Genomic DNA, 57,333 nt, shown 5'->3' with positions numbered 1-57,333 from the left:
CCCTCCAGGTCATAGCCCACGGACATGTTGAAGACAAAGCCGTCCGGGCTGCCCAGGCCGTACTCGCGAGCGATCAGGTGGCAGGCAAACCATGCCTTCACGTACTCGGCAAAGGCCTGCGGAACCTCGAGCTCGGTCGACCACTCGCAGTTGTAGCACTCATCCTGCGCCACGATGCAGGGTTTGTTCACACACTTGGAGAGCTCCTCGCCGTCCATAACCTGGACGGTCTTGAGCTCAAAGAAGCGGGAACCAGCCACATAAGAGGCCACGATGTTCTGGGCAAGCTGCGTATTGGGGCCGGCAGCCGGGCCAAACGGAGTCTCGATGCGCTCGTCAAAAATGGGAAGCGCACCCTCCTGGTTGGTCGTGACCATCTTGCGCACGCCAAAGATGGCGTCCTGGGTCTTGTGCTCCTCGATGATCCAGTTCATCAGCTGCGAAAACGGGATCGGCCTCATGATGTCGCTCATAGTGAGCTCCTCTCTGTAACGCCCGGCGAGACCGCGCGGCGGGCGCAAATACGGTGTAGCGCTAGCACAGCGCCGGCGACCCCGCGGAGGCCGCCTATACGCGCGTCGGATGCGGCGAAACATCCGACGCGCGCGAAACTACTTGTGAATTAGTAGGCGCGATCGTTGAGCGTGCTCCAGAGCTTCTTGGACTCAGCCATGGTCCACGCGTTGATCTTGTCCTCATCAATGCCAACGAACTCGCGATCCTTGTACAGGACGCGGCCGTTGATGATGGTGGTGCGGCAGTTTTTGCCCATCATGCCAAAGAGCATGTGGCCGTCGATGTTCTCCTCGCTCAGCGGCGTAAAGGGCTTGTAGTCCATAACGATGACGTCGGCGGCAGCGCCGGCCTCGAGCACACCGAGCTTGCGGTCGAAGTACTTGCTCGCCATCTTGGCGTTGTTCTCGAACAGCATGGTCATGGCCTCGCACCAGCCCACGTTGGGCATGGCGGCGTTGTGGCGCTGAATGATCAGGAAGACCTTGAGGCTCTCGAGCATATCGTGAGTGTAGGCGTCGGTGCCCATGCACACGGGGATGCCGCGGCGGAAGAACTCGAGCACGGGGGCGCAGCCCACGGCGTTGCCCATATTGGATTCGGGGTTGTTGACGAGCCAGGTACCGGACTCCTTGACGATATCCATCTCGGCAGGCGTCACGTGGATGCAGTGGCCGAGCATGGTGTCGGGACCCAGCAGGTTGTGCTGCAGCAGGCGCTCGACGGGGCTGATGCCACCGCGGTTGAGGCGGGAGTCCCACACGTCATTCATGCCCTCGCACACATGGATGTGGAAGCCGGTCAGACCGTTGTTGGCCTCGGCCATCTTGTCCATGGTCTCGTCCGAAAGCGTAAAGGTGGCGTGACCGCCAAACATGGCGGCGATCATGTGGTTGTCGTTATCGCGACGCTCCTTGGCGGCCCACTGGGCAAACTCGGCGTTCTCGGCAATGGCCTGGTCGCATTTTTCCTGACCGCGGCGGTCGGAGACCTCGTAGCACAGGCACGAACGCATGCCCAGCTCCTGAGCTGCATCCTTAATGGTAAAGAGGCTGCCTGGGATCTCGCAGAAGCTCGCGTGGTGATCGAAGATCGTTGTGACGCCATCGCGGATGGAGTCAAGAATCGTGGCATAGGCGCTGGCCTTGGTGCCGTCGAGCGTCAGGTTGTCATCGATCTTCCACCACTGCTGCTCAAGATTCTCCAGGAAGTTGGTGGGGTTGCAGCCCTTAATGGCAAGGCCGCGGGCCAGACCCGAGTAGATGTGGGTGTGGCAGTTGATGAGTCCGGGCATGATGAGGTTGCCCTGGGCGTCGACGTACTCGGCATCCGGGTACTTGGCCTTGAGCTCGCGCTCGGGGCCTACTTCGACGATCGTATCTCCGTCAATGGCGACCGCACCGTTGGGAATGAACGGGGTCTGAGAATTGCGGGTAAAGACAGAACCGTTAGCGACCAGAAGCATGAATGCTCCCTTCAACATCAGAGGCGGGGTTTGACACCTCTGACATAGCGGAAGTGCGAAGCGCCGGCCTACACCGGAAACGGGCCCTCTCCCGTCAACGCTTCACCAAAGGGGCAAGCCCTTTGAAGTGCGGCCTATCGCCGCATGGCGTCGGCGGACGAGGCGATACGTCCGCCGACGAATAGCACCGAATTGGTTACTTCTTGCTCTCGGGCAAGACCAGATCCACGGCAGCGTCCTTGGCGGCATCGATGTGCTGAGCCACGACCGGCGTCTGCGGAAGGATCAGATTAAGGACAATGGCCATGATTGCGGTGGGGGTTACGGCATTGGAGCCGATGACGGTGGACACCCAGGCGGGCATACCCTCGCCGGCAAGGCAACCGCTGGCCATCCAGATACCCAGGCCAAAGACGACGGAGGTGCCGACGATGGTGGTAGTGCGCTGCGTGAGGCCCTCGCGGGTGAACATGCGCACGCCATTCATGGTGATGGTGCCAAAGACGCCGACGGTCGCGCCGCCGATGACGGGCTGCGGGATAGCGGAAAGGACGGCAGAGAGCTGCGGGAACAGACCGGCAATGGCAAAGACGGCCGCGATGATCACAAAGACCCACTTGTTGACGACCTTGTTGGAGCAGATGATGCCCACGTTCTGGCCAAGGGCGCTGGTGGGAAGACCGCCCAGCAGGCCGCCGACCATAGAAGTGAGGCCCTGGGACACGATAGCGCCGGAGAGCTCGCGCTCGGTGGGCATACGGTCGATGGAGCCCAGGCAGGCGGCGGAGACGTCACCGATAACCTGGATGGCAACCATGGGGAACACGACGGCGAGGGTAATGCAGACCTCGGGATCAAACTCGAGCGCGTAGGGCATGAGCTTGGGAAGGGCGAAGACCTGAGCGGTGGCGACGCTGGAGAAGTCGATCATGCCGAAGGGGATGGAGACGATCATGCCAACGATCATGCCAAAGAACACGGAGCCCAGCTTGAGCGTGCCCTTGCCAAAGTTGGCGAGCGCAAAGACCACTGCGAAGGTGATAAGAGCGACGCACCAGGCCTGCGGGGTGCCCCACAGCGGCGTGCCCATGCCGCCGGCCATGTACTTGACGGCCGTGGGATACAGCGAAACGCCAATGGAGAAGATGACCGTACCGGTCACGACGGGCGGGAACAGCCACTTAATCTTGCTGTAGGCCAGACCAAAGAGGACCGCGACGGCACCGCCGACAATCTCGCCGCCCAGCAGCGCACCAAAGCTAAAGCCCGAGGCACCCATGGCCTGCAGGGCCGGCAGGAACGCGAACGAGACGCCCATGACGATGGGCAGGCCGCCGCCGATGCGGCGGAAGGGAGCGAAGGCCTGAAGGGCCGTGTCGATTGCCGAAAGAATGAGCGCAACCTGAATGATGTCGGTGCTCTGCTGGCTATTAAAGCCGTAGACGCCGGCCATGATGACAGCCGGGGTGATGATACCGGCAAACGAAGCCAGTACGTGCTGAAGGGCACACGGGATCATTTCCTTAACGGGAGGCATGCCTTCACGAGTGAACAGGGCTTCAGTGCCGTTCGTAACCGTCTCCTGGGTCATTTGACCACCAATCCTCGAAATAGTTGTTTCGCATCTAACGCTCTATTGTGACGCAGTGCGGGGTTGAGGTTGTGCCTTCGTTGCATATCGTATTAAAGATGATTCTCATTCTCAATAATAATTTTTTGTTATCAGACTATTCTTCAGCTGAGATAATGCATTTCCGCAGGTCAGGAAAGTGTCTGGTCAATATAACATCTAACTTTTCTTTTGGTCAACCGTTTACCGCCAAATTCCTACCGTTCGTCTGTATTACGCAATGTACCTGCGGATATACGAGATGAAGAGTAGCGTGTTACCATGAGAAAAAATTGTTATGAACCTTCCGATTTCACCCAAAGGAGTTGCCCGTGAACGAGACCGTACGTCGCTTTTTGCCGATGGTCGATTTCCTGGAGCAGATACTCGGTAAGAACAGCGAGATCGTCCTGCACGATTTCTCGGATCCCGACCACGCCATCGTCGATATTCGCAACGGCATCGTGAGTGGCCGCAAGGTCGGCGGTCCCGCCACCGACCTGGCACTCAAGATCATGCACGACGCCAAGTATCGCGACCTGCCGTTTATTACGGGCTACGAGGGGCGCGGCGCCGGTGGCAAGACGCTGGAGTCAGCGACGTACTTTATCCGCGAGAATGACGAGATCGTCGGTATGCTTTGCGTCAACACCGACCTCTCGACCGTGCGCTCCATCAACGCCATGGCGCAGCAGCTCATGGCGTGCTTCGACGCGGCGCCGACGCGCACGGAGCCCGCCCCTATCGAGGTCGAAAGCCTTTCGGAATCTACGCAGGAGCTCATCGACCGCAGCATTGCCGAGTTGCTGAGCGCGCGCGGGCTGGATGTAGCGTCGCTTGGCCAGAGCGACCGCGTGGACGTCATTCGCCACCTCAACGGCAACGGGGTGTTCATGCTCAAGGGCGCCGTGGCCTGCGCCGCCACCGCGCTGGGCATCTCGGAGCCCAGCGTCTACCGCTACCTGCAAAAAGTTCGCAAGGAAGGCTAACAAACAAAAAGACTGCCCTTGGTGGCTCCACATGCGATCTGTCACTTGACAAAAGACCCTGCAGCTCGCACCGCAGGGTCTTTTTGCATGCCATGTTTAGTTGTTGCCAACGCCCTAGAGAGCGGCGACGACCTCGATCTCGACCAGACCGCCGGCCGGAAGGGCGGCAACCTGGAAGGCGCTGCGCGCAGGGAACGGAGCCTCGAACTTGGAGGCATAAATCTCGTTCACGGCAGCGAAGTCGGCGATGTCGGCCAGGTAGACCGTGGTCTTGACGACATCGGCAAAGGTGGCGCCGGCAGCGGTCAGCAGGGCCTCGACGTTAGCAAGGGACTGCTTAGCCTGGGCTTCGACGCCCTCGGGCATCTTGCCGGTTGCGGGGTCGATGCCCAGCTGGCCGGACAGGAACACCATGTTGCCGGTCTGGATGCCGGGGGAATACGGGCCGATGGCTGCAGGTGCGTTATCGGAAGACACGACGGTCTTGCTCATGTTTTTCTCCTTACGATCAGTTGAGAAAGCGTGAGCGCGGCGTTCACACCGGGAGGCACAGTTCGGTCTGAACACCGCGCTTGATTGGGATAGTACTCAAGGTTTCCGCGCGATGCAAGATTATTATCACGTTGCGAGAATCTTTTATCGCCCAACGGCGTCTGTCGGCCGCTGAACGGCACGACCGGCGACCTGCCTGAAGACTTTATCCTGCTTGGGCCACAGGGCTCGTCCGCCGCAACAGCACCACTATACTTTTGAGTATCTGAGCATTTTGAAAGGCAGGATATGACCGCAACCGCCAGTCGAACCACCAACCGCAGACCCGAGCTTTTAGCGCCCGCCGGAGGGCCCGAGCCCTTTGCCGCCGCACTCGCCGCCGGGGCAGACGCCATCTACTGCGGTATGGGCAGCTTCAACGCCCGCCGCAAGGCCACCAACTTTACCGACGAGGCCTTTGAGCAAGCCTGCCGCGCCGCGCATCTAGCCGGGTCGCGCGTCTACGTCACGGTCAACATCGTCATCAAGCAGTCCGAGATGGGCGATGCGTTGCAACTCATCCACCGCTGCTCCACGTTGGGCGCCGACGCCTTCATCATCCAGGACTGGGGCCTGTTCTTTGAGGTCAAGCGCACGATGCCCGGCATCGAGACGCACATCTCAACCCAAGCAAACATCCACGACGACCGCGGAACCCTTTGGTGCCGCGAGCAGGGCGCCGACCGCGTGACTCTCTCGCGCGAGCTTTCCATCGACGAAATTGCCACCATTCACGATGCCGCGCCCGATGTGGACCTTGAGGTCTTTAGCCACGGCGCCATCTGCTTTTGCTACTCGGGCCTGTGCCTGCTTTCGAGCTTTGCCATGGCGGGGCGATCGGCCAACCGCGGCATGTGCGCCCAGCCCTGCCGCCTGCCCTACGAGCTGATCGACGAGAACGGACGTACGCTCTCCCCTGCCGGACGCGAGCGCGCTCTATGCCCGCGCGACACCAACACTTCGCAGCTCGTTCGCCGTCTGTATGACGCCGGCGCCGCATCGCTCAAGCTCGAGGGCCGCATGAAGGCGCCCGATTACGTGTACTCCATCGTCGATGTGTATCGTCATCAAATCGATGACATGCTGGCCGGGGTCGCCGTTGATAAGCACGAGGACGCCGCTCGCCAGCGTCAACTCAAGCGCTGCTTTAACCGCGACTTTACGCACGCCTATCAGGACGGCACCTCGGGCGACGAGATGATGAGCTATGAGCGTTCCAACAACCGCGGCCAGATCGTGGGCACGGTGCTGGGCAGCCGCCCGGCCAACCGCGATGTGCGCGGCCTCAAGCCCGACGACCGCCGTCGCCGCGCCGCCATCGCCCGCATTGAGCTGTTTGAGCCCGTGGGCAAGGGCGATCTGCTGGAGCTTCGCCACGATAACGAGTTTGACCAGTTCCTAACCACTATTGCCGCCGATGATGCCGCCGCCGGTGACATCATCGAATGTCGCGTGCCCCGCAGCATGCCCGAGGGCTGCCGCGTGCGCATCATCCGCAGCCAGCGCGCCATCGACGCCGCCGGCGCCGCGCTCAAGCGCGACGTGCTGCGCCGCCGAGCTGTTGATGTGTCCGTCGTGGCGCGCCTGGGCGAGCCGTTTACCGTCACACTCACCTGCTGTGACAGCCCCGCGCTCACCGCCACCGCCACGGGCTTCACCGTCGAGGCCGCCAAGACCCGCGCCGTCGAGGCGGCAGACCTGGTTGAGCATGTGGGCCGCATGGGCTCCTCGCCCTTTGAGGCAGCGAGCTTTGACGTTTCGCTCGACGCCGGCTGCGGCATGGGCTTCTCCGCCGTGCATAAGGTGCGCGCCGCCGCTTGCAAGGCGCTGGAAGAGGCCATTCTGGCACCCTACGAGGAGCGCGCGAAAACGCTCGAGTTGCCGGTGCTCGACAAATGTACGCGCTCCATGCCCGAGCACTACCGCGATGAGCCGCAGATCTGCGCCACCGTCACGTCGCTCGACGCCGCCGAGGCCGCTCGTGCCGAGGGCGCCACGCGCATCTACATGACCACCGACGCACTCGATGCGGCCGAGCTCTCCCCTGCCGATGCATTTGAGCAGGGTATCGTGCCCGTACTCGACGAGGTCTGCCGCGCCGCCGACCACGAGCGCGTCGATCCCTGGATCAATGCCGGAGCCACCGTCGCCGTCGGCAATATCTCCGAGCTTGCTCTGGCCGCCCAAGTTGGTGCCACGGCGGAGGTCCGCTCTTGCCTGCCGGTTCACAACACGCCCTGCATGGAAGCGCTTGCCGAGCGCGGAGCCGGTGCGTTTTGTCTCTCGCCCGAGATCACGCTCGACGAGATTGTCTCGCTCGGCGCCGCCGCGCCCGCGGCTCTGGGCATCACCGTCTTTGGCCGCCCGCGCGTCATGACAAGCGAGCATTGCATTCTGCAGGTTGCCAACGGCTGCATCCACGATTGTGCCAACTGCCGTCTGCGTGCCCGCAAGCTCTCGCTCAAGAATATCGACGGAAAGGTCATGCCCGTCCGCACCGACATCCATGGCCGCTCTCGCTTGTACGACGCCTACCCCATCGACCTTACGCCGCAGGTACCACAGCTGCTCGATGCCGGCGTGCGTCGTCTTATGGTGGACGGCACGCTGCTCGAGGCCGATGAGATTGGCCGTGCCGTCGCCCGCGTCCGTCGCGCCGTCGAGGCCGCGCAGGCCGGCCGCAAGCCCGCCGCCCGCCTACGCGGGGCGACCTCGGGCTGCATGTTTGTGGGAATCAGCTAACCGAAAGGCTTACACGTGAACGAAGAACCTCAAGTCCTCTACTGCGACGCCTGGCTCATGGCCATCGACAAGCCCGCCGGCATGATCGTCCACGGTGACGGCACCGGCGAGCGCACGCTTACCGACTACGCCAGCGATCTGCTGCTGGCGATGGGCGACGGCTTTGCCGCGACCGATATGCAGCCGCTCAACCGCCTTGACCGCGACACCACCGGCGTGGTGTTATTTTCGCTCGACAAGCAGACGCAGCCCGCCTTTGACCAGATGGTCATCGACCACGCTTTCGAAAAGCACTACCTGGCACTCGCCGAGGGCAAGATCGACTGGAACGAAAAGCTCATCGACAAGCCCATCGCCCGCGACCGCCACGACAGCCGCAAGATGCGCGTCGGTGCCAGTGGCAAGCCGTCGCAGACGCGCGTGAAGGTGCTCAAGCGCCTTAAGAGCCGTCGAGGCCTGCCCGCGCGTTCGTATATCGATGTCGAGCTGCTCACCGGCCGCAAGCACCAAATCCGCGTGCATCTGGCGAGCGAGCGTCATCCCCTGGTTGGCGACGACCTGTACGGCACGCCGCGTCCTTGCGGCCTCATGCTCCACGCCCACAGTGTGTCCTTTACGCATCCCGTAACCGGCGAGCACATCCACATCGAAGCCCCCTGCCCCTGGGAACCCTAAAACCTGCCAAATAGGGACAGGTTTATTTTGGCAGGTTTTATCTGGGCAAACGTCAAAACCACCACGATGGCTCAGCCGTGGCGCCAAAACGTCTCGATCTGTAACAGTTAGAACCCATTTTCCGGTCTATCTGTTACAGATCGAGACATTCGAATCCCCCGCAAGAGAAAATCTCAATCTGTAACAATAACTCGGCAAAATCGGTCCCAGCTGTTACAGATCGAGACAAAGGGACGGCGCGGTTCGGAAGTATCTCAATCTGTAACATCTAGCCCACTTTTAACGGTCCAGTTGTTACAGACTTAGACAAACCGGTAGACAACAAAAGCGGCAACGCCCGTAATGGACGTTGCCGCTTTTCTATTGAGAAAACTGAATGGTTTTGACCTTGCCCCACTGCTAGACCGTGATGACGTTGTCCATTGCCCGGTACTTGGCGGGCACCTCGCCTGCGGTAATAATCGTTGCATCGCGGAAGTCCGCGAACTTGACGGGCGCCACCATGCCAAATTTACTGGCGTCCGAGATTACGAAGCGTTTGGCGGTATGACGCATCGAGATACGCTTGACCTGCGCTTCCTCGATATCCGGCGTGGTGAGACCTTGCTCGGCGGCGATGCCATTGGAACCCCAAAAGCCGCAGTTGAAGTTATAGCGGTCCAGGGTTGCCAAGGCATCGGGACCGACGAGCGCCTCGGTCTCGGGCTTGAGCTCACCACCCAGCACAACGGCGCGCATACCGCGCAGGGCGAGATGCTGGGCATGGAGCACAGAATCGGTCACATAGGTGACGCCGTCGAGATGCGGAAGATGCTCGATGAGCTTGAGGGTCGTGGAGCCCGAATCGATATACACAAAGCTATCGAGCTCCACCAGGGCCGCGGCACGGGCGCAGATGCGCTCCTTGTCATCGTTATGGAGATCACTGCGCTCGCTGATCGTCAGGTCACGCGTCACGTGCGCGCGCTCAAGACTCGTCGCGCCTCCGTGCACCTTGGCGATACGGTGCGCGCGGTCGAGCGTTTGCAAGTCACGGCGAATGGTGGACGGTGTCACGCCCAGGGCCTCGGCAAGCTCCGGCACGGTAACCGAGCCGGTCCGCTGCACCATCGACACGATCGCGTTGAGCCTATCTTCCGCAAGCATCGCTTACTCCTCCTCGGGGTACACGACTCCCCAATCGGCGCGGAGCTTGGTCATGAGCTCCATCACATCAGAAGCATAATCCAGAAGCTCACGCTTGGAATCGTCGCCGGCGACGGCCTTCTCCAGGTCAGCCATCTCGTAGCACAGGGCATAGGCCTCGGTGCCCGCGGCGACCTCCTCGCGATGACCGTCCGCGGTCCACACGATCGTCGCGTGATCGGCGCGCGGATACTCGTTGACCTCGACATAGCAATTGTCAAAGCTGATAACCGAGCGCTTTGGCTGCTTGGAGTGGAGCGTAAGGCTCACGACGCCCAGCTGCTGCTCGGCATTACGGCAGACAATGCCACCCGCGACGTCAACACCAGTCTCGCAGGTATTGCCCAGAGACACGACCTCGACGGGTTGGCTGGCCATAAACAGGCGCATGACGGAGAGCGCATACACGCCGATATCGAGCATGGCGCCGCCGGCAAGACTGCGGTTGTAGAAGCGGTTAGTCAGGTCGCCGTACTCCTTATAGCTGCCAAAGTTGAGCTGAACGAGGTTCATGCGGCCAAAGTCGCCCGCATCCATGCGACGGCGCAGCTCCTGATACAGCGGCATGTGAAGCACCGTGGTGGCATCCATAAGGACCACGTTGTGATCATCGGCGATGGCGCGGGCCTCGTCGAGCTCGGCAGAGTTGAGGGTAATGGCCTTCTCGCAGAGCACGTGCTTGCCGGCGGCCAGCGCGGCACGCAGATAGGTAATATGCGTGTTGTGCGGCGTGGTGATATAGACGGCATCGATGTCCGGATCGGCGTAGAGGTCCTCAACCGTCTCATACACCTTCTCGACACCATACTGCTCGGCAAAAGCCTGAGCCTTGGACAGCGTACGGTTGGCGACACCCGCGAGCTTGCGACCGGCCAGAGCGAGGGACTGGGCCATTTGGTTGGCGATAACGCCGCAACCGATTACAGCCCAGCGAAGCTCGGGTGCCGTAAAGATGTCGTTAGGGAACGGCATGTCCTGAACCGAAGCGAATGCTGCTTTGGCGGCTGCCGCGGCGTCGAGTGGAGCCTGCTTGGAATCTGCCATATGTGCCTCCTGGGTCATGGAGCGTCTAACATTTCTGCCGTCTCTATATTCGCACAAATTAGCGCGTATGTGCGTACTTTTGCGTATATAACCGCTAAATGGTCAAAATACAGCCGCAGACGGCGCTTATACACGCATAGCCACGCAATCCTACGCACACAAATACGCACAAATGCGCACTAATCATTACTCAGAGACGGGGAATTCTGCTTAGAACTCGAAAGACAGGATGATCCGCTTCGCCTCGTCGCTCATGGCGCGCTGCAGCTCTAAGGACCGTCCCAAACTGCCGACAGAAAAGGAACGTCCCAAACTGCAGACAGAAAAAGAACGTCCCCAGGCGCCGGCATTTCAAGAGCGCTCATTTAAGTCTGTCCCCAATAAGTGCAATCACTCATGTAAGTCTGTCCCCAATGAGTGGGAGCAATCAGAGACTCTTTGCGAGGGAGGCCGGACGTGGCCTTCCTCGTTTTTATTCATGGACTTTAGTCCGTGCCGCACGGCACGCGCGGCATAGAAAGCCACCCGCTCAGCGGGTGGAGGCCAATTTCCGCTACGCGACAAAAACCTTCCCCCTAGCATGAGGATTGTTCAGGTCATCATGCTAGGGGGAAGGTGATTGCTGTGGCCCAGAAAGCCAACAGCCTCGCGCACACGAAATGGCTGTGCAAGCACCGCATCGCACCGAGATCAAGCTCATCGCCGCCATCGTCGAGAAGCACCCCAAGGTGCGCTTTGCCGCGAGCTGCACCTCGGCCCACGCCGACCTCTACGACCGCATGGAGCAGGCCCTGTGCGAGCGCGTGGCCAACGCGGTGGAGGTCGTCCGCTCCGACATCAGCCCCGCGTTTCTTGTCCACACCGGTCCAAACCTCGTGGGTGTGGCGGTCCAGGGACTCTAGCGGAGGCGGGGCGTCCTGCCCCAAAAACAAATGCAAAAGACGAGCGCTTCTTGCCGCTCAATTGGCAAGAAGCGCTCGTCTTTTCTTAACGCGTTGTATGGCGGAGAGAGCGCAAGTTACGCGAGCGCCCTTCTTGCCAGCTCGGCCGCGCCGAGGATTCCTTGGTCGCCGCCGCAGCCCGGGGCGCAGATGTAGCTCTCCATGTCCTTAAGCTCGGCGGTCTGGATGTAGCCACCCAGATATTCGAGGGTCTTCTTGCGGACGATGCCGTAGAGCTGCTCCTGGTGCATCACGCCGCCGCCGAGGACGATGCGGCGAGGCGAGTACATGAGCACGAGGTTCGCGCACATCTGCCCCAGATAATCCCCCTCGAGCGCCCACAGCTCATCGTTGTCCGCGAGCTCGGCCGCGGGCTTTCCCCAGCGCGCGGCGATGGCGGGGCCGGAGGCGAGGCCCTCGAGACAGTTCGCGTGGCTCGGGCAGACGCAGCGTCCCTCCTCGGTGGGACGGGTCCTTACCAGCATGTGGCCGGCCTCGGGGTGCAGCATGCCGTGAAGGAGCCTGCCCGCGCACATGACGCCCGCGCCCACACCGGTGCCGATGGTCACGTAGACGGCGTCCTCGAGCCCCTTGCAGCAGCCGAAGACCACTTCGCCGAGGCAGGCAACGTTCACGTCCGTGTCGTAGGCCACCGGAATCCCGAGGGCGTCGGCGAACGCGGCGCGAAGACCATAGCCTCGCCACGCGAGCTTGGGGGTCTGCAGGATGGAGCCGTAGCGCTCGTCGGCGGGGTCGACGCAGGTCGGGCCGAAGGCGCCGATGCCCAACGCGTCCACATCGCGGGCGGCGAACCACTCGATCATCTGCGGGACGGTCTCGGCGGGCGCAAGCGTCGGGGTCTCCATACGGTCGAGGACCTCGCCGTCGCCGGACACCACGGCACAGACCATCTTGGTCCCGCCGGCCTCGAGGGCGCCGAGCCTCATTTGCTTTTCGCTCATGTGATCCTCCTTGCAAAGGGGCGCCCGCAGCCATGGTCAACCGCGGGCGCCCATAACGTTGGCATGTTTCGAGGCGACCCTACCTGGGCACGCGGTCCTGCCTTGCGGCAAACGGGGCGAGCACGGCGTGCGGCTCGCTTTGGTACCAGTAGGCGACGGTGGAGATGTCGTCCTCGCGCTCGTAGAGCTTGATGTCGTCGTTGCCGAGGTCCTGGAATGTCACGCGCAGGTCCTCCTTGAACGAGATCGGGTCGGGAAGGTGCCACCTGTAGAGACCGTGCCTGGGCAGCGCGTCGTCGTTGGTCGCGAGCATCGGGTTCGGGTTCGGCTTGCCCGCGCTGAAGCGGTCGCGCGTGGCGTCGCGCGTCGAGCGGTACGGGTAGCCGGCGAACAGCGTGTTGAAGCACTGCGCCTCGGGCAGCGCGTGGGGCGGCCTGTCGAGAAAGGCCCAGGCACCGCCGAAGTAGTCCTCGGCTCCCGTCGAGGTGACCGTGGGGAACTCCTCGTCGCCGTCGAGGAAGAACTTCATCTCGCCCTCGCCCCACCAATAGCGCTCCAGGGCGCACAGGGCCATGTAGGTGCCGACGTAGTAGCCCTTGCCGCGCACGCCGTCGAGCACGGTGTAGTCGACGCCCCTGCGGGTGCTGCGCTCGCGGTTAAAGCGAGCGTGGAAGTACATGGCGTCGTCCGGCACGTCGGTGAGCGCGTAGTTGAACGTGTAGAAGATGTACTTAATGAACCCGGGGTGCTCGCTCGTAAGCGTGACCTTGGCGTGCTTCCTGAAGGGCATCTCGAAGTAGCAGTTCATGCCGCCCGTCGGGTTCACGCAGATGGGCATTGAGTTGACAATGGCGCGCTCACCGAAGCCGTTACAGAAGAAGTCGCCGACAGGGCACTCGACCGAGGGGGTCTCCTCGTCGTCCCAGTAGAAGCGCAGCACGAGGTCGCGCATGACGAAGCTGCCGGCGGCGGTCTTGTCGGGGACGGTCATCCAGATGTGGCGGATGATGCCGGGGCCCTCGATGTCCGCGAGCGTGATGGTCTCGCCGGACTCAAGGGGCACGCAGCACGAGCCCTTGCGGCCGACGCCGAGGTGGCTGGCCGACATGGCGGCGCGGCCCTTCTCGCCCGTGATGTTCTCGGGGGTGATGGCGCGGCTTTCCTCACCGCCGTGCATCCACACGTCCTTAAGGAACTCTCTCATCGTCGACCTCCTCTATTCGTCGTCGTCGCACTCGGCAGAACTGACACCGTTCACGTAGATGATCTGCTGGCGCGCCTCGTTGACGAGGGCATCGAAGTCGAGCTTCTCGTCGGGGCGCGCGAGCGCGACCGTCATGGCGAGCGGGAGGTTGACACCCGCGATCACGTGGATCCGGTCGGAGGCGAAGCGGGAGAAGCGCTGGTTCACGCTGCCGCCGAACGCGTCGGTAAGGACGACGACCTCGTCAGTGCCCGAAAGAGCCGCCTCGACCGCCGCGTCGAGCCCCTCGCCGTTGTCGTTCACGTAGGCGCACACGGCGTTGACGGCGTCGCCCTTACCCGTAAGGAACTCGAGGGTGTCCTTGAAGCCCTGGGCGAGAAGGGAATGGCTCGCCACAACTATCTTTCTCATTGATTCACCAATCTCTTGGGTCGAAGCTAAGCGAGGATGCCGGCGGCGGAGGCGACCATCGCGAGGACAATCACCACGAGGATGAGGGCCGTCATGCTCGCGTTCTTCTTGGTAAGAAGGTAATACGCGCTTCCCGTGATGGCGGCGGGGATCATGGCAGGCAGGATCTTGTCGAGCAGCGGCTGGATCTCCATCGCGACGTCGCCGAAGCTGAAGCTAATCGGGCAGGTGACGCCGATGACCGAGGCGATGAGGCAGCCGACCACGGTGAGGCCGAGCACGGAGGCGGCGGCAGTGAGGTTGGGAAGCTTCTCGCTGAAGTCGGTGACGAGCTTCACGCCCTGCTTGTAGCCGAACTCGAGGGCGTGCATGCGGACCCAGAAGATGGCCAGGATGAGCGCGAACCAGATGCCGGCTCCCACGGGGTTGCCCTCGATGGCCATGTAGGCGGCGATGGAGCCCATGATGGTCGGGATCATGGTCATGAGCAGGGAGTCGCCGACGCCGGCGAGCGGTCCCATGGTGCCGATCTTCAGGTCTTGGACGGCGTCCGCCGCCGCTAGGCCGTCGCGCTCCTCCATGGCCACGCAGGCGCCAAGGATGATGGCGGCGAGCCAAGGCTGGGTGTTGTAGTAGCGGAAGTGGTTGTTGAGCGCTTGCTTATAGTCCTCGTCGTTCGTGTAGATCTTCCTCAGGACCGGCGAGAGGGCGTAGGCGACTGAGGCGCCCTGCTGGGTCTGGTAGTTGAAGGTGCACACGCTCATGAGCCAGCGCCAGTTCGCGTTGCGCAGGTCCTTCTTGGTGACCTTGTAGCCGGAGGGCTTGCCCTTGGCGACGGCGGTGATGTTCTCGTTTTCCATGGTTACTCATCCTCTCCGATGAAGGCGTCTGCGGAAGCGTGGGCGGCGAGCTCGGTGTCCCTCTCGGCGCGCTGGTAGAACGCGATCGCGAGGGCAAAGCCGACGATGGCGGCGCCGATGATGGGCACGTTCAGGAAGGCCGAGAGGAAGAAGCCGGCGAGCAGGTACTGGAAGTACTTGCCGGTGGGCATGTAACGCAGCAGCATCGCGATTCCGACGGCCGGGAGCATCTTGCCGGCGAGGGTGAGGCCGGAAAGGAACCACTGGGGCATAACCTCGAGGAGCCAGTTGACGGCGGGCTGGCCGAGGGTCACGGAGACAAAGACGGGCAGGGCGGCGCACAGGCCGAAGAGCACGGGGCAGACCCACAGGATGGCGTTCATCTGCTTGAACTTGCCCTCGTCGCAGAACTTCTGGGACTTCTCGACGACGAAGCCGTTGAGGATCTTGACGATGACGTCGAGCTGGATGCCGAGCATGCCGACCGGCAGGCCGATGGCGAGGCCCGTGTCCGCGCCCAGGGTCACGCCGTAGGCTGTGGCGATGATGGCCATCGTGCCGTAGTCGGGAATCGACGAGCCGCCGAAGCCCGCGACGCCGAGCTGCATGAGCTGGATGGTGCCGCCGATGACGAGACCGGTCTGCCAGTCGCCCATGACGACACCGGTGATAAGGCCCCAGAAGACGGCATAGTTGACGAAGATCATCGGGATGCCGTAGTAGTCCACGTGCTTGATGAAGGCCAGCAGGGTCAAAAGGACGACCTGCAGGATAGTGAAGTTGACCATGATCCCTCCTTAGATGAGGTCGGCGACGGAGACGGGCTTGTCGGCGGGCACGAACTGTGCCGTCACCTTGACGCCGCGGGCGATGAGCGCCTTGTAGCTCTGGACGTTCTCGGCGGAGGCATAGGCGCGCTGGGTGAGCTGGACGCCGCCCTCCTTGACAAGAGAGCCGCCGACGATCAGCGACGGGAGCTCGATGCCCGACTCGACCAGGTGAAGGATCGTCTCGGGCTCCTTGGCGATGACAAAGACCTTCTCGCGGTCGTACTTGCCCGCCGCGAAGTTCTTGAGCGCGGTCTGCTCGGAGATGATCGAGACGGCCATGCCCGCGGGGCGCGCCATCCTCATGGTGGACTTCAGGACCTCGTCGCCGGCGACCTTGTCGTCGATGACCATGACTCGGGTCGCGCCCGACACCGGGGCCCACTGCGTCACGATGATGCCGTGAAGCAGGCGATTGTCGATTCGTGCCATAACAACACTCATGTTTGCTCCTATCAAATGAAGTTTTACGTTCGGTACTGCCTCGGCGCTATCCGGATTCGCGCCGGGCAAGGGGTTATCGGATTATTGAGGACGCGCGGTCAGCTTGCGGCGGCGCGGGGAAGGTCACTCGTCGAGCAGGAGGTCCGAGGAGCCGAGGCGCTCTTCTCGCGCCGGGGCGGCGCTCACGCTTATGTAGTCGAAGACATATGCGATCTCGCTTACGGGAACCTCTACGCGATAGCGCGTCGAGATGCTCGAGAAGCTCTGCCTGAAGGACTCGATGAAATCGGCGCGTTCCTCCTCGAAGCGGTCCTGGCCAACGTAGGTCTCAATGGGGTTTCTGGTAACAAGGCGCTCGACGAGACAGCAGAGGTGAACGTAGAGCCCAATGATGGCGTTACTGCCGATCTTCTCGCCTGTCCTGCGCTGAAGCTCGTGCACGGCGCTCTCGATCTCATGGAATAGCCGCTCCGGGTCGAGGATGGTGATGGAGCGGATGACGTTCTGCAGCGTCATGTTCGAGAGCAGCTTCTCGTGGAAAGAAGAGAGCTCGGAAGCGTCAAGCCACCTGCCGAACACGGCATCAACCTTAGAGGCGGACGCCGTCGACATGATGTCCTCGAGGGCGACGAAGGGGACGGAGGCGACCCCGGGGTCTCCCGTGCCGATGACGGCACAGACGCGGTGCTCGGAGAAAACGGCGTCGTTCGACCCGTTCGCGACGAGCTGCTTGAAGGGCCTCGTGAGCAGGCGCGCGCCTATGGTGCGCGGGAGGCTCTGCGAGACGAGCTGGCGTATCCTCTCCGCGGCGTCGACCCCGGACTCGGAGCAGAAGACGATGGCGTCCTCACGGTTGACGCGCTCGATCATCTTGCAGTGCGTCACGCACGCGGCGGTCGCATCGCCAAGAACCTCGGCGATGGACTTGCCGCCGAGCAGCCCGACCCCGATCTCGAGCGCAAGACCGGTAGAGACGTTGTTCACCACGCCGATAGTGGAGTCGGTAACGTTCTCGAGGGCCTTATAGGCCTCCTCCAAGGAGCCCATGTCGACGAGGAACACGACCCCGGTGCAGTAGGAATGGCGGTCGACGAGGCGCTGGAGCGGACCGACGATGTCCTTCAGCTGCTGGTCGTAGGGCATGTCGACAGCCTCGTACACATGCATGCCGAGCATACGGTTCGCCGCGTCGGCGATGCTCGTCGCCGTTGAGTAGCCGTGGGACAAGATGACGCAGAGCGTCCGAAGGGCCTTCGCATCGCGAGACTCCGATGCGACGCACAGCGTCAGAAGCGTCTTCGTGAAGTGATCGAGCGAGATTCCCAGCGCCCCTTCCACGTCTGCGGCGACCTGATCGGAGACACTCGAGGCAAACGGCAATTCGGAGGTCACGGCACCGAGGAGATGGGAGATTTGCTCCGCACAGGCAGACTTTCGCTTAGCCAGGCCGATACCCGGCCACAACTGCAGGCAAATCTCCTGGGCCAGTAGAAAAGCGACCTTCCTCGAAAGCTCGATGCCATAAGAAGAGCCTGCGTCGGCAAGGACCGCGCCCACGACGCGCTCGAAGGCGCGCGACCTCGAGGAGGCGACGCCGTGGTCGAAAATCAAGTGATCCTCAACGCCGCGCACAGCGGAGACAGCTTGCGAGACAAGCTCGGAGACAGAGAGCTCCCCGGCGCAGAATCGCTCATCGAGGGAGCACAGGGCATCGAGCGCCTGCTCGACCGGCCCTGTGCTCTCGGCGGCATCCAGAGACGCGTCGATCAGAACGCCATCGTCGGGCTGTTGATCGATCTGCGCGGAGGAGAGGAGCCCGCTGGGAAGAAGATACGGGCGAACGACGACGTAGTCGCCCTCGCGATTGAGGAACGCTTTGGCGCAGCAGTTCGTCACGCAGGCGCGCAAGCCGGCGATGTTATCGGAAAAGTCCGCGTTCACGAGGCAACGGTATGCGCCGCGGCTGATCTTCACATCAGAACCGATTCGGCACCCCTCGCTGCGCAGGAAGCTCAAGATGAGATCCTCGCGCTCCTCGGGGGTCCGCTCCTTGAGTGAGGGGACGCGGGCACAGATGGGCATTTTGCTGTAGGCCGAGGAAACCTTCAGGTCATCGGCGGAAAGCGTCGTCGAAAGAACGAGGCGAGCGCGCGGCGCATCCTGGGAGGCATCGAGCCCGAGGGCCGTCGCAAGGCAGTGCTCCATCGCAGAGGGAGAGAGTGCCTCGATGCCGTTGACAAAGACCACACCCCCGCGCGCTTTCGCGATCGACTCGTCAAGAAGCCCGTTGAACGAGGCGGCGTCCGGGACCCCGGCGCAGTCGATGCGCACATAGGAGGAGTCGCGGGACAGCAAGCCCTGGTTCTTGCCGTACTCGTACACAAGGCGAGAAAGGAAAGACTTACCGACACCCACGCCGCCGCTCAAGAGGATGGGCAGGCCAAACGGAGGGTACTGAACCGCAGCCTTGCACTGCTCGACAACGGAGCTGAGGCTCATGTCGAAGCCCACGGCACGCGCGAAGTCGCGGTGATCGGCGATTCCCGTCGCTTGGATGAGGTCGGCGAGCGAGGCGTACTCGCTTGCAGAGAGCTTTACCTGAAAACGCTTCTGGAACGCGCGGCGATGAAAATAACGGACAGGCCTGCCCGCCACCTTAACCACAAGACCGGCGCGAACAAGGTCGTTGAGGTACTGGCTCGCCAGGCTCCTGGAGATGATGAGCGTCTCGGCGATGTCGGAGGTGGACAGACGGGCAAGGTCGTCGAGCGAGACGGCAGAGGTGAGGGCCTCGAGATGCTCGAGAATCCTGTCCCTCATGTCGACGGGTTTCTTTGCCAAGCTGTCCTGTGTGGTCTTGTCCATGACTTCTTACCTCCTCGTACAAGGAGTATAAGGGGAGAACAGAGAACGGAAGGGGGCGCGTGGGGGAATCAACAGCTCCGAGGAAAAGTCCACCACTTGAGGGGCAGAAAACAACGGCCATTGAACATTCAGGGCCGACGCTCAACACTTCGGCTCGACACTTCGCTTTGGAAAGGGCCCCGGCGCGCCGGGGTCCCAACATAAAGAAGGGCCCCGGCGCGCAGGGCCTAAAGCTTAACCATGCGCGCGGCGATGCGGGCGCAGTCGCAGGCGGCCTTCTTCTCGAAGGTGTTGTAGTCGACGACCCGGCCCTCGGCGCAGGGCTTGTCGCTGATGGCGCGCACGACGACGAGGGGCACGCCGTTGAGATAGGCGGCCTGCGCGATGGTGCAGCCCTCCATCTCGCAGCACAGGTCGCCGAAGGTCGCGAGGATTCGCTCCTTCTGTTCCGCGGGCGAGACGAACTGGTCGCCGGAGACGACGCGGCCCTTGAGGACCTTAATGTCGGGGGCGACGGCGGCCGCGGCGGCGCACGCCGCCAGCAAGGGCCGGAACGGATCGCGCAAGATCAAGGCGTCGCCCGGGAGGTCGGGCGTTACCGTCAGCCGGCGCCGCGTCTGCCGCATCATGAGGGAGAACGGCCTGGCCGGCGCATACGGCAGGAAGAGGTTCAAGGTGCACCCCGGGGCGGTCAACGAGGCCGACGTGTCGAACGTCGTCGCGCGCGGCTTCGGCGGCAGGGCGCCGTGCACCCATATATGCAGCGACTTGGCCTGCGTGCGCGTCGGGGCGTCGTGGAACTACGTCTGCCTGCTCGTCGACCTCTGCAACGGGGAGATCGTCGGCCACTCCGAAGGACCGAGGAGGGACGCACGAGCGCCGAGCCAAGCTCTTGGATTACGTGCACTGGTACAACAACTTCAGGATCCACTCGACGCTGGGCTACATGTCGCCGGTCGAGTTCAGGGAGGCGGGGCCGTCCCTCCCGGAATCGTCCAAATAAGTGTTGCCAATCCATAGCCGATCCAGCCATCATCTTCGCGAAGGCGGACGTCAGGAAAAGCTCGGCTTGAGCTCGGTCGGACGCGGTCTGTGGGGCATCATTCAGGCTCAGGGGGTCTCCTTGTCTTCTTCGGTCGCAACCTGAATGATAGGGACGGCCCCTTCTCTCTTTCCCCTTCGTTTTCGACGCGTCACCCTCTCGGCGGGCTTAAGGCCCGCGCTCGCGGGTGCAGGGGCTACGCCCAAATCCCAAAAACGTAACGACGTGCTCGAAGCGTTTCCGGACGTCAGCGTAATCTCAAATCCCGTTCGTCAACTCATGGGCAAGCCACCTGAGACTACTCATTTCTCCTACTGGCAATGAAAACCTGCGACCTGCAGTTTTGCAAACTGCTTGAAAGCCACCTGCGTTGATTCACTTCCTATTGCAGCTGGCGGCTTGCACGCGAAAAGGCATTTAAGTTTCAAAACGGGCGTTTTCGGCGCTATCGAGCCTCCAAAGGCATCCCGCCGCGCCCTTTGGGACAAAAACAAAAACTCAAAGCCCTGAGTTCGAAAATAGTTTTTGGAGTTGTCCCGACTTTTGTCCCCGAAGCCGACGAAACGCGACAGGGTGTCACCTGGCGGCACTCGATTCGAGACGGCACCGAAAACTGGATGCAACCGGAATGACAGGACGGCAGAACCGAAGCCATCGAGTAGGGATAGAAAAAAGCCCGGGTGCCATGGCATCCGGGCCTTTGCTAGCAACTTGATGTTGCGGGCAGCTTAGAACTTGTGGCCGCACTTCTTGCAGACGCGCAGCTTGTTCTTGCCGTCCTTCTCGTGACCGACGCGGGTAACCTTACCGCACTCGGGGCAAACGAGATTGACGTTGGAGGCGTCGATGCGAGCCTCCTGCGAAACGATGCCGCCCTGCTGGTTGGCAGCGTTGGGCTTGACGGCCTTCTTGACGACCGAAACGCCCTCGACAACGACCTTGTTCTCGGCGGGGAGAGCACGCAGGACAACGCCCTGCTTGCCGCGATCCTTACCAGAGAGAACCTGGACCTTATCGCCCTTCTTGATATACATATATCTCCCCTAACTACAGGGTCTCGGGAGCGAGCGAGACGATCTTCATGTACTTCTTGTCACGAAGCTCGCGAGCGACGGGCCCGAAGATACGGGTGCCGACGGGCGAACCATCGTTGTTGATGACAACGCAGGCGTTCTCATCAAAGCGAATGTAGGAGCCATCCTTGCGGCGGATCTCCTTAACGGTGCGAACGACGACGCAACGGACAACGTCCTTCTTCTTGACGTTGGCGCCAGGGGTAGCCTCCTGGACAGCACCGATGAACACATCGCCGATGCCTGCATAACGACGCTTGGAACCGCCAAGCACCTTGATGCAGCGAATCTTGCGAGCGCCGGAGTTGTCGGCGACGTTCAGCATGGTTTGCATCTGAATCATGGTAGATGTTCCTCCGAACTAAGAACCGAAGAGAGGTGCGCAGCCTTTATACGGCCCGTGGTATGCAAGCCAGGCATACGCACATCTTCGGAAACGTACAAGTCGTAAGAGCGACTGCTTATTTAGCGCGCTCGACGACCTCGATGAGGCGCCAACGCTTCATCTTGGACATAGGACGGGTCTCCATAACGCGGACGGTATCGCCCACGCCAGCCGTGCACTCCTCGTCGTGAGCGTGCAGCTTCTTGGAGCTGGTCATCATCTTGCCGTACTTGGGGTGACGCTTGCGCTCGGTGATGGTGACAACAATGGTCTTGGCACCGGAGACGGAGGTAACGACACCCGTACGGACCTTACGCGAGTTACGCGAATCAGTCATGTTCTCTCCTTAGGTCCTACTCGGCGACAGCGGACTTCTCCGCTGCGATCTCGCGGGCGCGCTGCTCCGTGAGGACGCGAGCGATGTCCTTCTTCACGGTGTTGACGCGAGCGGTGTTGTCCAGCTGGCTGGTGGCCATCTGGAAACGAAGGTTAAAGAGCTCGGCGCGCATTTCCTTCAGCTTCTCAACGAGCTGAGCGTCCGAGAGCTCACGAATCTCTGCGGGCTTCATTAGTTCTCCTCCTTGGCGGCGGCGGCGTCCTCAGCAGCCCACTTGGCCTCGAGAGCGGCCTCCTCAGCCATCTCCTTCTCGATGCGCTGCTCAGCGTTCTTGGCAGCAACAATCTTGGTCTTGATGGGAAGCTTGTGCTGTGCAAGACGCAGAGCCTCGCGAGCGACCTCCTCGGGCACGCCCTTGACCTCGAACATGATGCGGCCGGGCTTGACGACGGCCACCCACTCCTCGGGATTACCCTTACCAGAACCCATGCGAGTCTCGGCAGGCTTCTTGGTGATGGGCTTATCGGGGAAGATCGTGATGTAGACACGACCGCCACGCTTCATGTAGCGGGTCATGGCAATACGAGCGGCCTCGATCTGACGGTTGGTGATCCAATGGGCCTCGAGAGCCTGGATACCAAACTCGCCGAAATGCAGCTCGGTATTACCCTTGGCCTGGCCCTTCATGGAGCCACGCTGCACCTTGCGGTGAAGAATACGCTTAGGGGCAAGCACTACTGACCCCTCCTCTCGGAGTTACGACGACGAGGACGGGAAGAGCCCTCGAGTGCAGGGTTGGGAACAGGCTGGCCCGGGAGCTTCTCGCCCAGGTAGATCCAGACCTTCACGCCGCAAGCGCCCATGGTGGTGCTGGCGACAGCCGTGCCGTAGTCGATCTTGGCACGGAGGGTGTGCAGAGGCACGCGACCCTCGCGGTACCACTCACGACGGCCCATCTCGGCACCGCCGAGACGACCGGAGCACTGGATACGGATGCCCTTAGCGCCGGCCTTGCGGGCAGACTGGACAGCCTTGCGCATAGCGCGACGGAAGGCAACGCGGCCCTCGAGCTGCTCGGCGATAGACTGAGCAACGAGGTTGGCGTCGAGCTCGGGGCGCTTGATCTCGACAACGTCGACGGAGAGCTGGCCCTTGGAGACGCCAGCGACCTTCTCGAGCTCGGTGCGGAGGGTATCGATCTCGGCACCCTTCTTACCGATGACAACGCCGGGGCGAGCGGTGAGGATGATGACCTTCACCTTGTCGCCAGCGCGCTCGATCTCGACGCGGGAGACAGCTGCGCGGGAAAGACGCTTCTCGAGGTACTTGCGGATCTCGAGATCGTTACCGAGGGTCTTAGCGTAATCCTTCTCTGCGAACCAGCGGGAGCGCCAGTTCTCGGTGATGCCAAGACGGAAGCCGGTGGGGTAGACTTTCTGACCCATACAGCTTTACGCCTCCTTTCGAGGAGCAACGACGACGGTGATGTGGGAAGTACGCTTCAGAATGCGAGAAGCGGAACCCTTGGCGCGGGGACGGATGCGCTTAAGCGTCGGACCCTCGTCAACATAGGCAGCGGCGACAACCAGGTTGTCGGCACGCAGACCGTTGTTGTTCTCGGCGTTCGCAACGGCGGAACGGAGAACCTTCTCGACATCCACGGCGACGGCGCGGTCGCAGAAGTGGAGGATGTCGAAGGCCTGAGCGACAGGCTTGCGGCGGATCAGATCGACCACCAGGCGGGCCTTGCTGGGGGAAACACGCACGTACTTAGCGACGGCGCGAACCTCGGTGGCCTCAGTTTCAATAGACTTAGTTGCCATTTACGGTTAACCCCCTATTTGGCCTTGTGGCCACGGAACGTACGAGTCGGCGCGAACTCGCCGAGCTTGTGACCAACCATGGACTCGGTAACATACACGGGCACATGCTTGCGGCCGTCGTGGACGGCGATGGTGTGACCAACCATCTCGGGGAAGATGGTGGACGCGCGGGACCAGGTCTTCACGACGTCCTTCTTGCCAGCCTCGTTCATCGCGGTGATACGCGAGAGAAGGCGAGTCTCCACGAACGGGCCCTTTTTGAGACTTCTGCTCATAAGTGCTTTCTCCTAAAACTCGGTATCCGAAATTACTTCTTACGGCGACGAATGATGTGCTGGTTCGAGACCTTCTTCTTCTTGCGCGTACGAAGGCCCTTCGTCGGCTTACCCCAAGGGGTAACAGAGGGACGACCAGAGGTGTGGTTCTTGCCCTCGCCACCGCCGTGCGGGTGGTCGACAGGGTTCATGACGGTACCGCGGACGGTCGGGCGCACGTTCATGTGACGCTTACGGCCGGCCTTGCCGATGACAATGTTGGCGTGATCGGCGTTGCCGACCTCACCGACGGTGGCGCGGCAGGTAACGAGGATGCGACGCATCTCGGAGGAAGGCATACGGACGATAGCGTACTTGCCCTCCTTGCCCATCAGCTGGCAGGAGTTGCCGGCGGAACGGGCGATAGCAGCGCCCTTGCCCGGCTGGAACTCGACGGCGTGGATGAGCGTACCGACGGGGATGTCGGCGAGGGGCAGAGCGTTGCCCGGCTTGATGTCGGCGTCAGAGCCGGACATGATGGTCTGACCGACCTCGAGGCCCTTGGGGGCCAGGATGTAGCGCTTCTCACCGTCAGCGTAGTGCAGCAGAGCGATGCGAGCGGAACGGTTCGGATCGTACTCGATCGTGGCAACCTTGGCGGGCACGCCGTCCTTGTTGCGCTTGAAGTCGATCACGCGGTAACGACGCTTCACGCCGCCGCCCTGGTGGCGGGTGGTGATGCGGCCGTTGTTGTTACGACCGGCCTTCTTGGGCAGGGGCTCGAGAAGAGACTTCTCGGGCTTGGTGCAGGTGATCTCGGAGAAGTCGGAGATCGTCTGCCAACGCCTACCAGCGGAGGTCGGCTTAAGGTGCTTTACAGCCATTACAATCCCTTTCAATAGGAATCCGTTAGCCATCGCAGACAGGGATTCGAGGTTCTGCCTCGGGTGCGATGACACCGGACGTATACACGGTTCCGGGCGTGTCCATTTTATACGCCCAAAACCTTGAGCTCCCGCCTCCCCTATTTGGGAGGCATGAGCTCACTCAACAGCAGCGAGTCTTAGGCCTGGTTGCCAAAGACCTCGATGGTGTCGCCCTCGGCCAGCGTGACGATGGCCTTCTTCCAAGAACGGGTCTTGCCGGCGACATAGCGCACGCGCTTGGTCTTGGGCTTGACCGTCAGGGTGTTCACGCGAACGACCTTGACGCCGAAGATCTCCTCGACAGCGTCCTTGATCTGATACTTGTTAGCATCCTTGGCGACCTCGAACGTGTACTTGTTCTGCTCCATGCCGGAGAAGGAACGCTCGGACACGATCGGACGGATGATGATCTCGTGGGCGGTCATTTATGCAAGCACCTCCCCGAAGTGAGCGGCGATGTCGGCGGGCATCAGCACGGCGTTGTTGTTGACGAGATCGTAGGTGTTGGCCTCGTCGGCAGTGATGATGAACGTCTTGGGAATGTTGCGGAACGACAGGTAGGCGTTGACGTCCTCATCGCGAACGATGATGGTCAGACGCTTGCCCTCAAGGCCGAGAGCCTTGAGCATGGCGACGGCAGCCTTGGTGGAAGGCTTCTCGAAGCCGTAGTCGTCGACGAGCACGAGCTCGCCATCGGCCAGCTTGGCGGACAGCGCGGAGCGCATAGCCAGCTTGACCTCCTTGTTGTTCATACGCTTAGCGTAGGAACGGGGCTTGGGGGCGAAGACAACGCCACCGTGACGCCACTGGGCAGCACGGATGGAACCCTGGCGGGCACGGCCGGTGCCCTTCTGACGCCAAGGCTTCTTGCCGCCACCGGAAACCTCAGAGCGACCCTTAGCAGACTGGGTGCCCTGACGCCAAGAGGCCATCTGGCACTTGACGATGTGGTGCATAACGTGGATGTTCGGCTCGATGCCGTACACCTCAGCGGCGAGCTCGGCCTCGGCGACCTTCTTGCCCTCGCTGTTCTTTACTTCAAACTTTGCCATTTAAGTGTTCTCCTTGGTATGACGCTGGGCTAAATGGGCTGGGCCCTTAGGCCATACGGATGGCGACGAGACCATTCTTGGCACCCGGGACAGCGCCCTTGACCAAGATGAGGTTCTGCTCGGCATCGATGCGGACAACGGAAAGGTTCTTGACGGTAACGCGCTCGTTACCCATGTGACCGGCCATCTTGACGCCCTTGAGGACGCGCGCAGGATAGGCGCACTGACCGATAGAACCGGGGTGACGCTGGAAGTGAGAACCATGCGTCATAGGACCGCGGCGCTGACCCCAGCGCTTGATGCGACCCTGGAAGCCCTTACCCTTGGAGGTACCGATAACGTCGACCTTCTCGACATCAGCGAAATCAGCGACGGTGACGACCTCGCCGACCTTGTGCTCCTCGCCGTTCTCGACGCGGACCTCACGAAGGAAGCGGACAGGCTCGACGCCAGCCTTGGCGAAGTGGCCAGCCATGGGCTTGTTCACGTTCTTGGCCTTGATGTCGCCGAAACCGATCTGGACGGCGTCATAGCCGTCGGTTGCCTGAGTTTTAACCTGCGAGACAGCGCAGGGGCCAGCCTGGATGACCGTGACGGGAACGACGTTATCGTTCTCGTCCCAAACCTGGGTCATGCCAATCTTGCGGCCGAGAATCATGCTGATCAAGATATGATCCCAACTCTCGCGTGGTCTTGGGACAATGCGTACACCACCGAGCGTACGCCCCTAGAGGACCACTACTTACACGACGTGCTCCCCAGCCTTGTATTGCGCCTGAACTACCTGACAACCCTATTAAGCAGGCATTTTGTCCAGCCAGAATACTCCCCTGGTTTCACACAGCTGTTTAGTATACACGGCTGCGGGCGTATCCATCGAGATTCATATTTCACTCACATTGTTTACGCAGGTAAAGTGCGTGGATGGCTCCCGAGCACGGCGGAGGGCCGGAGAAATATATTAAGGTCCCTGCTCTACAGTCCTGCGCAAGACGGAGAGCACATTAAGTGCTCTCCTTTGCGTGCGGAACTCGCGATGACCTTAATATATTTCTCCGGCCCTCCGCCGTGCTCGGGAGACGACACGTTGATGTCTGCTTAACTCTGCTCGCTCAGCTAATTACTTTGTTGGGGGTCCACTATTTGCTGGAGGGTGAACTTGCATTGCATTGGCTCGCCTTCTGCTTGTGGCTTTTCCTCGTCAAAAACGAAGATCATGATGGCGCAGTTGGGGAGTTTTGCTGGGAGCTCGAAGCCCTCTGGGGCTGCGGCCTTGATAAATTGGCGGCTGGCGCTGCCGTGGCTTACTGCTAGGAGGGTTTCGATACCATCGGCGCCCATGAGATTGGTGAGGGTGCCTACCATGCGTTCTTGCAACGCGTGGCTTCCTTCTCCTCCGAAGGGGACCAGATCCTCGCCGGGGTCCCAGACGTCGGTAGGCAGCGCGTCGTGGGGGCCTTCCTCAAAGGTGCCGTAGCTGCGCTCGATGATGCCTTCGCAGGACTCGACTGCTGCATCCGGGCCGAGGAGTTCGGTTGCGACGAGACTTGCCGTGTTCATGGCTCGGCCTAAGGGCGATGAGACCACTTTGTCGGGGACGACGCCGTGGGCTTTGAGCCACGCGGCTGCCATTCCCGCTTGTTTACGGCCCAGGTCGGTTAACGGTGAATCGCAGCGGCCCTGGACCAGCTTTTTGACGTTGAATTCTGTCTGGCCGTGGCGGAGTAGATATAGCTTCTTCATGCTCTCCCCTTCTGCATCATTTGCTTTATCGGCTCGGCCCTACTCGTGGGTATGCCCTACGTAGTCTTCGTCGATCGTGATCTTGGCAATCGACTTGGGATATTCAGATTCGACACGTTTCGCCAACGCGTGCTTTAGGTCCTCGGCGCTCATCGCCAAATCCGAGGGACGTACGCAGTCAAAGATCACGTTGGTATGCGTGGGACCCGGAACACAGCGTAGGTCGTGGATCGAGAGGCGGCTATCAATCTCCTGGGCCATGGCGTTAATGCGTAAACGCATGCTCGCCACCTTGGGATCGTCGGTCACGATGGGGTCGTAATGGAGCGTGACAATCATGCCGTCTTCGTTCCTAAACGCCTGCTCAATATTGTCGAGCGTGTCATGGCTTTTCAGCGGGCTGACCTCGGCTGCCATCTCGGCGTGAGCGCTTGCGAACTTCCTGCCCGGGCCGTAGTCGTGAACCATCAAATCGTGAACGCCCAAAACGCCGGGGTAGCTCATGATCTTGTCTCGAATGTGCTTGACCAGCTTAGGATCGGGCGTCTGGCCCAAAAGCGGGCTCACCGTATCCTGGATGAGTTCAAAACCGCTCCAGCCAATATAGGCGCCAACGGCAAGGCCGACCCATGCATCAAGATTGATATGCGTCACCTGGGAAACAATCGCGCACGCCAGCACGGCGCCCGTAGCAAGAACATCGTTCTTGGAATCCTGCGCGGTCGCACGCAGCGTCTCGGACTCAATGCGGTCACCGAGCTTTTGGTTGAGGGCCGCCATCCACAGCTTTACGACCATCGAAAGCACTAGAACTGCCACCAGGGCAAGCGAGAACTCGACAGGTTCCGGGTTGACGATACGCTCAACCGAGGACTTCACCAGTTCGATGCCAATAAGCAGCACGAGCGCCGCCACAACCAGACCCGAGAGATACTCGTAGCGGCCATGTCCGTAAGGATGCTCGGGGTCGGCCGGCTTGCTCGCCAGCCTAAAGCCCAGCACGCTCACGATATTCGAGCTGGCATCGGACAGGTTGTTCATGGCATCCGCCACGATCGAAACCGATCCCGACAGCACGCCAATTACGCCCTTCGCAGCACAAAGCGCAACATTGGCGAGAATACACACCACGCCCGTCAACGTGCCCACGCGCGCACGGTCGCCCTGCGCACGACGAACAATCCACTCAACCATCTATATCCGCCCCCACGGTACTACCTATATATCTATTGCTCAAACGGATTGTAGTGTAGCCACTTTGCCCCACAGATACAAAAAGGCCGCAACCCACACGGGCCACGACCTTGGAACATGACAAAGAAATCGCCCTTTGTCGCACGGGTTTATGCGCTTGCTTCGGCCACGCTCTTCGAGGTTTCGGGTGAATCAGCTCCGTCCCCCGTCGTCTGCCCCTTCGCCGGCACCACGCCAAAGCAGTAGCTCAGCGCCGCAGACACCGCAAATGCCACACCGCCGGCAGCACAGCACCACAGCAGGTTCGAGATGCCGCCCGTGGCAAAGCCAATGACCATGAGGACATTCGTCATGCCGATGGTATAGGCCGTAACGTGGCCCACGGCCGCAACAAGGCCTCCGACGGCACCGCCAATGGCCATGCACGTCAGACACCTGCCATATTTAAAGCCGCAACCGTACAGCGCTGGCTCGCTTACGCCGCCAAGAACACCCGAGATTGAATAGCCCAGCATGAGCGCCTTCTCGTCCTTATCCGCAACGCGAAGCGACGCGCCAAAAGGCATGCCCCAAACGGCGAACGTCGCCATCGTCGCGGCAATCAGGATGCACGAATCCGTTCCCACACTCATAAACTGCGCGTACGCAAGCGATAGGACAACGTTGCTGATACCCGCGATCTTAAGAAACTCCCAACCCGCGGCAAGCCCCATGAGCGTGAGCAGCGACACGATGCCACCGGAATTGCCAAGCATAAACATAAGCTGGCCCAACAGCATGCCCAGATAGCTGCCCGCCGGCGCTGTAATACACAGCGAAACCGGAACCATGACGAGCATGGTTGCAAACGGAACGAACGAAAATGCCACGGCCTTAGGGATAACTCGATGAAAGAAACACTCCACTCGCCATAGCACGGGCACCGAGATGAGGACCGGAATAACAGTCGTCGTGTAATCGTTGACCGGCGCGGGAAGCAGACCATACACGGAAGTCATCGATGCCCCCGCCGTCGATGCGGCATCGACGAGCTTAAGCAGATCGGGCGCAATCAATACGCCGCCCAGCATCATGCCCAGTTGTTCCGAGCAACCGAGCTGGCGGGCAGCCGCCCAACCAAGATAGATGGGCAAAAAGTAGTAACCGGCGTTATAGAGCCAACTGTAGAACAGGCGATAGATTTCGGAATCGGCAGGCCACAGGCCCAGCATGCCTTCGCCCATAATGACGGCGACGGTGCGGAACAACGCCGCGCAGACAATAAAGGGCAGCGCCGACATCATGCTTTTGGACAGATAGTCCACCACGGCCATGGCGTTTGATGAAACCGTCGTTGTAAACGAGGTGTTAGAAACTTGTGACATGGAACGCCTTTCCCAATGTGACATGCGGACTGTCCCTTTGTCACATCGTGCGGTACTGACCGATTGCGCGGTACTTTTCGTAGCGGAGGTTTGTGAGGGTCGCGTCGTCGAGCCGCCCAAGCGTATCGAAGGCATCAAATGCCGAGGACATGACGGCGCCGGCGATCTCCTCATGCGACAGGCCCCTATCGTCGACAATGCCGTCGATGATGCCAAGCGCCAACAGATCGGGGGCCGTGAGCTTAAGCGCCTCGGCGGCCTCATTCGCGCGCTCGGTATCCTTCCACAGGATCGACGCACAGGCCTCGGGGCTCACGACCGAATAGGCCGAGCTCGAGAGCATCAGGATGCGGTCGGCCACGGACAGCGCCAGCGCGCCACCAGAGCCGCCCTCGCCTGTCACCACCGAGACAATCGGCGTCTTAAGGCCGCTCATCTCCATGAGATTCTGGGCAATCGCCTCGCCCTGGCCGCGCTCCTCGGCACCGATGCCGCAAAACGCGCCCGAAGTATCGACCAGGCACAGAACCGGTCGACCAAACTTTTCGGCCTGGCGCATCAGGCGACGCGCTTTGCGGTAGCCCTCGGGATGCGCCATGCCAAAGTTGCGGCGCATGCGCTCTTTGGTCGTGGTGCCGCGCTCGATGGCGATAACCGTCACGGGACGTCCGTCTTTCCAGCCAATGCCACCCACCACGGCGGCGTCGTCACCAAAGTAACGGTCGCCATGCAGCTCCACAAATCCGTCCAAGCCCAGCGAGATCATCTCGCCCGCCGTGGCACGATCTGCCGAGCGGGTCTGCTTGACAATCTCGAGCGCGGTTTTTGGTGCCGCCGAGCGCTTAAACAAGTGTCCCAGCTTTTTGCCGCGGCGACCCGCATGCACGATTTCATGCGGTGCCCCCAGGCCGGGCGCGTGCCCTTCGTGCAACGCCAGCAGCTCGCCTACCGTGAGCGCAATCTCGCCACGCGGAACGACGGCATCGCAAAAGCCGTGCTCCAGCAAAAACTCGGAGCGCTGGAATCCCTTGGGCAGGCGCTTGTGCATGTTCTGCTCAATCACGCGCGGGCCGGCAAATGCCGTCAGGGCATCGGGCTCGGCCAGGATAATGTCGCCCTCCATGGCAAAGCTCGCGGTTACACCTCCGGTCGTGGGATCGGTGAGCACCGTGATATACAGGCCGCCCGCCTCGCTGTGGCGCCTAACCGCCGCAGAAATCTTGGCCATCTGCATGAGCGAGGTCACGCCCTCCTGCATGCGGGCGCCGCCCGATACGGTAAAGCCAACGACCGGCAGCCCCAACTCGGCCGCGCGCTCAAAGACACGACAGATCTTCTCGCCCACCACGGAGCCCATTGAGCCCATCATAAAGTTGGCATCCATAAAGAAGAGCGCGGTATCGCAGCCGCAGATTTTGCCCCTGCCGCACACAACGGCATCGCGCTCGCCCGAACGCTCGCTCACGCTCTTAAGCTTGTCGGCATAACCGGGAAACGAGAGGAAGTCCTTCGACGCCAGATTGGCATCCCATTCCTCAAAGGTACCCGCGTCGACCGTCATGCGCATGCGCGCGCGACCGCTCACGCGAAAATGCTTGCCGCAACGAGGGCAGACCTCGAGGTTGTCGTGCAGGCGTGCCTCATCGATCACACGGCGGCACTCCGGGCACTTGATAAACACGTGGCGCGCGGGGAACTCGGCGCACGACTCGGTTATCGGCCCCTCAAGGACGTTGACCGTCTTCGCTTTTCTATTCATCAGCATAGAGATGCCCCATCAGATCGGTGTGATACATGCCCGACAAGAACTCGTCGTTTGCCAGCACGTCGAGCTGAAGCTCGCTGTTTTCGCTCACGCCCTCAATCACGAGCTCGCCCAGGGCCGAGCGCATCTTACGAATGGCACCGTCGCGCGTGGGCGCACACACGATGAGCTTGCCGAGCATGGAGTCGTAGTACGGCGGAACTTTTGCACCGGTAAACATGGCCGAATCCCAGCGCACACGCGGACCACCCGGTACACGCAACGCGGTGACCGTTCCGCATGACGGCAGGAAGTCCGGCGTTTCGGCATTGATGCGGCACTCCATGGCATGATTGCGGACTGGCATGTCCTCCTGCTCAAAGGGCAGAGGCTGGCCGGCAGCCACGCGCAGCTGCCACTTAACCAGGTCGGTATCGGTCACAAACTCCGTAACCGGATGCTCCACCTGCAAGCGCGTGTTCATTTCCATAAAGTAGAAATTGCCGTCATCTGAGTACAAAAACTCAATGGTGCCGGCGCCCTCATAGCCAACGGCACGAGCCAGGTCGCGCGCGGCCTTGTGCATGCGCGCGCGAATATCATCGCGTCCGTCGAGGCACGGCGCGGGGCTCTCCTCGATCAGCTTTTGGTTGCGGCGCTGCACCGAGCACTCGCGCTCGCCGAGCGAAAACACATGGCCCTGCTTATCGGCCATAATCTGCACCTCAACGTGATGCGCCGGCGCGACGAACTTCTCCATGTAGCACTCGCCGTCACCAAAAACGGCCTCGCCCTCGGCACGCGCCTCGATGAACGCCTTTGCCGCATCTTCCACGCGCTCGACCTTGCGAATACCGCGACCGCCGCCGCCGGCACGCGCCTTGATGAGCACGGGACAGCCGATGCGCTCGGCCTCGGCCGTCGCCTCCTCGGGGCTTTTGAGCAAATCGCAGCCCGGCACGATGGGCACGCCCGCGGCAGCGGCCGTTCGACGTGCGGCGTCCTTGTCGCCCATGCTGTCGATGACCTCGGCCGAGGGACCGACAAACGCTAGACCGTACTTGTCGCAGTCGCGCACGAAGCTCGCCTTCTCGGAAAAGAAACCGTAGCCAGGATGGATCGCCTTTGCCCCCGACTTCACGGCACAGGTGAGCACAGCATCGTCGTTGAGGTAGCTCTCGGCAAGACGCGGGCCGCCGATGCAATACGCCTCGTCGGCAAGCTGCACGTGTAGCGCGTCCGCATCGGCCGTGGAATAAACGGCGACGGTCTTGATGCCCATATCGCGGCACGCGCGGATAACACGGACCGCGACTTCGCCGCGGTTGGCGATGAGCACTTTGTCGAACATGGAGCCTTCCTTAACTTTCGTGCATGAGTGCAAAAGACATATCGGCGCGGCAGCAAACCTCACCGTTGACGCTCGCAGTACCCGTCGCAAAGCGGAACGGCCCGCGCGCACGCGTGATGGAGCACACTAGATCCACCGTGTCGCCCGGGCGCACCGGACGCTTAAAGCGCACCTTGTCCAGACTCGTGTAGAACGGCGTCGCGCCGCGCGCCTCCTCATCGCCCACCAGCAGCACGCAGCAGTTCTGGGCGAGCATCTCGCACTGAATCACGCCGGGAACGACCGGGTTTCCCGGAAAATGTCCCTGCAAAAAGTACTCGTCGCCTGTAATCGTGATCTTGCCGTGGGCCTCGTCGCCCACCAGCTCGGCTTCGTCGAGCAAAAGCATCGGCTCGCGATGCGGTAATAGCTTCTTGAGCTCTTCTTTGTTCATGGATATCACCTATCCGATCCTCATGAGGCAGCTGCCAAACTCCACGAGGTCGCCGTCGGCCACACAGATCTCGAGCACCTCACCGTCTGCCTCGGCCGTCACCTCGTTGAGAACCTTCATGGCCTCGATGATGCAGAGGGTCTCGCCGGCCTTGACCTTGGAGCCCACGCGCACAAACGGCTCGTCGCCCGGCGCAGGGGCAGCATAGAAGACGCCCACCATGGGAGCAGTCACCTCGGTGCCCTTGGGCTCCGGCGCGGCGGCAGGTGTCTGCGTGGCGGGTTCCGGTGCGGCAGGCGCGACTGTGGGAGCTGCAACTTGAGCGGCCACGGCACCCGGCATAGGCACGGGCACGGCAACCGGCTGCGCGGCACTCGCGCGCTCGAGTTCGACCGCGGTGCCATCGGGCTCCTCAACACGTACGCGCGTAAGGCCGCGGTCCTCCATCACATCGGCTATCTCGGCAAGTCTTTTGGAATCCATGCTCTAGCTCCTCGTATATCTACGCAGCGCGACGGCGGCGTTGTGCCCGCCAAAGCCCAGGTTGGTCGAAAGCGCCCAGGTAAGGTCGGCGCGAACCGCTCGATTAGGCGTGTAATCAAGATCGCAGGCGGGATCGGGCGTGTGGTAGTTAATGGTCGGGGGCACCACGCCCTGCTCGAGCGCCATGGCACAGGCCATGACCTCGATGGCACCCGTGGCACCGATCATGTGCCCGGTCATCGACTTGGTCGACGAGACGTGCGCGGCGCGTGCCGCGTCCTCGCCGAGCGCCCGCTTAATGCCTGTCGTCTCGGACGAATCGTTGAGCTTGGTCGAGGTGCCGTGGGCGTTGATGTAGAGACCCTCGGAAGGCTTGACGTCGCCCTCGGCTACCGCCAGCGATATCGCACGGGCAATGCCGGCGGCATCGGGGTCGGGGCTCGTAATGTGATAGGCATCATCGGTGTTGCCGTAGCCCACGACCTCGGCATAAATGTGCGCACCGCGCGCCTGCGCATGCTCCATGCTCTCGAGTACCAGCACGCAGGCGCCCTCACCCATCACAAAGCCATCGCGGTCTGCGTCGAACGGGCGACAGGCCGTCGCGGGATCGGGGTTGGTGGTCAATGCGCGGCAGGACGTAAAGCCTGCAACAGCATCGGGGATAATGGCCGCCTCGGCACCGCCCGCGAGGATCGCGTCGGCATAGCCGTGCTTGATAGCACGGAACGCCTCGCCCACCGCATGGGCCGAGGTCGCGCACGCAGTCACGACTGGCAGGGTCGGTCCCTTTGCCTTGTGACGGATTGCGATATTGCCCGATGCCATATTTGGGATCATCATCGCAATCATATAGGGCGATGCGCGGCGAGGTCCACGATCGGCGATCGTGTGGACGTTGTCGACGAGCGTCGTCATGCCGCCCACGCCCGAGCCCACGTAGACGCCCAGGCGCTCGCGATCGATGGCGCCTTCGACATCAAAGCCCGCATCGTGCATTGCCTCGTCCGAAGCCGCCATCGCAAACTGAACGCAGGGGTCCAGATGCTTGGCGTCACGCTTGCCAAAGTACTCGTTGCCGTAAAAGCCCTTGACCTCGGCTGCCACCTTGACGGCAAATGCATCGGTATCGAAGTGCGTGATCGGACCGATGCCACACGTTCCGGCACACATGGCCGCCCAGGTGGCAAGCGCGGTGTTGCCGAGCGGCGACACGGCACCGATACCGGTGATTGCAACTCTCTGTTCCATCATGGTCTCCTCATCCAAGCCGTTCTTCGGCCCTGGTTTCTACATCGCCATTCCGCCGTCGACGCGTACGACCTCGCCCGTAATGTAGGCAGCCGCATCGCTCGCCAAAAAGCGCACCACGCCGGCCACTTCCTCGGGGCGCGCCATGCGCCTCAGGGGAATCTGCTCCTCGCACGCCGCACGCACCTTCTCCGAGAGCTTTGCCGTCATATCTGTCTCGACAAACCCGGGGGCGACTGCGTTCACTCGTACGCCGCGGGGCGCAAGCTCGCGCGCTACCGCCTTGGTCAAGCCGATCACGCCCGCCTTGGAGGCAGCGTAGTTGGCCTGTCCGGCATTGCCCATCAGGCCCACGACCGAGCTCGTGTTGATGACGCAACCGCCGCGCTGGCGCATAAAGGTCTTAGTGAGCGCGCGCGTCGTATTGAACGTGCCCTTGAGATTGACATCGAGCACGCGGTCGAAGGCATCGTCGCCCATACGCATGAGCAGGCCGTCGCGCGTGATGCCGGCGTTGTTGACGAGCGCCCAAATCGAACCAAAGTCATTGAGCACGACCTCGATGCAGGCATTGACGGCAGCGGGGTCGGCCACGTCGCATTGATATGCGCGCGCCGTGGCGCCAACCGCCTCGCAGGCTTCGCATGTCTTGCGCGCCGCATCGACGCTGCCGGCATAGATGACGGCGATATCAAAGCCGTCCTCCGCCAAACCGGTTGCACAGGCGCGGCCAATGCCTCGCGAACCGCCCGTGACCAGTGCCACGCGACGTGAGTCGTTGCGCTCGAGCGCGCCGTTGTTCAAGTTGCCCATGTCATTCCTTTCGGGTTACAGCCCTGTGGATTATGCGAGCTCGTCGGCAATAGCTGCGACCTGCTCGGCCGTCTCGCACGAATACACGCGAACGTCGCTCAGCGTACGCTTGACCAGGCCCGACAGCGTTTTGCCAGGGCCGACCTCAATAAACGTATCGATGCCCTGATCCTGCAGAGTATGCAGCGTGTCGACCCAGCGAACGGCATGACTCACCTGGTTGGCCAAGACATCCGATGCCGCTCGCGGGTCCGCCGGATAGGGCGCCGCCGTCATGTTTGCCATGACCGGAATCAGCAGCGGAGACGGCGCGTGGCCGGCTTGGATATACGTCGCCAGCCCCTCAGTCGCCTCGACCATATAGGGGCTATGAAATGCACCCGACACCGCGACTTTCATAGCGCGGCCGCCAGCCTCTTTTACCAGGACGTCGAGGGTCTGCAACGCATCGGGCGTTCCAGCCACAACCGTCTGCTGCGGGCTGTTGTAGTTGACCGGCCAGCAGTCCTCGCCGACCTGCGAAGCCAGGTTCTCGACTTGCGCCGCATCGAGTTTGATGACGGCGCGCATGCCGCCGGGGTGACGCTCGGCAGCCGCGGCCATCAGCGCCGCGCGCTCGCACACGAGCTCAAAGCCCGCTCGCGTATCGAACGCCCCCGCAAAGGTGAGCGCGGCGACCTCGCCAAGCGAAAAACCCGCACAGGCGGCAGGTACCACGCCGCGCTCACGCAGGGCGACAGCCGCTGCCAGATCGTGAACGAACACGCACGGCTGCGTGTTCTCGGTCTGCGAGAGTTCCTCCTTGGAGGCGCTTCGGCACTGCTCACTGGTCCCCGGGCGCACCTCGTCGGCAATGGCGAACACCTCGGCGGCGGCCGGCGATGCCTCGATCAGGTCGACGCCCATCGCGGGGTGCTGGGCGCCCTGGCCGGCAAACAGAAACGCTACGCCACCCATGCGCACGCACCCTTCAGGACGTGCTCGGCGCCATCGACCAGGTCGTCAACGATTTCACGTGCACTTTGGCGCTCGTTGACCATGCCGGCAATCTGTCCACACAAAAACGAGCCCTCTTCGTAATTGCCGTCCTTGGCGGCCTTGCGAAGGGCGCCCGTGCCCATGGCCCCGAGCTCCTCGACGCTTACGCCCGCCGCCTCGCTCTTGGCGTAGGCGTTGGTGAAGGGGCTCTTGAGGGCACGCACCGGGTGTCCCGTCGAGCGGCCGGTCGCACGCGTCGAGGTGTCGTTGGCCTTCAGGACCATCTCCTTGTACTGCTCCGATACGGTGCACTCATCTGCGATCAGAAAGCGCGTACCCACCTGCACGCCGGCGGCGCCCAGCATAAAGGCGGCCGCCACGCCGCGGCCATCGGCGATACCGCCAGCCGCAACCACGGGAATATCGACCGCATCGACAACCTGCGGCACCAGTGCCATCGTCGAGGTCTCGCCAATATGGCCGCCTGATTCGGTACCCTCGGCAACCACGGCAGTGGCTCCACGACGCGCCACGAGGCGCGCCAGCGCCACCGAGGCAACGACCGGGATGACCTTGATGCCCGCCTCGTTCCACGCCTTCATGTACTTGGTGGGATTGCCGGCACCCGTCACGACGACCGGCACCCGCTCGTCAATCACGACCCGCGCGACCTCGTCGGCAAACGGGCTCATGAGCATGACGTTGACGCCAAAGGGCTTATCCGTCCTGGCGCGCAGCTCATGAATCTGGTCGCGCAGCCAGTTGGCGTCGGCGTTCATGGCCGCGATAATCCCTAAGCCGCCCGCCTCGGACACTGCGGACGCCAGCGAGGCGTCGGCGATCCAGGCCATACCGCCCTGGAACACGGGCTTTTCGATGCCGAGCAGATCGCAGAGAGGAGTCTTGAGCATCTCTACTTCTCCAATGCCGCCTCGACCGTATCGGCGAACTCGCCGACCGTCTTGGGGTTCTCCTCGGTATCGAGCTGGATGCCAAACTCGTCCTCAACGGCGACGAGGATCTCGACGGTGCCCAGACTGTCGAGACCAATCTCCTCGAGCGTGGACTCGGGCTTCATCTCGACGTCGTCAAGACCGGCGGTCTCGCGGATAACATCGCAAACGCGCTCGAAGGTCTTCTGATCTGCCACGGTAGTTCTCCTTTGTTTGTGCCCTAGGGGCGTTTTTATTTCCTATGTGCAACTACTTCCAACGAAGTAGATAGCCACCTATATCCAGACCGGCGCCAAATCCAACGAGGGCGATGGTGTCGCCCGCATTCAGTGCGTTGGTGCGCGCCAGCCGATCAAGCGCAAAGGGAATGCAGGCGCTCGAAATATTGCCGGTCTCGCGCAGCGTTCGAACCACGCGCTCGCCTGGCACGCCGAGGCGCTTGACTGCCTGGCTCAGGATTCGTTCGTTAGCCTGATGGAATACAAAATGGTCGATGTCTTCGACCGAAATGCCCGCATCGCTCGCAAGCTTATGAACCGTGTCACAGATGGCGTTGACGCCGAACTTGAACACACGGCGGCCATTCATGGACAGCACGCTCTCGCTATCTACGGAGGCCTTAAACGGCGAGGTGCCGACCAGTCCGGGAACGCGCAACGTCTCGACGTCGGGCGCCGTCGAAAGCTCAACGGCAAGGGGGCTGTCTCCCCCGGCCTCAATCACCGCGGCGCCTGCCCCATCGCCAAAGAGCACGCAGGTGGCGCGGTCGGTCCAGTCGAGCGCGCGCGTCATCTGCTCGGCGGCAACGACAAGCACATGCTTGGCTCGTCCTCGGGCGATATAGCCCTCGGCAACATCGAGCGCAAATACGAAGCCGGCGCAGGCCGCCGAGACATCGAAGGCAGGGCACGTCGCGCCTAGTCGCTCAGCAACGGCACACGCCTCAGCGGGAACAAGATGGTCACCCGTCGTCGTCGAGCAGACGATCAAATCCAACTGGCTCGCGTCGATTCCGGACACCTGGAGCGCCCGCTCGCTCGCCGCTACGGCAAGGTCATCAAGTGACTCGGTGGTGCAGACGTGGCGGCTCTTGATACCTGTGCGGGTAAAAATCCACTCATCCGAGGTATCGAGGAACTCGGACAGCTCGTCATTGGAAACACTGCGCTTAGGAAGCGCCGAGCCCGTTCCAAGAATCGTGAAACCCATCACTAACCTCCTTTGAGTTGTTGATGTGTTTACATCGACCATGAGAGGATAGCGCATTTCAGTCGTTGTTGACGTGTTAACATTAAATTGCCCAAATGCGACACAGGCTTCACATTGTGTCTATCTCTCGACACCATTGCGTTATTCACTTATTCATTAAGGAGGAAGCAGCCGTTATGGATGCCAAATTAACGATAGTCGACGTAACCGGATCGACCAACGATGACCTGCTCGAAGCAGGAAAACAGGGAGCGCCGCACGGCACAGGACTTGCCGCCCGGGCTCAGACAGCAGGACGCGGCCGGCGCGGCCACAAGTGGGATTCAACCGCCGGCAACCTATTGCTTTCGATTGTCCTGCGTCCATGCGTTAATCCTGCGAAGTACTCTGGTCTTGCTGCCGTCAGCGGCCTAGCGGTGCTCGAGGCGCTCGAAAAACAGGGTCTTGCAAACGAGATTGGCCTCAAATGGCCCAACGACCTGGTCGCGCGTGGACGCAAACTCGGCGGCATTCTGGTCGAGGCCGCACGCGATAACGAAGGCAAACCTTTCGCCGTCTGCGGCATTGGTGTCAATGTGAACTATGCGCCCCAAGAGGTGCCCGATGGCGGCCTGCCGGCAATCGGTCTCTCGGACCTTAACGAGAACGTTCCTGCTGTCGACATGCTCCTCGATGAGGTCTATCACGCAGTTATAGACGCTGTAGATGCCTGGGCAGAACGCCTCAACGCCATGGAAGAAAACACCGGACCGCTCGCGCCCGTCCACGGCGAATATGTCGCTCACCTCAATTGGATTGGAAAGCACGTTATCGCCCGCTTCCCTGCCGGTGACGAGCTGGCGCGAGGCATCTTTATAACGGTCGATGGCTTTGGTCGTGCGTGCATCGAAACAGAAGACGGCTTGCGATCCTTCCATTTTGAGGAGGCGTCATTGCGCCCCTTGAGTGAGTAGGTCGCCACAGCCAGCCGCTCGGCAGCCTTACCCGGCGATCCAAACCCATCATGCAAAACAAAAGAGCCCCGCTACCGTAATGGCAGCGGGGCCCTTTAAGCTATGAGGAATATCGCTTAGAGCTTGATGTCGATGTCGACGCCAGCGGGGAGGTCGAGACGCATAAGCGAATCAACGGTGCCCGAGGTGGGGTCGAGGATGTCGATGAGGCGCTTGTGGGTGCGCATCTCGAACTGCTCACGGGAGTCCTTGTTCACGTGCGGCGAGCGGATAACCGTGTACAGGTTGCGCTCGGTGGGCAGGGGGACAGGACCGGAAACGCGAGCGCCGGTCTTCTGAGCGGTCTCGACGATGAGCTTCGCGGACTGATCGACGACCTCGTGATCATAGCCCTTGAGGCGAATGCGGATCTTCTGGGTAGCCAACTTAAACCTCCAAAGAGTGCGAGAGATGCTCTCGCGGATTACGTAACAGGGAGCTCGAACTTAGGCGTTCTTGCTCATGACCTCGTCCACGATGGACTTGGGCGCGGGCTCATAAGAGTCGAACTGCATCGTGTAGGATGCACGGCCCTGGGTCTGGGAGCGAAGGTCGGTAGCGTAACCGAACATCTCGCCCAGCGGCACCTTGGCACGGATGAGCTTGCTGTTCTTGCGATCCTCCATGCCCTCGATCTTGCCGCGGCGACCGGAGAGGTTGCCCATAACGTCGCCCATGTACTGCTCGGGGGTCTCGACCTCGACAGCCATGATCGGCTCGAGCAGCTGCGGATCGGACTTCTTGAGGGCGTCCTTGATAGCCATGGAACCGGCGATCTTGAAGGCGGCCTCGGAGGAGTCGACCTCGTGGTAAGAACCGTCGAACAGGGTGACCTTAACGTCGAGGACCGGGAAGCCGGCGATAACACCGGTGTTCAGGGCCTCCTGGATGCCCTTGTCGATGGACGGGATGTACTCCTTGGGCACGACGCCGCCGACGATAGCGTTGACGAACTCGTAGCCGAAGCCCTCCTCCATCTTCTCGAGCTTGATGACGGCGTGGCCGTACTGACCGCGACCACCGGACTGACGGACGAACTTGCCCTCAGCCTTCTCGACGTCGTGACCAGCGGTCTCGCGGTAGGCAACCTGGGGCTTACCAACGTTAGCGTCAACCTTGAACTCGCGGAGCAGACGGTCGACGATAATCTCGAGGTGCAGCTCGCCCATGCCGGCGATGATGGTCTGACCGGTCTCGTGGTTAGTGGACACCTGGAAGGTCGGGTCCTCCTCGGCGAGCTTGGTCAGAGCCAGGGACATCTTGTCCTGCTCGGCCTTGGTCTTGGGCTCGATGGCAACGTCGATAACGGGCTTAGCGAACTCGATCTTCTCGAGGACGATCTCCTTGCCCTCGGCGCACAGGGTGTCACCAGTGGTGGAGTTCTTGAAGCCGACGCAAGCGACGATGTCGCCGGCGGCAGCGTCGTCACGGTCGATACGCTCGGCGGCGTTCATCTCGAGGATGCGGCCGAGGCGCTCGCGCTGACCGTTGGAAGCGTTGACAACGTAGGAGCCAGACTCGGCGCGGCCGGAGTAAACGCGGACGTAGGTGAGCTTACCGACGAACGGGTCGGTCATGATCTTGAAGACCAGGCCGGAGAAGGGCTCGTCGAAGGAAGGATGACGCTGGATCTCCTCGCCGGTGTCCGGATCGGTACCGGTGACAGCCTCGACGTCGAGCGGGCTGGGCAGGTAGTCGACGACAGCGTCGAGCAGCTCCTGGACGCCCTTGTTCTTGTAGGCGGAGCCCACGAAGACGAGGTTGAGCTCATTGGCCAGAACGCCCTTGCGCAGAGCAGCCTTGAGCTCCTCGACGGTGAAGTCCTCCTCCATGAGGATCTTCTCCATGAGCTCGTCGTCAAAGCTGGCAGCAGCGTCGAGGAGCTCCTCGCGCTTGGTGGCAGCGATGTCGGCAAACTCAGCCGGGATCTCGTCCATCGGCTCAGGGTAGGTCATGCCCTTCTCGTCGGCCTTGAAGTCCCATGCAGTCATGGTAACGAGGTCGATGACGCCCCAGAAGTTGTCCTCGGCGCCCATCGGGACCTGAGCGGCCACGGCGTTAGCGTCGAGACGATCCTTCATGGTCTCGATAGCGTTGAAGAAGTCAGCGCCCACGCGGTCATACTTGTTGATGAAGGCGATGCGGGGGACGTTGAAAGTAGAAGCCTGACGCCAAACGGTCTCAGACTGGGGCTGAACGCCGGCAACGGCGTCAAAGACGGCAACAGCGCCATCGAGGACGCGCAGGCAGCGCTCGACCTCGGCGGTGAAGTCAACGTGGCCCGGGGTGTCGATGATCTGGATGCGGTAGTCCTTACCGTCCTTGTTCCAGAAGCAGGTGGTAGCAGCGGAGGTAATGGTTACGCCGCGCTCCTGCTCCTGAACCATCCAGTCCATGGTGGCAGCGCCCTCATGAACCTCACCGATCTTGTGGGTCTTACCGGTGTAGTAAAGAATACGCTCGGTCGTGGTGGTCTTACCGGCATCGATGTGAGCCATGATGCCGATGTTACGGGTATCGGAAAGCTTGTACTTAGGCTTAGCCATGTTAGTTCCTTACCTTAACTTACCAACGATAGTGAGAGAACGCGCGGTTGGCCTCGGCCATCTTGAAGACGTCCTCACGCTTCTTGACGGAAGCGCCCAGGCCGTTGGAGGCGTCGAGGATCTCGTTGGCGAGACGCTCGGCCATGGTCTTCTCCTTGCGAGCGCGGGAGAAGTTGACGATCCAGCGGATACCCAGAGCGGTGGAACGACGGGAGTTGACCTCCATCGGGACCTGATAGGTAGCGCCACCGACACGCTTGGGCTTAACCTCGAGCGTGGGCTTGACGTTGTCCATAGCCTTCTTGAAGGTAGCGAGAGCGTCGCCACCCTCGGACTTCTCGGCAACGATCTCGAAAGCGGTGTAAACGATGCGCTCAGCGGTGGCCTTCTTGCCGTCAAGAAGGACCTTGTTGATGAGCTGAGTCACCAGGCGGTTGTTGTAAACGGCGTCAGGCTGAACCTCACGACGATTAGCTGCTGCACGACGCGGCATGTGAAATCTCCTTAAGTGTCTACCGTGCGGCGCTTAGGCGGCACACGGCGAAAGTATCAAAACGTTATCTGGCTTATTTAGCCTTGGGGCGCTTAGCACCGTACTTGGAACGGGCCTGCATACGGTTCTGGACCGGAGCAGCGTCGTAGGCGCCACGGATGACGTGATAACGGACACCAGGGAGGTCACGGACACGACCGCCGCGGACGAGCACGATGGAGTGCTCCTGCAGGTTGTGGCCCTCACCCGGGATGTAAGCGGTAACTTCGATGCCGTTGACAAGGCGAACACGGGCAACCTTACGAAGAGCCGAGTTCGGCTTCTTGGGGCTCGTGGTGAAGACGCGGGTGCACACGCCGCGCTTCTGGGAGTTGTGCTGCAGAGCAGCGTTCTTGGACTTCTTGGGCACGGAACGACGGCCCTGGCGAACCAGCTGGTTAATAGTAGGCAAAGCGTACTCCTTCTCGAATGATTCCAGCTTTCTGTAAAGTGCAACGGCTTGAATCGAGGGGTCAGCATCCCCCTACGAAACACGCAGTTCGATAGGATACGTGCCGTTAGCTGTGTCGTCAACAGACCACGCCGCCGGGCGTATCCCAAAATAGCTATATTTCCGCAAAGCCTACACAAAAGGAATCCCCTCCTGTGCGCGGGGGCGGATTCCCGGGCCGGGCGGCACAGGGGTTAAGTTTGCTGCTCTACAGTCCTGGCTCGCACGGAGGCCACATTAAGTGGCCTCCGGCTCGTGCGGAACTCGCGACAAACTTAACCCCTGTGCCGCCCGGCCCGGGAATCCGACGTGCTCGTCGGGGCAACGTTACCTGCCAAAAAGGGACAGGTTTATTTTGGTCGGTTTTATCTGCGGAAACGTCGAGCTCCAGCGGTGATCTGCTCTCATCTGTCGCATGGAAATCGACGGCGTCTTCGGAAGTATATCGCTCGGTCTAACCGTCCATTTAATGCAAAATGGGCCGCCTCCCCTAGTAGGAAGCGGCCCCAAATCTTACGAATAGACGATGGTAAAGGGTTCCGACGTTTCGGCGCCCCCTGTTGAAGTGCAGCGTGTGCCCTCAAGCGTTACTGAGACCACTTGGTCGACATCAATCAACTTCGTTGGCACCCAGATGTTCTCTCCGCTATTGCGCGTATAAGAAAAATATAAGTTGAACGCCCCTGCGTCGTCATCTTCGATAATCTGCTCCGATCCATCCTTGTAGGTAACCGTCAACTTCTTCGTGACTGCGTCAATGCCCAGATCATCGATGTGCGTCTGGATGGAAAACGGGCTGATCTCGAGAGGCGAGTCATCGGAGCGGAGTTCCTTAGTATCGACGTACGCTCCAACGCTAAACTCGGGCGTCGATGCCTCGAACGGCTTCGCATCCTCTCCTTCGCCCTCGGTCCACGAGATATTCCAGGTGACCGCATGTTGAAAACCTCGCTCGCGATCCATAGAAGCAAAGTACATCGTGCCATTAATGACAGTATCGCTTGATGTGTCCTTATCAATGGTGCAGCGTGTGTCAGCCCATTCCTCGCCGAAGTTCATGCTGGGTGTACTGACGCCCCCTTCTTCTTCACCATAGAGAACAAGTTCGCCAAGCTCTGCCGCCGGCTTGTAGTAGTTAACGCCATTCGGATTGGACAATGTAAACGTCACAGCACCGCAACCGTTTTTATCGATAGCCATATCATGAATGTCGAGTGTATAGCCGTTGCCCTCGACGGACAGATTGACCTTCTGGACTGCACCCTCCAGGCTTTGGGGCGCGATACCATCACCAAACTCTCTGGTGTAGGTATATTTCGTCCCCGACGAGCCGCCATTTGTCCAGGTAACGGACTCTCCGTTGCCATGGTTTCCCCAGGCAGAGGCAAAATAACTGGAATTGACAACAGCGTAGGCGACCCCTCCGGTCGCCAGCACTCCGGCAAGACATCCGATTACGGCAACATACAGAGGCTTCGCGTGACCCTTTCGGCGAAGCGGATCGCCAGCAGCGGCATAAAGAACACGGTCAGCAAGATCGCTATCGGCTTGGACGGACTCGAAGGCCTGCTTGATCTGGTTGGATTTCACGGTCGCCCTCCTCTAGGATGAACTTGAGTTTCGATCTGCCGCGAGCTAAACGCGTTCGAACTGTCGCGGCTGGTACGTGCAGCAACTCGGCAATCTCTGAAGTCGAGAAGCCCAGATAGTAATAGAGCATGATGGGAACACGGAATCGTTCCGGAAGTCGCATAACGTCTGACAGGACTGCCTTGGTCTCCTCCTGCGCCGTCGAAAGCGAATCGGCCAGGTTCTCAATATCCTCCACACGCCTCCATGGCTTTCGAAAGAGCGATTTGCATTCATTGATCGTGACCCGAATAAGCCATCGACGAAGATGCTCCCAGCTTTCAAAATGCGTATCGCTTTTGAGTAATTTCAGAAAGACGTCTTGAGCGACATCGTCGGCGTCGGCGCGATCACGCAGATACGTCAATGCGATCCGAAACACGACATCCCGGTGGTCTTCTACCGCCTGTCTAAAAGCTTGTTCTTCCATAATCACCTCCCGGTGACATTAATGGTTCTCGATGAGGCCCTCACCATAGATACGCTCTTGTCGGGCGAAATGTTTCAAATTCAAGCATGAAAAACCGACCAAAATAAACCTGTCCCTTTTTGGCAAGGGATCAACGGAACGCAACAGGTTGAGCATACGCAAGCGAGCGGCCCCCAGAGCGTACAAGGTGGCATGAAAAAGGCAGGGCATTGACCTTTTGGTCATGCCCTGCCTTTTGAATGACAGATTGTAGCTCTGGGGGCCGCGCAGCGACGGAGGTCGCCGCCGTTCGTTAGAACGGCGGAACTAATTACTCCTCGTCGTTGTCCTTGGCCTCTTCGGCGTCGTCGGTGTCCACGAGCTGGTTGAGCAGCTCGTCGAGGGAAGCCATGTCCTCGTTGATCGCGCCGTTGGCGGGAGCCTTCTTGTCGTCGATCGGGGCGCCCAGGAGCTCCTCGTCGGCATCGGCGTGATGCGTCGGCGTGGCGGAGGTGCCCAGCAGGATATCGTCCGGACCGTCGGGGCTAAAGACCATCTGCAGCAGCTGCGAGAGGTCTTCCTCGTCGGCAACGTCGTCGTTGTTCTCGAGGATGTAGAGCAGGTCGTGGGCCTCCAGGCCGTCACGGAGCTCCTCGATCGCCTTGGCGCCGATGCCATCGATGCGCAGCAGATCCTCCTCGGACTTGCCAACCAGGTCGCCGACCGTCTCGATGCCAACCTCGCTGAACTTGTTGGTCCAGCGCTGCGACACGCCCAGGTCGTCGAACAGGTACAGACGAGCCTTCTCGGCGGAGATGGTGTGACCGTTGCGGGTGAACGAACCGTCAGCACCACCGAACTCGTCGTAGCCGGCCCAGTCGAGCTGCTGCGGGAGCTGCTCGTCCAGGTCCTTGAGCTCCACAGGAGCCCACTCGGGCAGCGACTTGGCGTTGGGCGAAGCCGGGCCGTCGATGTCCACGTAGCCGTCGGCCGTGCGATACGTCAGCTTGGCGTTGGCGTACGGCTTGAGGCCGGTACCAGCCGGGATCTTCTTACCGACGATGACGTTGGACTTAAGGTCGAGCAGGTGGTCGACCTTGCCCTCGATGGCAGCCTCGGTAAGGACGCCAGCGGTACGGATGAACGAAGCGCTCGACAGCCAGGAGTCGATGTTGGACGCGACCTTGAGCGTACCCAGGATGACGGGCTCGGCCACGGGAGCCTGACCGCCCAGACGGGCAACGCGCTCGACCTCGTCAGCGAACTCGTAGCGGTCGACGTACTGACCAAGCAGGTACTTGGAGTCGCCGGGGTTGGTGATCTGAACGCGACGCAGCATCTGACGTGCGAGCACCTCGATGTGCTTGTCGTTCAGGTCGACGCCCTGGCTGGTGTAGACGTCCTTGACGCTCTCGACGAAGGTGTGCATCGTCGACTCGATGTCGGTCAGCTTGCGCAGGTTGCGGAAGTTGACGAAGCCCTTGGTGATCTGGTCGCCGGCGCGAACCTCGCAGCCGTCCTCGATCTCGGGCATAAAGCGCACCGATGCGGGGACGCGACGCTCGTCGAGGACGCGGGTGTGATCCTCGGAGTCGGTGAGCGTCAGCACGTACTCGGACTTCTCGGGCTTAATCGAGAGGTGGCCGGAGTACGGAGCCAGCTCGGCCTCGCGACCCAGAATCTTCTCGTTGACGTTGCCGACGATATCGAACATACGGCTGACCGTAGGCAGACCCTGCGTAATATCGTCGACGCCAGCGACGCCGCCGGAGTGAATGGTACGCATCGTAAGCTGCGTACCGGGCTCGCCGATGGACTGGGCGGCAATAATGCCGACGGCAGTACCGATGGCGACCGGACGACGGGTGGAAAGATCCCAGCCGTAGCACTTCTGGCACACGCCGTACTTGGAGCGGCAGGTGAGCAGTGCGCGAAGCTTAACCTTCTTGAGGCCGGCATCGACCATCTTCTGGATGTCGGCGACCTTCTCGATGTAGCCGTCCTGCTCAAAGAGCACGGTGCCATCGGGGGCCACGACGTCCTCGATGAAGCAACGGCCGACGAGGTCGGTGTTGAGGTCGGTGGTGCCGGGGATGATGAGGTTGTAGGTGACGCCCTCGTGCGTACCGCAGTCCTCCTCGCGGACGATGACGTCCTGGGCCACGTCGACCAGACGACGGGTCAGGTAACCAGAGTCTGAGGTGTGGGATGCGGTATCGACCAGGCCCTTACGGGCGCCGTAGGTCGAAATGAAGTACTCGAGCGGCAGCAGGCCCTCGCGGAAGTTCGCCTTAATGGGAAGGTCGATCGTCTCGCCGGACATGTCTGCCATCAGGCCACGCATGCCGCCGAGCTGACGCAGCTGGGTCTTAGAACCACGGGCGCCGGAGTCGGCCATCATGTAGAGCGGGTTCTCCTCGTCGAACAAGTCGAGCATGAGCGCTGCAACCTTATCGGTACAAGCGGTCCACTCGTTAACGACTTCGATGTGGCGCTCCGTCTCGTTGATGAAGCCCTCCTCGAAGTACTCGTTGATCTGGTCGACGTTGGCCTGGGCGCGATCGAGCAGCTCCTGCTTCTCGGCAGGGATGAGAGCGTCCCACACCGAGATGGTGAGGCCGGCGCGGGTAGCGTAGTGGAAGCCGGAGTACTTGATGGCGTCGAGGATCGGGCCGACCTTGGCCTCGGGATAGCGATCGCAGCAGTCCGCAACCAGCTTGGCCACGTCGCCCTTGACCATCTTGTAGTTCATGAACTCGTAGTCTTCGGGCAGGCACTGGCGGTTGAAGATGATGCGGCCGATAGAGGTCTCGAAGCGCGCGGTCTTGTTGCCGGTGACGTCGTAGTCGACAAACTCGTTCTTGCCGTTCTTGACGCGGAAGATACGGGTGCCGTCCTCGTTGATGACATTGGCGTCGGCAGCGGACACGCGGACCTGAATCTTGGCCTGCATGTCGACCTCGGAGCGGCAGTCATAGGCGTGCAGCGCGTCGTCGAAGCTGGCGAACACGTGGTTCTCGCCCGGCAGACCGTCGCGGACCTGGGTCAGGTAGTACACACCGATGATCATGTCCTGCGAGGGGATGTTGACCGGCTTGCCGGATGCCGGCGAGCGCAGGTTGTTCGCAGAGAGCATGAGCACGCGGGCCTCGGCCTGAGCCTGGCTGGACAGCGGCACGTGGACAGACATCTGGTCGCCGTCGAAGTCGGCGTTGAAGGGCGAGCAGACCAGCGGGTGCAGGTGGATAGCCTTGCCCTCGACCAGAACCGGCTCAAAGGCCTGGATGGACAGACGGTGCAGGGTCGGTGCGCGGTTGAGCAGCACGACGCGGCCGTCGATGACCTCTTCGAGGATATCCCACACAAAGGTGGCACCGCGGTCGATAGCGCGCTTGGCGCCCTTGATGTTCTCGACCTTGCCAAGCTCGACCAGGCGCTTCATGACGAAGGGCTTGAAGAGCTCCAGCGCCATGGTCTTGGGCAGACCGCACTGGTGCAGCAGCAGCTTGGGGTCGGTAACGATAACCGAACGGCCGGAGTAGTCGACACGCTTACCCAGCAGGTTCTGACGGAAACGGCCCTGCTTGCCCTTGAGGGCCTCGGCGAGCGACTTGAGCGGGCGACCGCCACGGCCAGAGACCGGGCGACCACGACGGCCGTTGTCGAACAGGGCGTCCACGGACTCCTGGAGCATGCGCTTCTCGTTGTTCACGATGATCGCAGGGGCGTCCAGGTCGAGCAGGCGCTTGAGTCGGTTGTTACGGTTGATCACGCGACGATACAGGTCGTTGAGGTCGGACGCGGCGAAGCGGCCGCCGTCGAGCTGGACCATCGGGCGCAGATCGGGCGGAATGACCGGGATGACGTCCAGGATCATGTTCGCGGGGCTGTTGCCACCCTTCAGGAAGGCGTCAACGACCTCAAGGCGCTTGACGGCCTTCTCGCGCTTCTGCTTCTGGGAATCCTCGTCGGCAATGATGGCCTTGAGCTTCTCGGCCTCGGAAGGAAGGTCGATGGCAGCGAGCAGGTCGCGGACGGCCTCGGCACCCATGCCACCCTTGAAGTACATGGAGTAGTAGCGGGTCATCTCGCGGAACAGCGGCTCATCGGAGATGAGGTCGCGCTCGGTGAGCTTCATGAAGGCGTTGAAGGCGTCCGTGCGGAGCTGCTTCTCGTCCTTGCACTCTTCCTCGATGTCGACGATGCCAGAGGCGATCTCCTCGGGGGTCAGCGGCTCCTCGTCGGAGAACTCGTCAAAGTTCTCGGGGTCGCCCTGCTCCTTGAGGGACTCGATCTGGCGGGCGCACTCGGCATCGATCTCTTCCAGATCGGCGGCGAGCTCCTCGCGCAGGTCGTCAGCGTCGGCCTCGCGAGCCTCGTAGTCAACCTCGGTGATGATGTAGCTGGCAAAGTACAGAACCTTCTCGAGGTCCTTGGACTTGATGTCGAGCATACGGCTCATCGGGAAGCTCGTGGGGCTCTTGAAGTACCAGATGTGGGACACGGGAGCGGCGAGCTCGATGTGGCCCATGCGGTCGCGACGCACCTTGGCCGAGGTGACCTCGACGCCGCAGCGCTCGCAGACGATGCCCTTAAAGCGGATGCCCTTGTACTTGCCGCAGGAGCACTCCCAGTCCTTGGCGGGACCGAAGATCTTCTCGCAGAACAGGCCGTCCTTCTCGGGCTTGAGGGTACGGTAATTGATGGTCTCCGGCTTCTTGACCTCACCGTGCGACCAGGAACGGATCTGGTCGGCGGAGGCAAGGGAGATCTTTACCGAGTCAAAATCAGTAGCTTCGAAATCTGCCACAGTCAACTACTCCTTATCAGTGGTCGTGGCGGCGACAGCCTCGGGTGCCTCGGCGGTCTCGGCATCCTCGGCCTCGACGTCGGTGTCAACGCCGGCGAGCGCAGCCAGGTCGTCGAGAGCAGAGGTCTCCTCGGCGGTCACAGGGGCGGAGGCGTCCTCGTCGGCATCGTGCATGGGCTCGATGTCCAGCGCGAGGGAGCGGATCTCCTTGACGAGAACCTTGAAGGACTCGGGGATACCCGGGACAGGAACGTTCTCGCCCTTGACGATGGACTCGTAGGTCTTGACGCGGCCCACGGTATCGTCGGACTTGACGGTCAGGATCTCCTGCAGGACGTTGGAAGCACCGTATGCGTACAGTGCCCAAACTTCCATCTCGCCGAAGCGCTGGCCGCCGAACTGGGCCTTGCCGCCCAGAGGCTGCTGGGTAACCAGGCTGTAAGGGCCGGTCGAACGGGCGTGGATCTTGTCGTCGACCATGTGGCCGAGCTTGAGGATGTAGGACGTACCCACGGTAATGGGCTCGCGGAACTCCTCGCCGGTGCGGCCGTCGAACAGACGGGTCTTGCCGCGCTCGTCAAGCTGGGTGACGAACTCGGGGCGCATGTGATCGCCAAAGGCAGCGGTGGCCTTGTTGAGCATGTTCTTGTTGGCACGACGAATGACCTCGGCGATCTCGTCCTCCTTGGCGCCGTCGAAGACGGGCGTGGCGGTGAAGAACGGACCGGGGACGTACTTGTCGGAGTCGGCCTGCTCGGTATCCCAACCGCAGGCAGCAGCCCAGCCAAGGTGGCACTCGAGCAGCTGGCCGACGTTCATACGCGAAGGAACGCCCAGCGGGTTGAGGATAACGTCGATCGGGGTACCGTCAGCCATGTAGGGCATGTCCTCGACCGGCAGAACGTTACAGATAACACCCTTGTTGCCGTGGCGGCCGGCGATCTTATCGCCCTGCTGGATCTTACGACGCTGGGCGACGTAGACGCGCACCTGCTCGTTGACGCCGGGGGCCAGGTCGTCGCCGTTCTCGCGGCTAAAGCGGACGACATCGATGACGCGGCCGTAAGCGCCGTGAGGCATCTTAAGGGAGGTATCGCGGACGTCGTGGGCCTTGGCACCGAAGATGGCGCGCAGCAGGCGCTCCTCGGCGGTCAGAGCGCTCTCGCCCTTAGGCGTGACCTTGCCGACCAGGATGTCGCCAGGGCCGACCTCGGCGCCGATGCGGATGATGCCGTCCTCGTCGAGGTTGGCAAGCATGTCCTCGGAGAGGTTCGGGATCTCGCGGGTGATCTCCTCGGGGCCGAGCTTGGTGTCGCGGGCGTCGATCTCGTGACGGGTGATGTTGATGGTCGTCAGCAGGTCCTCGGCCACCAGGCGCTCGGACACGACGATACCGTCCTCGTAGTTAAAGCCTTCCCACGGCATGTAGGCCACAGTGAGGTTCTGACCCAGTGCGAGCTCGCCATGATCGGTCGAAGGACCGTCGGCCAGGGGCTCGCCCTGCTCAACGGTGTCACCGACGCGAACGAGCGGACGGTGGTTGATGCAGGTGGACTGGTTGGAGCGCTGGTACTTGGCCAGATGATACTCGTCCATGCCACCGGCATGCTTGACGATAATCTTGGCGGCGTCGGCAAAGATGACCTCGCCGGCGTTCTTGGCCAGGGTGACCTCGCCGGAGTCCAGAGCGGCGCGACGCTCCATGCCGGTACCGACATAGGGAGCGGCGGGGTGAACCAGCGGCACGGCCTGACGCTGCATGTTGGCGCCCATCAGCGTACGCTTGGCGTCGTCGTGCTCAAGGAACGGGATCAGTGTGGCTGCGACGGAGAGCATCTGACGCGGCGAGACGTCCATGTAGTCGACGTCCTCGACGGGCACGTCGGCGGGAGCGCCGAAGGAGCCGTCGAAGTCGCGGGTACGGGCGATCACGGTGTGCGGACGGACAAGCTTGCCCTCGGCATCGGTCGTGATGAACTCGTTGGTCTTGGGATCGAGCGGCGTGTTGGCCGGCGCGATGACGTGCTTCTCTTCCTCGTCAGCGGTCATCCAGTCGATCTGGTCGGTGGCAACGCCGTTCTCGACACGACGGAACGGGGCCTCGATGAAGCCATACTCGTTGACGCGGGCGTAGAGGGCGAGCGAGCCGATCAGGCCGATGTTGGGGCCTTCGGGGGTCTCGATCGGGCACATGCGGCTGTAGTGCGAGTTGTGGACGTCGCGGACGGCCGTCGGCACGTTGGTGCGGCGGCTGGAGCCGGACTTGTGGCCGGCAAGACCACCAGGGCCGAGTGCGGACAGACGGCGCTTGTGGGTCAGACCGGTCAGGGGGTTCGCCTGGTCCATGAACTGCGAGAGCTGCGAGGAACCGAAGAACTCCTTGATGGAGGCCACGATCGGGCGGATGTTGATGAGCGACTGCGGGGTGATCTCGTCGATGTCCTGGGAGCTCATGCGCTCACGGACGACGCGCTCCATACGGCTCATACCGATACGGAACTGGTTGGCGACGAGCTCGCCGACGGTACGGATGCGGCGGTTGCCGAAGTGGTCGATGTCGTCGACCTTGAAACCCTGCTCGCCGGCAGCGAGGGACAGGAGGTAGCGCAGCGTCGCGACGATATCCTCGTCGGTGAGCACCGTGACCTCTTCCTCGGTGGTGAGGTTGAGCTTCTTGTTGACCTTGTAACGACCGACGCGGGCCAGGTCGTAGCGCTGCGGGTTAAAGAGCAGACCCTCGAGCAGGCTGCGGGAAGCGTCCACGGTGGGAGGCTCGCCCGGGCGCAGACGACGGTAGATCTCGATGAGGGCGTCCTCGCGAGTGAGAGCGGTGTCGCGCTCCAGGGTACGCTTGATCACATCGGAGTTACCGAGCAGCTCGATGATGTCGTCGTTGGTGACGGCGATGCCAAGGGCGCGCAGGAACATCGTGGCGCTCTGCTTGCGCTTACGGTCGATGGAGACCATGAGCTGGTCGCGCTTGTCGACCTCAAACTCAAGCCAGGCACCGCGGGACGGGATGATCTGGGCCTTGTAGATCTGCTTGCCCGAATCCATCTCGGAGCTGTAGTACACGCCCGGGGAGCGGACGAGCTGCGAGACGACGATACGCTCGGTACCGTTGATGATGAAGGTGCCCTGATCGGTCATCATGGGGAAGTCGCCCATGAAGACGAGCTGCTCCTTGATCTCGCCGGTCTCCTTGTTGGTGAGACGGACGTCGGTCAGAAGCGGAGCCTGATAGGTCATATCCTTCTCGCGGCACTCCTCGACGGTGTGCGCGGGGTCGCCGAACTGATGCTCGCCGAAGGTAACCTCGAGAACATGGTTCTGGCTCTGGATGGGGCTGGATTCCTTGAACGCCTCACGAAGACCCTCGTCCTTAAAACGCTCAAAGGATTCCCTTTGAACAGAGATAAGGTTGGGGAGCTCCATGGCCTCCGGGATTTTCCCGAAGCTGACGCGCTTGCGCTCAGTGGCAGTGTATGCGTAGGTCACCAGGTTTTTCCTCCTTCACGGAAATGCTCGGTGGGTTGGCGAGGCATAGCTTCGCCAGTTATCGCAACCTAATAGTTTATCAGGTACCGACCGTTGGGCAAGAAAAGCCTTGACGCGATTGAGTTTTTGGAGTAGCAAAGTTTTTCGACAGAAAACACGCAGGTAGATGTATGTATATCGAACATCTGTTCATATATTTTCTGTGAACAGAGAGCCAGCAATCGCAGCTCTTATAAAAAACGGGCGCGAACCGAGGTCCACGCCCGTAAATGTCGGTGCCCGAAGGCTTACTTGCGCATCAATCCGCCGCGCTCGTCGATGGCGTCCCAGAAGGCATCGGCAAAGCGGGGGTCGTTTGCAGCCATGAGGGCGTTAGTGGCCATCCAACCAGAGGGAGTGCCAGTGTCGTAGCCCGACAGCGGGTCGATGACGACGGCGTACATGGCCTCGCGGTCGAGCGAACGGGCCATGGCGTCGGTGAGCTGGATCTCGCCGCCCTTGCCGGCCTGCTGATCTGCCAGCAAGTCCATGACCAGCGGGCTCAGCAGGTAGCGACCGACGATGTACAGGTTGGACGGAGCCGCCTCGGGAGCGGGCTTCTCGACCAGACCGCCGATGCGCCAGACAGCGCCCGGCTCGGCATCGGCAACGCCCTCGGCGCCCTCGAGCGAACCGACGCGCTCGCCGGCGATAACGCCGTAGCGGCTGACTTCCTCGGGCGAGCAAGCAGCGACGGCGATAACCGAAGCGCCACCGTGCTCCTTGGAAACGGCGAGCATCTTGTCGCAGATATCGCGGTTAGGCACAACGTAGTCGCCCAGAAGAACCAGGAAGTTCTCCCCTGCCACGGCGTCGGCAGCAGAGCGAATAGCATGGCCGAGGCCCTTGGGCTCGTACTGATAACGGAAGTCGACCGGCATACCGCCAGCGTGGGCGACGGCATCGGCATAGGCGTTCTTGCCGCGCTCGCGCAGCAGGTTCTCGAGCGAGCGATCAGGCTGGAAGTAGTTCAGTAGCTCGGGCTTACCGGGAGAAGTAACGATGATGGCATCGTCGACCTCCTCGGGCTCGAGCGCCTCCTCGACGACGTACTGAATGACGGGCTTGTCGAGCACCGGCAGCATCTCTTTGGGCGTGCACTTGGTGCCAGGCAGAAAACGCGTGCCAAGACCGGCGGCGGGGATGATTGCCTTCATGTTATTCAAAGATCCTTTCGCAGGCGCAAAAGCGCCCCATGCGTGCGGCACACAGCCGCAGACCAAATTGCGATACTCAAGCATCTTACCGCTGGAACTATATGTCGCTACAAGGCAGAGACAATTCTTCAGCAGGTCAACGCAAATTATTGCTCGAATGGTGCAATTTTATTGCCCAACGGCAGGGCACCCGATACGACCCAAATCACAGAACATGGCAGTTTGAGCAACCGATGCCGAGGGACCGAAAAACAAAAAAGACGGGGCTCGCAATGCGAACCCCGTCTGCAAAGGAATCTGGCGAGAAAGCCTGATTACTTGAGGGTGACAGCAGCGCCAGCAGCCTCGAGCTTCTCCTTGGCAGCCTCGGCGTCCTCCTTCTTGGCACCCTCGAGAACAGCCTTGGGAGCGCCCTCGACGACCTCCTTGGCCTCCTTCAGGCCAAGGTTGGTGAGCTCACGGACGGCCTTGATGACCTGGATCTTGTTGTCGCCGAAGCCCTCGAGCACGACGTCAAACTCGGTCTTCTCCTCGGCCTCAGCAGCGCCAGCAGCGGGAGCGGCGACAACAGCAGCAGGAGCAGCGGCGGAAACGCCGAAGGTGTCCTCGATAGCCTTGACGAGCTCGGAAGCCTCGAGAAGGGTCATTTCCTTAAGAGCATCGATGATCTCATCGGTGGTAAGCTTAGCCATTTCTAAGTCCTTTCGGTTTCCGTGTCTGTGCACGGAGATCAGTTAAAACACGGCGCGAATGCGCCAGGGGTGCGGCGTTGCCGCCGCGGGTGAAAACAGCGACTAGGCTGCCTTCTGCTCGGAGACCTGCTGGATCGAACGAGCGAGACCAGAGGAAACGCCGTTGACGCAGACAGCGATGTCGCGAGCGAAACCGGAGATGAGACCGGCGATCTGGCCGAGAAGCTGATCCTTGGTGGGCAGCTCGGCGATAGCCTTAACATCATCAGCGGAAACGGCCTTGCCGTCGGAGATACCGCCCTTGATCTCAAGGACGCCCTTGGACTTAGCAGAGAAGTCCTTAAGGGCCTTAGCGGCCTCGACCGGCTCGGTCTCGTAGAACACATAAGCGACGGGGCCGGCGAGGATCTCGTCGATCTCGGGCTGCTCCTGGTTCTTGAGAGCGATCTTGACCAGGTTGTTCTTGTAGACCTTCATCTCGGCGCCGCACTCGCGAAGCTGATGACGCAGCTCCTGAGCCTGCTTAACCGTCAGACCGTTGTAGTTGACGACGAACAGACCGGCGTTCTCGGCGATACGGGACTCGATCTCTGCAACCTTGTCGATTTTGTACTGCTGGGGCATGAATTACACCTCCTCGAATTCTTTCCGGGCACGGTCCGCCACAAGGACGTGACGGGGGCATGTCCAAAAAGAAAGCCCCCGCGCTGCATGAGCGACGGGGGCGAGAAGACATATCTACTCGACCACCTCGGCTGGCGGGATATCCCATTAAGCTCGCGGGCGATGCCCGTTTGCACCGGCTGTCTCTGGCAGCGGATTCGTGCGTGAACCGAAAGTATTATGTCGGGGACCCTGGCGTCGGTCAACGGGTGCGAGGATTCGTACACAAACCCTGCATAC

At 61.3% G+C, this 57,333-nt stretch carries 55 protein-coding genes and 2 pseudogenes (1 of these 57 cut by a window edge); 7 read left to right on the top strand and 50 right to left on the bottom strand.

Translation table 11 applies throughout. The annotated features are described in order from the left end of the window. From ygfK to DW850_RS02800, 3 genes are all read right to left on the bottom strand, one after another. Positions 1–473, bottom strand: partial view of a putative selenate reductase subunit YgfK gene (gene ygfK, locus DW850_RS02810; protein WP_117786168.1) — the 5' end (the start) only. 2,527 nt of this gene lie to the left of the window's left edge; only the first 473 of its 3,000 coding nucleotides appear in the window; it begins with the start codon at positions 471–473; the stop codon falls past the left edge of the window. A gap of 149 nt (positions 474–622) precedes the next feature. After that, positions 623–1,978 carry a putative aminohydrolase SsnA gene (ssnA, locus tag DW850_RS02805; RefSeq protein ID WP_117773422.1) on the bottom strand — a complete coding sequence of 452 codons (1,356 nt, stop codon included), beginning with the start codon at positions 1,976–1,978 and terminating at the stop codon, positions 623–625. Between the two features lie 196 nt (positions 1,979–2,174). Further along, positions 2,175–3,569, bottom strand: a complete 1,395-nt coding sequence (locus DW850_RS02800) for a uracil-xanthine permease family protein (RefSeq protein WP_055285183.1) — start codon at positions 3,567–3,569, stop codon at positions 2,175–2,177. 350 nt (positions 3,570–3,919) lie between these two features. On the opposite strand from DW850_RS02800, the gene DW850_RS02795 reads away from it, so the two are divergent. Then, positions 3,920–4,576 (top strand): transcriptional regulator, encoded by a 657-nt coding sequence (locus tag DW850_RS02795; RefSeq protein ID WP_233509000.1) that lies wholly within the window; start codon positions 3,920–3,922, stop codon positions 4,574–4,576. A 114-nt stretch (positions 4,577–4,690) separates the two neighbouring features. On the opposite strand, the gene DW850_RS02790 is transcribed toward DW850_RS02795, so the two are convergent. Continuing rightward, on the bottom strand, positions 4,691–5,068 hold the full coding sequence (locus DW850_RS02790; protein WP_035137477.1) for a RidA family protein: 378 nt from the start codon (positions 5,066–5,068) through the stop codon (positions 4,691–4,693). A 288-nt stretch (positions 5,069–5,356) separates the two neighbouring features. On the opposite strand from DW850_RS02790, the gene DW850_RS02785 reads away from it, so the two are divergent. Next, a complete protein-coding gene (locus DW850_RS02785) occupies positions 5,357–7,849 on the top strand; it encodes a U32 family peptidase (RefSeq protein ID WP_117786167.1) in 2,493 nt (830 codons plus the stop codon). A 15-nt stretch (positions 7,850–7,864) separates the two neighbouring features. Beyond that, positions 7,865–8,524 (top strand): RluA family pseudouridine synthase, encoded by a 660-nt coding sequence (locus DW850_RS02780; protein WP_233539860.1) that lies wholly within the window; start codon positions 7,865–7,867, stop codon positions 8,522–8,524. A gap of 399 nt (positions 8,525–8,923) precedes the next feature. On the opposite strand, the gene DW850_RS02775 is transcribed toward DW850_RS02780, so the two are convergent. Both DW850_RS02775 and DW850_RS02770 read right to left on the bottom strand, forming a co-directional pair. Then, the gene (locus DW850_RS02775; RefSeq protein ID WP_117786165.1) at positions 8,924–9,670 is read right to left on the bottom strand and encodes a DeoR/GlpR family DNA-binding transcription regulator; all 747 of its coding nucleotides are present in this window, start codon (positions 9,668–9,670) and stop codon (positions 8,924–8,926) included. A 3-nt stretch (positions 9,671–9,673) separates the two neighbouring features. Continuing rightward, positions 9,674–10,753: a Gfo/Idh/MocA family protein gene (locus tag DW850_RS02770; protein ID WP_117786164.1), complete on the bottom strand. Its 1,080-nt coding sequence runs from the start codon at positions 10,751–10,753 to the stop codon at positions 9,674–9,676. Between the two features lie 665 nt (positions 10,754–11,418). Here DW850_RS02770 and DW850_RS02765 point away from each other — a divergent pair. Next, complete coding sequence (locus DW850_RS02765) at positions 11,419–11,655, top strand: hypothetical protein (protein ID WP_117786163.1); 237 nt, start codon at positions 11,419–11,421, stop codon at positions 11,653–11,655. Between the two features lie 116 nt (positions 11,656–11,771). Here the strand turns inward: DW850_RS02765 and DW850_RS02760 are convergent, their stop codons facing one another. The 8 genes from DW850_RS02760 to DW850_RS02725 form a co-directional block, all read right to left on the bottom strand. Beyond that, positions 11,772–12,656 (bottom strand): ROK family protein, encoded by an 885-nt coding sequence (locus tag DW850_RS02760; protein ID WP_199570234.1) that lies wholly within the window; start codon positions 12,654–12,656, stop codon positions 11,772–11,774. Between the two features lie 79 nt (positions 12,657–12,735). Next, a complete protein-coding gene (locus tag DW850_RS02755; protein WP_172676343.1) occupies positions 12,736–13,860 on the bottom strand; it encodes a glycoside hydrolase family 172 protein in 1,125 nt (374 codons plus the stop codon). Between the two features lie 12 nt (positions 13,861–13,872). Then, positions 13,873–14,271 carry a PTS sugar transporter subunit IIA gene (locus DW850_RS02750; RefSeq protein WP_117629220.1) on the bottom strand — a complete coding sequence of 133 codons (399 nt, stop codon included), beginning with the start codon at positions 14,269–14,271 and terminating at the stop codon, positions 13,873–13,875. 26 nt (positions 14,272–14,297) lie between these two features. Next, positions 14,298–15,131, bottom strand: coding sequence for a PTS system mannose/fructose/sorbose family transporter subunit IID (locus tag DW850_RS02745; protein ID WP_117563754.1), 834 nt, complete (start codon positions 15,129–15,131; stop codon positions 14,298–14,300). A gap of 2 nt (positions 15,132–15,133) precedes the next feature. After that, positions 15,134–15,919, bottom strand: a complete 786-nt coding sequence (locus tag DW850_RS02740) for a PTS sugar transporter subunit IIC (protein WP_117563755.1) — start codon at positions 15,917–15,919, stop codon at positions 15,134–15,136. Positions 15,920–15,928: 9 nt separating this feature from the next. Then, complete coding sequence (locus DW850_RS02735) at positions 15,929–16,402, bottom strand: PTS sugar transporter subunit IIB (protein ID WP_055287016.1); 474 nt, start codon at positions 16,400–16,402, stop codon at positions 15,929–15,931. A gap of 123 nt (positions 16,403–16,525) precedes the next feature. Next, on the bottom strand, positions 16,526–19,267 hold the full coding sequence (locus DW850_RS02730; protein ID WP_117786162.1) for a PRD domain-containing protein: 2,742 nt from the start codon (positions 19,265–19,267) through the stop codon (positions 16,526–16,528). Between the two features lie 227 nt (positions 19,268–19,494). Continuing rightward, the gene (locus DW850_RS02725; protein ID WP_229026325.1) at positions 19,495–19,812 is read right to left on the bottom strand and encodes a 5'-methylthioadenosine/S-adenosylhomocysteine nucleosidase; all 318 of its coding nucleotides are present in this window, start codon (positions 19,810–19,812) and stop codon (positions 19,495–19,497) included. Between DW850_RS02725 and DW850_RS10355 the strand changes: the two are divergent. Beyond that, positions 19,769–19,876 (top strand): annotated as a pseudogene (locus DW850_RS10355) (hypothetical protein); the annotation flags it as partial. The gene DW850_RS02725 and the pseudogene DW850_RS10355 sit on opposite strands and share 44 nt — an antisense overlap. A gap of 292 nt (positions 19,877–20,168) precedes the next feature. After that, positions 20,169–20,270, top strand: a complete 102-nt coding sequence (locus tag DW850_RS10350; RefSeq protein WP_231501554.1) for an IS3 family transposase — start codon at positions 20,169–20,171, stop codon at positions 20,268–20,270. Positions 20,271–21,037: 767 nt separating this feature from the next. Here DW850_RS10350 and rplX read toward each other — a convergent pair. The 25 genes and pseudogenes from rplX to DW850_RS02595 form a co-directional block, all read right to left on the bottom strand. Beyond that, entirely contained in the window at positions 21,038–21,343 is a 306-nt protein-coding gene (gene rplX / locus DW850_RS02715; RefSeq protein ID WP_117786161.1) for a 50S ribosomal protein L24, read from the bottom strand. A gap of 13 nt (positions 21,344–21,356) precedes the next feature. Beyond that, the gene (gene rplN / locus DW850_RS02710; protein WP_006235041.1) at positions 21,357–21,725 is read right to left on the bottom strand and encodes a 50S ribosomal protein L14; all 369 of its coding nucleotides are present in this window, start codon (positions 21,723–21,725) and stop codon (positions 21,357–21,359) included. 118 nt (positions 21,726–21,843) lie between these two features. Further along, the gene (rpsQ, locus tag DW850_RS02705; protein WP_006235040.1) at positions 21,844–22,104 is read right to left on the bottom strand and encodes a 30S ribosomal protein S17; all 261 of its coding nucleotides are present in this window, start codon (positions 22,102–22,104) and stop codon (positions 21,844–21,846) included. A 16-nt stretch (positions 22,105–22,120) separates the two neighbouring features. Next, on the bottom strand, positions 22,121–22,336 hold the full coding sequence (gene rpmC / locus DW850_RS02700; RefSeq protein ID WP_006235039.1) for a 50S ribosomal protein L29: 216 nt from the start codon (positions 22,334–22,336) through the stop codon (positions 22,121–22,123). Positions 22,337–22,443: 107 nt separating this feature from the next. After that, a pseudogene (gene rplP / locus DW850_RS02695) lies at positions 22,444–22,839 on the bottom strand (50S ribosomal protein L16); the annotation flags it as partial. Then, complete coding sequence (gene rpsC, locus DW850_RS02690) at positions 22,839–23,549, bottom strand: 30S ribosomal protein S3 (RefSeq protein WP_006235037.1); 711 nt, start codon at positions 23,547–23,549, stop codon at positions 22,839–22,841. The pseudogene rplP and the gene rpsC, both read right to left, overlap by 1 nt. A 6-nt stretch (positions 23,550–23,555) precedes the next feature. Then, on the bottom strand, positions 23,556–23,927 hold the full coding sequence (gene rplV / locus DW850_RS02685; RefSeq protein ID WP_006235036.1) for a 50S ribosomal protein L22: 372 nt from the start codon (positions 23,925–23,927) through the stop codon (positions 23,556–23,558). A 14-nt stretch (positions 23,928–23,941) separates the two neighbouring features. Further along, positions 23,942–24,202 (bottom strand): 30S ribosomal protein S19, encoded by a 261-nt coding sequence (gene rpsS, locus DW850_RS02680; RefSeq protein ID WP_006235035.1) that lies wholly within the window; start codon positions 24,200–24,202, stop codon positions 23,942–23,944. Between the two features lie 32 nt (positions 24,203–24,234). After that, the gene (rplB, locus tag DW850_RS02675) at positions 24,235–25,065 is read right to left on the bottom strand and encodes a 50S ribosomal protein L2 (protein ID WP_055250219.1); all 831 of its coding nucleotides are present in this window, start codon (positions 25,063–25,065) and stop codon (positions 24,235–24,237) included. 179 nt (positions 25,066–25,244) lie between these two features. Then, positions 25,245–25,532 (bottom strand): 50S ribosomal protein L23, encoded by a 288-nt coding sequence (gene rplW, locus DW850_RS02670; protein WP_006235033.1) that lies wholly within the window; start codon positions 25,530–25,532, stop codon positions 25,245–25,247. Next, entirely contained in the window at positions 25,533–26,159 is a 627-nt protein-coding gene (gene rplD, locus DW850_RS02665; RefSeq protein WP_006235032.1) for a 50S ribosomal protein L4, read from the bottom strand. Positions 26,160–26,205: 46 nt separating this feature from the next. Further along, positions 26,206–26,826: a 50S ribosomal protein L3 gene (rplC, locus tag DW850_RS02660; protein ID WP_089572481.1), complete on the bottom strand. Its 621-nt coding sequence runs from the start codon at positions 26,824–26,826 to the stop codon at positions 26,206–26,208. A 449-nt stretch (positions 26,827–27,275) separates the two neighbouring features. Further along, positions 27,276–27,902, bottom strand: a complete 627-nt coding sequence (locus DW850_RS02655) for a histidine phosphatase family protein (RefSeq protein WP_117786160.1) — start codon at positions 27,900–27,902, stop codon at positions 27,276–27,278. A gap of 39 nt (positions 27,903–27,941) precedes the next feature. Continuing rightward, the gene (locus DW850_RS02650; protein ID WP_117786159.1) at positions 27,942–29,096 is read right to left on the bottom strand and encodes a cation diffusion facilitator family transporter; all 1,155 of its coding nucleotides are present in this window, start codon (positions 29,094–29,096) and stop codon (positions 27,942–27,944) included. Positions 29,097–29,245: 149 nt separating this feature from the next. After that, positions 29,246–30,460 carry a PTS transporter subunit EIIC gene (locus tag DW850_RS02645; protein WP_117786158.1) on the bottom strand — a complete coding sequence of 405 codons (1,215 nt, stop codon included), beginning with the start codon at positions 30,458–30,460 and terminating at the stop codon, positions 29,246–29,248. 40 nt (positions 30,461–30,500) lie between these two features. Then, complete coding sequence (gene accD / locus DW850_RS02640) at positions 30,501–32,225, bottom strand: acetyl-CoA carboxylase, carboxyltransferase subunit beta (RefSeq protein WP_117786157.1); 1,725 nt, start codon at positions 32,223–32,225, stop codon at positions 30,501–30,503. Beyond that, positions 32,212–33,555: an acetyl/propionyl/methylcrotonyl-CoA carboxylase subunit alpha gene (locus DW850_RS02635; RefSeq protein WP_117638186.1), complete on the bottom strand. Its 1,344-nt coding sequence runs from the start codon at positions 33,553–33,555 to the stop codon at positions 32,212–32,214. The genes accD and DW850_RS02635 overlap by 14 nt, the downstream gene beginning before the upstream one ends. Before the next feature lie 10 nt (positions 33,556–33,565). Then, positions 33,566–33,988, bottom strand: coding sequence for a 3-hydroxyacyl-ACP dehydratase FabZ (gene fabZ, locus DW850_RS02630; protein WP_117786156.1), 423 nt, complete (start codon positions 33,986–33,988; stop codon positions 33,566–33,568). A gap of 9 nt (positions 33,989–33,997) precedes the next feature. Beyond that, on the bottom strand, positions 33,998–34,471 hold the full coding sequence (accB, locus tag DW850_RS02625; RefSeq protein ID WP_117655034.1) for an acetyl-CoA carboxylase biotin carboxyl carrier protein: 474 nt from the start codon (positions 34,469–34,471) through the stop codon (positions 33,998–34,000). 3 nt (positions 34,472–34,474) lie between these two features. Continuing rightward, on the bottom strand, positions 34,475–35,722 hold the full coding sequence (fabF, locus tag DW850_RS02620; RefSeq protein ID WP_117786155.1) for a beta-ketoacyl-ACP synthase II: 1,248 nt from the start codon (positions 35,720–35,722) through the stop codon (positions 34,475–34,477). 39 nt (positions 35,723–35,761) lie between these two features. Then, positions 35,762–36,535 (bottom strand): 3-oxoacyl-[acyl-carrier-protein] reductase, encoded by a 774-nt coding sequence (fabG, locus tag DW850_RS02615; protein ID WP_117786154.1) that lies wholly within the window; start codon positions 36,533–36,535, stop codon positions 35,762–35,764. Between the two features lie 30 nt (positions 36,536–36,565). Continuing rightward, entirely contained in the window at positions 36,566–37,492 is a 927-nt protein-coding gene (locus DW850_RS02610; RefSeq protein ID WP_117786153.1) for an ACP S-malonyltransferase, read from the bottom strand. Then, on the bottom strand, positions 37,480–38,424 hold the full coding sequence (fabK, locus tag DW850_RS02605) for an enoyl-[acyl-carrier-protein] reductase FabK (protein WP_117563768.1): 945 nt from the start codon (positions 38,422–38,424) through the stop codon (positions 37,480–37,482). Before fabK ends, DW850_RS02610 begins: the two co-directional genes overlap by 13 nt. 2 nt (positions 38,425–38,426) lie before the next feature. Beyond that, positions 38,427–38,663, bottom strand: a complete 237-nt coding sequence (locus DW850_RS02600; RefSeq protein WP_006235019.1) for an acyl carrier protein — start codon at positions 38,661–38,663, stop codon at positions 38,427–38,429. A 52-nt stretch (positions 38,664–38,715) separates the two neighbouring features. Next, positions 38,716–39,675: a 3-oxoacyl-ACP synthase III family protein gene (locus DW850_RS02595; RefSeq protein WP_117786152.1), complete on the bottom strand. Its 960-nt coding sequence runs from the start codon at positions 39,673–39,675 to the stop codon at positions 38,716–38,718. 176 nt (positions 39,676–39,851) lie between these two features. On the opposite strand from DW850_RS02595, the gene DW850_RS02590 reads away from it, so the two are divergent. Next, positions 39,852–40,628, top strand: a complete 777-nt coding sequence (locus DW850_RS02590; RefSeq protein WP_158565207.1) for a biotin--[acetyl-CoA-carboxylase] ligase — start codon at positions 39,852–39,854, stop codon at positions 40,626–40,628. A 116-nt stretch (positions 40,629–40,744) separates the two neighbouring features. Here DW850_RS02590 and rpsJ read toward each other — a convergent pair whose 3' ends face one another. From rpsJ to rplJ, 11 genes are all read right to left on the bottom strand, one after another. Further along, positions 40,745–41,053 carry a 30S ribosomal protein S10 gene (rpsJ, locus tag DW850_RS02585; RefSeq protein ID WP_022094184.1) on the bottom strand — a complete coding sequence of 103 codons (309 nt, stop codon included), beginning with the start codon at positions 41,051–41,053 and terminating at the stop codon, positions 40,745–40,747. 60 nt (positions 41,054–41,113) lie between these two features. Continuing rightward, on the bottom strand, positions 41,114–43,213 hold the full coding sequence (fusA, locus tag DW850_RS02580) for an elongation factor G (RefSeq protein WP_022094183.1): 2,100 nt from the start codon (positions 43,211–43,213) through the stop codon (positions 41,114–41,116). 19 nt (positions 43,214–43,232) lie between these two features. Further along, positions 43,233–43,706, bottom strand: coding sequence for a 30S ribosomal protein S7 (gene rpsG, locus DW850_RS02575; protein WP_006235013.1), 474 nt, complete (start codon positions 43,704–43,706; stop codon positions 43,233–43,235). A gap of 73 nt (positions 43,707–43,779) precedes the next feature. Further along, positions 43,780–44,157 (bottom strand): 30S ribosomal protein S12, encoded by a 378-nt coding sequence (gene rpsL / locus DW850_RS02570; protein ID WP_006235012.1) that lies wholly within the window; start codon positions 44,155–44,157, stop codon positions 43,780–43,782. Positions 44,158–44,709: 552 nt separating this feature from the next. Further along, the gene (locus DW850_RS02565; RefSeq protein ID WP_117786150.1) at positions 44,710–45,786 is read right to left on the bottom strand and encodes a DUF4179 domain-containing protein; all 1,077 of its coding nucleotides are present in this window, start codon (positions 45,784–45,786) and stop codon (positions 44,710–44,712) included. Further along, positions 45,737–46,255, bottom strand: coding sequence for an RNA polymerase sigma factor (locus tag DW850_RS02560; protein WP_117637624.1), 519 nt, complete (start codon positions 46,253–46,255; stop codon positions 45,737–45,739). Before DW850_RS02560 ends, DW850_RS02565 begins: the two co-directional genes overlap by 50 nt. Positions 46,256–46,565: 310 nt before the next feature. Next, the gene (locus DW850_RS02550; protein WP_195644174.1) at positions 46,566–51,044 is read right to left on the bottom strand and encodes a DNA-directed RNA polymerase subunit beta'; all 4,479 of its coding nucleotides are present in this window, start codon (positions 51,042–51,044) and stop codon (positions 46,566–46,568) included. 6 nt (positions 51,045–51,050) lie between these two features. Next, on the bottom strand, positions 51,051–54,479 hold the full coding sequence (locus DW850_RS02545) for a DNA-directed RNA polymerase subunit beta (RefSeq protein WP_233506176.1): 3,429 nt from the start codon (positions 54,477–54,479) through the stop codon (positions 51,051–51,053). Positions 54,480–54,829: 350 nt separating this feature from the next. After that, positions 54,830–55,738 (bottom strand): UTP--glucose-1-phosphate uridylyltransferase, encoded by a 909-nt coding sequence (locus tag DW850_RS02540; protein WP_117786148.1) that lies wholly within the window; start codon positions 55,736–55,738, stop codon positions 54,830–54,832. Between the two features lie 314 nt (positions 55,739–56,052). Next, positions 56,053–56,430: a 50S ribosomal protein L7/L12 gene (rplL, locus tag DW850_RS02535; protein ID WP_006235005.1), complete on the bottom strand. Its 378-nt coding sequence runs from the start codon at positions 56,428–56,430 to the stop codon at positions 56,053–56,055. Positions 56,431–56,532: 102 nt separating this feature from the next. After that, entirely contained in the window at positions 56,533–57,054 is a 522-nt protein-coding gene (rplJ, locus tag DW850_RS02530) for a 50S ribosomal protein L10 (protein WP_055250258.1), read from the bottom strand. Positions 57,055–57,333: the final 279 nt, after the last annotated feature.

Origin of the sequence: Collinsella sp. AM36-4AA, from assembly GCF_003467795.1 — a bacterium.
GTDB lineage: Bacteria > Actinomycetota > Coriobacteriia > Coriobacteriales > Coriobacteriaceae > Collinsella.
This window is presented reverse-complemented; position numbering and strand designations above follow the sequence as displayed.

Bases quoted from the DNA above. Each gene is read 5' to 3' on its own strand.
- rplX (WP_117786161.1), bottom strand. From the start codon at position 21,343: ATGTATATCAAGAAGGGCGATAAGGTCCAGGTTCTCTCTGGTAAGGAT.
- rplB (WP_055250219.1), bottom strand. From the start codon at position 25,065: ATGGCTGTAAAGCACCTTAAGCCGACCTCCGCTGGTAGGCGTTGGCAG.
- rplV (WP_006235036.1), bottom strand. From the start codon at position 23,927: ATGGCAACTAAGTCTATTGAAACTGAGGCCACCGAGGTTCGCGCCGTC.
- DW850_RS02595 (WP_117786152.1), bottom strand. From the start codon at position 39,675: ATGGGTTTCACGATTCTTGGAACGGGCTCGGCGCTTCCTAAGCGCAGT.
- accB (WP_117655034.1), bottom strand. From the start codon at position 34,471: ATGGATTCCAAAAGACTTGCCGAGATAGCCGATGTGATGGAGGACCGC.
- rplL (WP_006235005.1), bottom strand. From the start codon at position 56,430: ATGGCTAAGCTTACCACCGATGAGATCATCGATGCTCTTAAGGAAATG.
- rplW (WP_006235033.1), bottom strand. From the start codon at position 25,532: ATGACCGCCCACGAGATCATCATCCGTCCGATCGTGTCCGAGCGTTCC.
- DW850_RS02610 (WP_117786153.1), bottom strand. From the start codon at position 37,492: ATGGGTGGCGTAGCGTTTCTGTTTGCCGGCCAGGGCGCCCAGCACCCC.
- DW850_RS02540 (WP_117786148.1), bottom strand. From the start codon at position 55,738: ATGAAGGCAATCATCCCCGCCGCCGGTCTTGGCACGCGTTTTCTGCCT.
- accD (WP_117786157.1), bottom strand. From the start codon at position 32,225: ATGCTGATGAATAGAAAAGCGAAGACGGTCAACGTCCTTGAGGGGCCG.
- DW850_RS02740 (WP_117563755.1), bottom strand. From the start codon at position 15,919: ATGGTCAACTTCACTATCCTGCAGGTCGTCCTTTTGACCCTGCTGGCC.
- DW850_RS02790 (WP_035137477.1), bottom strand. From the start codon at position 5,068: ATGAGCAAGACCGTCGTGTCTTCCGATAACGCACCTGCAGCCATCGGC.
- DW850_RS02760 (WP_199570234.1), bottom strand. From the start codon at position 12,656: ATGAGCGAAAAGCAAATGAGGCTCGGCGCCCTCGAGGCCGGCGGGACC.
- DW850_RS02755 (WP_172676343.1), bottom strand. From the start codon at position 13,860: ATGAGAGAGTTCCTTAAGGACGTGTGGATGCACGGCGGTGAGGAAAGC.
- rpsG (WP_006235013.1), bottom strand. From the start codon at position 43,706: ATGCCGCGTCGTGCAGCAGCTAATCGTCGTGAGGTTCAGCCTGACGCC.
- DW850_RS02750 (WP_117629220.1), bottom strand. From the start codon at position 14,271: ATGAGAAAGATAGTTGTGGCGAGCCATTCCCTTCTCGCCCAGGGCTTC.
- DW850_RS02545 (WP_233506176.1), bottom strand. From the start codon at position 54,479: ATGGAGCTCCCCAACCTTATCTCTGTTCAAAGGGAATCCTTTGAGCGT.
- rpsQ (WP_006235040.1), bottom strand. From the start codon at position 22,104: ATGACTGATTCGCGTAACTCGCGTAAGGTCCGTACGGGTGTCGTTACC.
- DW850_RS02590 (WP_158565207.1), top strand. From the start codon at position 39,852: ATGGATGCCAAATTAACGATAGTCGACGTAACCGGATCGACCAACGAT.
- rplJ (WP_055250258.1), bottom strand. From the start codon at position 57,054: ATGCCCCAGCAGTACAAAATCGACAAGGTTGCAGAGATCGAGTCCCGT.
- DW850_RS02745 (WP_117563754.1), bottom strand. From the start codon at position 15,131: ATGGAAAACGAGAACATCACCGCCGTCGCCAAGGGCAAGCCCTCCGGC.
- fabF (WP_117786155.1), bottom strand. From the start codon at position 35,722: ATGGAACAGAGAGTTGCAATCACCGGTATCGGTGCCGTGTCGCCGCTC.
- DW850_RS02645 (WP_117786158.1), bottom strand. From the start codon at position 30,460: ATGTCACAAGTTTCTAACACCTCGTTTACAACGACGGTTTCATCAAAC.
- rplD (WP_006235032.1), bottom strand. From the start codon at position 26,159: ATGGCAAAGTTTGAAGTAAAGAACAGCGAGGGCAAGAAGGTCGCCGAG.
- DW850_RS02635 (WP_117638186.1), bottom strand. From the start codon at position 33,555: ATGTTCGACAAAGTGCTCATCGCCAACCGCGGCGAAGTCGCGGTCCGT.
- fabG (WP_117786154.1), bottom strand. From the start codon at position 36,535: ATGGGCAACTTGAACAACGGCGCGCTCGAGCGCAACGACTCACGTCGC.
- rplN (WP_006235041.1), bottom strand. From the start codon at position 21,725: ATGATTCAGATGCAAACCATGCTGAACGTCGCCGACAACTCCGGCGCT.
- DW850_RS02650 (WP_117786159.1), bottom strand. From the start codon at position 29,096: ATGGTTGAGTGGATTGTTCGTCGTGCGCAGGGCGACCGTGCGCGCGTG.
- DW850_RS02735 (WP_055287016.1), bottom strand. From the start codon at position 16,402: ATGAGTGTTGTTATGGCACGAATCGACAATCGCCTGCTTCACGGCATC.
- fabZ (WP_117786156.1), bottom strand. From the start codon at position 33,988: ATGAACAAAGAAGAGCTCAAGAAGCTATTACCGCATCGCGAGCCGATG.
- DW850_RS02655 (WP_117786160.1), bottom strand. From the start codon at position 27,902: ATGAAGAAGCTATATCTACTCCGCCACGGCCAGACAGAATTCAACGTC.
- DW850_RS02770 (WP_117786164.1), bottom strand. From the start codon at position 10,753: ATGGCAGATTCCAAGCAGGCTCCACTCGACGCCGCGGCAGCCGCCAAA.
- DW850_RS02775 (WP_117786165.1), bottom strand. From the start codon at position 9,670: ATGCTTGCGGAAGATAGGCTCAACGCGATCGTGTCGATGGTGCAGCGG.
- rpsS (WP_006235035.1), bottom strand. From the start codon at position 24,202: ATGAGCAGAAGTCTCAAAAAGGGCCCGTTCGTGGAGACTCGCCTTCTC.
- DW850_RS02560 (WP_117637624.1), bottom strand. From the start codon at position 46,255: ATGGAAGAACAAGCTTTTAGACAGGCGGTAGAAGACCACCGGGATGTC.
- DW850_RS02785 (WP_117786167.1), top strand. From the start codon at position 5,357: ATGACCGCAACCGCCAGTCGAACCACCAACCGCAGACCCGAGCTTTTA.
- DW850_RS02730 (WP_117786162.1), bottom strand. From the start codon at position 19,267: ATGGACAAGACCACACAGGACAGCTTGGCAAAGAAACCCGTCGACATG.
- rpmC (WP_006235039.1), bottom strand. From the start codon at position 22,336: ATGAAGCCCGCAGAGATTCGTGAGCTCTCGGACGCTCAGCTCGTTGAG.
- fusA (WP_022094183.1), bottom strand. From the start codon at position 43,213: ATGGCTAAGCCTAAGTACAAGCTTTCCGATACCCGTAACATCGGCATC.
- DW850_RS02800 (WP_055285183.1), bottom strand. From the start codon at position 3,569: ATGACCCAGGAGACGGTTACGAACGGCACTGAAGCCCTGTTCACTCGT.
- fabK (WP_117563768.1), bottom strand. From the start codon at position 38,424: ATGCTCAAGACTCCTCTCTGCGATCTGCTCGGCATCGAAAAGCCCGTG.
- ssnA (WP_117773422.1), bottom strand. From the start codon at position 1,978: ATGCTTCTGGTCGCTAACGGTTCTGTCTTTACCCGCAATTCTCAGACC.
- rpsC (WP_006235037.1), bottom strand. From the start codon at position 23,549: ATGGGTCAGAAAGTCTACCCCACCGGCTTCCGTCTTGGCATCACCGAG.